Here is a 57,671-nt window from a genome sequence, read left to right as displayed (position 1 = left end):
CAAGAGGAATTTTAAAATTCAACAACGGAGAAGGACAAAAGTTATTAAAGCTTAACTACAGTGTATCAAGATCTACAGACGTTTCAGGACGTGTAGCATCAGATCCTTCCAACGCGCTTATTAAAATCACAGTAGAAGCTACAGAAAAATCAGATATTCTGGAAAGCTTATTGAACGGAAAGTACAAGCCTACAGTGGGAGAAATTACCTTCAACAAATCTCATGAGGAAGGAACATTAACAACATTAAAGTGGCAGAATGGATACGTGATCCAGCACGAAGTAGATTTCAATGCAGTGGATGAAAACAGTATGTATATCACTTTTGTTGTAAGTGCAGAACAAATTGACTTAGGGAATTCTGCTTACCATGGAGCTTGGCCTACAGCGTAAGAATCTGATCTCTTAAAAAAATCAAGTACATATAAAAACAGAATGGTACAATAGATACTGTTCTGTTTTTTTGGCTCTGATAAATACTTCAGAATTAAACAAAATACTCTCATCAATTTTCTGTAATTGTTGAAATAAATCGGGTAAAAGTGGATTTTATATTGTAAAAAATTTATAATTTTATATAAAGGATATTTTTTTTAGAATTTTTTTTCTGAAAATAAAAGTCTTTCAAACACCTTACATTAAGATATGAACAAAAATACCTCGAATTCCGAAAAGATTTCGGAGAATCATATTCCCGGAATCAACCGTGTGGTGAAGCTGGATATAGTGATTGAAGGCAAAATGATCAAACATTTCAAACACTTCCGCTTACAACAGAGTGTAAAGAAACATCATAATTTTGAACTGACATTGGCTCATGATACCTTAGATGGTGTACAGAACCATGATCTGGAAGAAGCTCAGCAGTTTTTAGGAAAACGTTTAACAATAGTCTTTAAATATAAAGATGTAGAAGGAAGTCCCGAAAGGACCTTTGTAGGAGTTATTACAAAAGTAGGATTCAGTCAGGAAAATCATAGTCTTGGAAATATCGTACTGAAAGGATACAGCCCAACTATTCTTCTGGATGCTGCACCTCATACCCAAAGTTTTGGTGGTGACCAGCCCGTTAATATGGGAATTATTGCCACCGATGTAATAAAACAGGGTATCGAAAACAGTAAATTTGATGTAAAAGTGAATGCTAAAGCGTCTGCTCAGATTCTTTACAGCTCTCAATATAATGAAACCCATTACAATTATCTTTGCAGAATGGCAGAAGCCTATGGTGAGCAATTCTTTTATGACGGTGAAATACTCCATTTCGGAAATATGCCGCCTCAGAATAAAGCTGTAGAACTGATCTATGGAAGCAATGTTTCAGATATCAATGTAGAAATGAAGGCCGTACATATCAAGCCTCGTTTTTACGGATATAACAGCAGCTCTAATGCTAAATTAACTTCCGGAGAAACCCCTATCAAACATGTGGGAAATCTTGCAAAAACATCCTACCAGAATAACGATAAGATCTTTAAAACCCCATCATTACAGGTTGCTCCTATAAAGGCAGCCACTGATATGGATGTGGTGATTTCTCAAACCAGTACAGCAGGAAGCAGAGCCGTAGACGTTTTCACAGTTTCAGGTGGTACCACTATTCCATTTCTATATCCGGGATGTGTTGCCGATATCAATATGCGTAAAACCGATAGCAATCAAACCTCTTACTTTACCAAACTGATGGTTACAGAAGTTATTCATGAGGTAGATACACTGGGACGTTATGAAGGAAGGTTTGAAGCCATAGCTGCAGATACAGGATATATTCCGACCCCTGATTTTACAGTTCCCATTGCAGAACCTCAGATCGCTACAGTGATCTCCAATACAGATCCGATGGGACAGGGAAGGGTTACTGTAAGATTCGACTGGCAACTGAATGATACCACAAATTTTATCCGAATGATGGCACCTGATGCCGGAGGTACAGATCAGATTACTCAAAACAGAGGTTATGTAGCTATACCCGAAGTAGGAGATCAGGTAATGGTAGGCTTTGTCCATAACCATCCGGACCGCCCATTTGTGATGGGAGGAATGTTCCATGGTGGAACAGCTATGGGAGGAGGTGTTGACAATCATTTAAAATCCATTCAGACCAGAAGCGGAATCAGGGTTTTAATGAATGATGCTGAAGGAAGCGTTACAATTGTCGATCCAAGCGGAAATAATTATTTTATGGATGGAAAAGGAAACATCATCGTCACAGCACCGAAAAATATGACGTTCAATGCAGGAGAAAATCTTACCATCAATGTCGGGCAGGATATGAAGACCACCGTAGGAAATGATAATGCCATTAATATTACCAATAATCATAAGTTTACTTCAAGGAACTATAAACAGACTGTTAATGAAAATAAAACCATCAATGTAACAGGTGATTTGAAAGAAACAACCTCCACGACTACCCATAAGGCAAAGAATGGAGATATCCTGTTGCAGAGTTCTGGAATTGCTAAAATGTTGGGTAAAATTGATGCTAAAGTAAATAAAGGATAAAACACATGGCAGTATGTTTCATGGAGTTTACTATTGAAGATTAGAACGTGTTCATAATGAATAGAATAATAAAATATCTGTTAAGCTTTTTATTTTTTACCCAGATTTCTTGTCAGGAAAAAAAAGACCATAAAAAAACAGTAACAATGACAAAATATGAATGGACTGAGGGAACTTCTGCTCCTTTAGGATATCCGATGGAGGTATACAAAGGAGGAATAGAATGTGAGGGCGGAGAATGGGTAGGACTAGATATCGGGTTATCACCGGGAGGAAATACCTGGGGAACCATCAATAATGGAATGGGAAATAGTTTTAAAGGTATTCCCACCCGTCTTGATTTTACATGGATGTCATACATGGAAAACCAGTTCTATATGATAGATGCTCAGGTAGACACGGGTAAAATAAAAGAATATTTCAGTAAAGGATATGATAGTAAAGCCAGCAATGGAAGTGGAAATATAAAACATTTAAACTATAACAAGATCGGTATAGGAATGGCTCCGGGAGGAGTGGTTATAGTTTGGGTAGCCGGTGTAGGTGTGCAGAAAGAAATAGGAAGGTATCTTGGAAAAAAAGTAACCATTCCGGAATCAGAAATAGCTAAACTGGACAGCCATGAGGACCGTTTTTTCAGAGATGATTACTTAAAAGAAATTCATACCAGTGAAAAAATAGTTCCATTAAAAATACAACAGGAAAACAAAGGGAAGTCTATCCCTTTTGGTTTATGGGATTCGTATAGGATTCAGTATGACTGGAAGCCTGTTTTTGAACTTCCTGAAAAAGGTAAACTCAATCCTCTGGCAGATGTAGGAATGACAATGATTAATGGTGAAATGGATCAGTTGGATTCATCCAAGAATCCTCTGGGAGGTAACGGAACTAAGGCAATACCGCAGTCTTTTTCCTTTTCAGTAGTGGATGGTGAGGATATAAGATATGGGGCTGGTTGCAAACTTAATGAAAAGTCAGCTTTTGAAGCATTTTCAAAAGTGTTTGGAAAAGATCCGAAGTCTACAAAGGCGAGCCTGGTGATTAAAATAAACGAATCATATAGCTTTTTTACAGTGCTGCTGAAAGGTGAAAATGGAAAAGAAGCTTTCATTAAAACAGAAAACCTGGAAATGTTTAAATCCAGAAAGAAATAATGCATATCGAACTATAATTAACCATTGATTATGGGAAAAACATTTGTATACAATACCGGAAACTCTTCCCCTCCAATTGATGAAATACATTTGGAAATAGGTGTTTTCTTTGACGGTACCCTTAATAGCCTTAAGAACACTGAAATGAGGCAGAAGTACAGAGATGGAAAGAATAAAATTGAAAGCAACGATACCGACGATGAAGTTCTGATCAAAGAAGCAGCTATCGATGAAACCACCAAAGCACAGGAAAAACAGTACGAAGAACTGAAAAACAAAGAAATCTCTGACAAGGATAAGGAATCTGACCGTTTTCTTAAAGCAAGCCACAGAGGATGGCTGGACAAGCAGGGAGTAGATAATAGTTACAGTAATGATTTTACCAACGTAGCAAGAATGTATAAATGCAGCCAACGGGATGAATATGGTGTATATGTAGAAGGCATAGGAACATTGGATGGACGCAGAGATGTAGATGATGGATTTCAGTATGGGTCCGGAGAGACCGGGGTAAGAGGGAAAGTGAGAAAAGGCTGTGAAATGGTTGCAGAAAGAATTGATGCCCTAAAGAAAAAACATTCTCCGGAAAAAATGCTCAGTAAAATTACCATTGATACTTTCGGATTCAGTCGTGGTGCTGCTGCAGCCAGAAATTTTTCCTATGAAATTAATGGAAACAAAAGACCCAAAGATGTTGAAATCAGGAAAAAAACGAAGTTGGCAGGGTACAGAGAAAGCCGGTCTTATGGCAATGATGGCTTGATTGCTGAATACGAGGATATTTGGATAGATAAAGATAAAACAGAGGTAAATCCGGCCTACCTTGTGGATGGTAAGCTTCCCAAATTTGGTTTTTTAGGCTACTATCTTCTAAGCAAGGAAATTCTGACCAAAGAAGAACTGGAGGAATTAGAACTGGATGTCCGGTTCATAGGAGTTTATGATACTGTTTCCTCTTATGAGGAGTTTGGAGATATGGGTGCATTGGAAAGAGTGGGATACCGAGGTCCTTTGCATGCTACATTCGGATCCAAACATAATTTTGGAGATGACGTTGAGCAGCTTCAGCTCAAAAATCCAGGACCTTACTATAAAGCCGTTCACTTTACTGCAATGGATGAGCATCGGGAAAATTTTTCACTCACCAGATTCCCAGGAAGCGTTGAGAAAGATTTTCCGGGGGTGCACTGTGATATTGGTGGAGCTTACGAAAGCGGGACAGAAACTGTAGACGAAATAGAAGTAGCAGATAAACATCCTGGTGTAGGATTTAATTCTTACAGTTCCTGGAATGCCCTGAAAAGGCTGGAGGAGAGGATGGAAGAAATTAAAGCTGGGCATTGGTATCATGATGGTCAGATCAGTATAAAAAAAGAAAGTCATTTATGGATTTTCCAATATCATAAAATAAGAGGAGTTCGTTTTCTTAGAAAAGAATACAGTTATATTCCACTTCATTTTATGGAAAAGCATGGAATAGATTACTATAATCATCAGATCATAGTGAAAACTGAAAGTACCTATTCTATTGATAAAGACGAACATCTGCCGGCAGCAAAAAGACATCTGGAAAAATATGTGTTTGGAGATGGAAAACCATGGCATTTTGTGAAGGATGAGGATCTGGGAAAAGAAGCTGCCAGATTAAATGCTGAAGCTGCTTTGGAACAGCCAACCTATGGTAAAGATAAAGACGGCAATCGGATCGTCAATATTCCGGCAGTACAGGTTACTTCGCAACGATGGCAGGATTTACTGAGAACCCTAAGAAATAAGTATCTTCATTGGTCTGCTAATAGAGACTGGATGGGAATGGATCCCAATAATGATTATCAAAGAAGGATATATTAAGTATGGCAGTAAACTTATTGCAGAATCTTCATCAGAAAACTTATCGGCTGGAGACCATCGTCATAGAACAAAAAAATCCGTTTTATTCTACCCAAAAAAGCTATGTCAGAGAAGTTGAGGTCTATTATTATGGTAAAGTAAAGGATCAACATGACTTTCAGGTTCTGGTTACTCACTTTGATTTTTCTGAAGATGAAGGGAGTATGGATAAATTTTTAAAAAAGATCAGCTATTTATTCGATGAAATAGAATGCAGGGTAGATGATGAAGGAAATATTACTGCGGTAGATAATTTATTGTTTTTAAGGGTAAGATGGGCTAAAATTCAGGCAGGTTTGTCTGAAACACATACAGGACAAGCCATAGATCGCTATTTCAGCCAAATCAGTGATCTGTTGGAAGATGAAGCAAAGCTGATTGTCTTTTTAGGAAGTTATAAAATGTTTGGATTACTTTTTAATGGCTTATTGAATTCATTTGATACTAAAATGAAAAGAGAATCTTCAGAAGGCTTTACAGAAATTGTGAATCCTGTAAAAAATGGAGATACATTGACTTTGAAAGTATCAGCAGAAAATCTGGAAGAATCAGAAATCAAACACTTCAGAGGTTTATTTGTTTGCAAAAGAGATCAATATGAAGAAGGTTTCATAGAAATCAAAAAACAAAATTATCATTTAAAACATTCATTATTATGGATAGGCTAAAGAATGAAGGCGAGGGAACTGCTCCCGAAATCCAAGCTCAAAATCCAACATAAAATAAGAAGGATGAAAAAAATATTCTTTATATTTTTATTATTAACAATAGTATCATGTAGTTCTGTAAAATATTATGAATATTATTACAACGATAATTTATCAGAAATTAATTCTAAATATGTCTATAGCACTTTAGAGGTACATAAGGATAAAGCGATTTATAGAGCTTTCGATAATGGCTATGTATATAAAGAAAAAGAACCTGTCTCTTTTCTCTATATTGAAACAGAAAAAATAAATGATTTGGACTATATTCCATTGTGGAAAGCCTCAAAATTTTATTACTATACCGATGAAAATCAAAAAAAAGTAATTGACTATACTCTCTTATCAGAGACTGATGTTAAATTATTAGGGGGATATTTTAAAGAAAACAATGTCTATAGAAAGGAAAACAAAAAACCGGAAGATTATCACTTTGATAATTCTAATTTGAACCGAATTTCTATAGAGTTTCCATCAGAATTGAAAAGAGTAAAAAAAATAGATTACTCTAAATTTCCAAAAAGCATAAAGAAAATTAATCCTGAAAATCCAGACTCCCCAAAGGATAACATAAAATAAAAGATAGGAAAAGTCTTTTAGAGAGATAAATGGACTAAGGATGTATTATTAGATAAACTTTATTCATAAGTGAAAATAAGGAACTGGTAATAATTTGTAACATTCTCATTTAAAACATTCATTAGTATGGATAGTGTAAATCAAGATGGAGAAAATATCTCCCCTGAAACTCAAACTCAAACGCAGGATAATGATCAGGTGAAAGCAGCCAATAAGCAGAAGCTGGACGATCAACGTGTAGAAAATGAAGAAAAAGATAAAACTGAAGAAGGTTTATTATTGGCTATAGATGGAGCAAAAATTAAATTCAATGCACACCTGGGAACATTTAAAGTGCTGAATAATGTACCGACCACGCAAGACAAGCTTACTGGGACTGTAGTAGAAAAACAGATTCCCAATTTTATCTTTGATGATGGTTTTCTGATGATTTCTCTTACAGAGTGGCAGGATTTTGGAACAGCAAAAGTTCAGGAAAACTTTGTGCTGTTAAAAAAATCTACTTTACCGGGAACAGGCAAAATGCCGGGCCCTGTACCTCCTGAAACAGGCAAAATAGAATTTGTAACCTCCGGACAGGTAAATGCCCCGGAAAGTATTGACGGGAAAGGAGCTCCTGTACCAGATCCGGAAGATGATAAAAAATGCTATTGCGAGAAAGAGTTTACAGAAGAAGATATTAAAGGGTTTTATAACTCCAAGAAATTATTTAAAGCCAAAAACTGTCCTTTGCCGGAAGATAAGAAAAGCTATAAAGAATTTACAAAAGCCCTGAATAAAGCAATGAAGGATAATGATATCAACAGTTGTCTTCGCAAGGCTCATTTTCTGGCACAGGTGGAAGCCGAAACAGGGCTGGATACCTCTTTAGAGTATGCTGATGGATGGGATTACGATCCTACCACGCATCTTGATAATTATAATAAATACCTCTTGTTCAAAAAAGACAAAGTAAAATATAAAGAAAACAGTACAGCCCGTATAGAGAGAGGGTATAACAGATATCTTGAATGTTTAAGCCGCGAGAACGATACAAAAGGAGATGGCCCGAAATATAAAGGAAGAGGATTAATTCAGCTTACCTGGAAAGATACTTATAAAGCATACTTTTCTAAGATTAAAAAACCTGAAACCCAGGACCCGGATATTGTTGCCAATGATCTGGAACATGTATGTAATTCGGCGGCATGGTATTGGAGAGATCGTTCAGCATGGGGTGATTTGAATAAATTTGCAGATACAGATGACTTTATCTCAGCAGCAGTTGGGGTGAATGGTGGATTAACAGGATTTACCCATAGAAAAGAAAACCTGAAAAGGATTTTGAAGAATATGAAAGTAAAAGATAACTGTAAAAATCAGAAAATAAAAAATCTGGGAGTTTATACCTACGATACAAGTGCCATAAAAGACACCAAATGGGGTAAAAAAGAAAAAAACAAAAAAGCAATACAAGGATATGATGATAAAGAAGATTAACATAATATGCATAACATTTTTCTCTGCCTTTTTGTATTCCCAAGAGGTTGTAGGAGACTTTAATAATGATAAAATTGATGATACTCTTACCTATAAGTGCTATAAAGTTGGAGAAATTAAAGAAATTAATGAGCCGACCTGTAAAGCCGTTTTAGTATTGGGACAATCAAAAAAGAGGTATGATTTTAATTTAAATTATGTCTCTTCTCCTGTCATTAGTAATTGTGGTCCTGGATGTATTTTATTGTATGATGCTTCTGCTGATACAGAATATACACAGGAATACACCTATTTTCCCAAATATAACAATTGGATATTAACCAAAGACGAGACTCTGAATAAAGATGAAGACGGGAAAATAGAAAATAATATTCCTAAAAACTACTTACTGTCTATTGATAATAAGAAGTATCCAATGAAAAAAAATACAAGGACCTTAAAAAAAAAGATATCAAAATAATAAGGGCCTGCTCAGGAAAGAATTGAATTATAGATCCTAAATGATGTTTTTCCCTGTATCCTTATGAATTTTAAAATAAGAATAATCCCACTTTTTATTCTGGGCAGCATTAGTTTCCATGCTCAGGAAATAAAGATTTGGAGTAAAATATTGAAGTCTGATATTGTCATCTGTCAGAAAGTGAATGATGACAGTATTTTTTTATCAATAGATAGAAAAGACAATAAATGGCTGGGCAAAAATGTAAGAATCAGAACAGTCAATTACTGGAGTCATGCTCCAGTAGAAGTTACTGCAGATTGTTGCCGCAAAAAAACTCTGATCATTAAACGGACTTTTTTGGGAAATAATATTGTTGGTGATAGACTGTTCTTCAGGAAAAATAACGGGAAATATTATTTTAATGTACTTAGTGAATTTGAGCAGAAAGCTGAATATTAGGGGTATACAGAAATAGGAATACATCTTGAAAAAAATTATACTGTTAATTTTATTGCAATTATTTGCTGTAGTCTTTTCTCAGTCTGGAAAGAAACGGCTACTTATTCCTATATCCAGATCTTATCAGTTGGGCTATAATACCTATGATAAAGAATTTCAAATGTATCAGAACCCTTTTATTTTGAGTGACGGAAAAAAATACAGAATAGAAGGATATGGCAGTATGAATTATTCTGAAGGAAAATTGCTCGGGATTTCTCCCAATAACAGATATATTGTGTTGGATCATATCTCAAAAGGATATGTAGAGGATGGAGAAAGTAAAAGACTCTATGAAAATTATCTTTGTGTAATTGTGTATCTTCCCGGGAAAAAAGTTGTTATGTATATGCAGAGCGATTGTGGGGGAGAATGGAACAGAAATAATCAATGGGTAAGCAGCAATGGCAGAGTAGTATTTCCGTAAAGAATATACTGCTTACTACTCACGATTCATATGGAAAGATGTTTGTTCTTTATATCTGTTTTTCCGATATAGAATCAAATAAAAACAGGATTTATTAAAGTATGGAGAATTATATTGATACTGAAACAATGCCTCATTGTAAAATTGAAGAGAAAAAATTTGAATGGGGAGAACCTTATGAAATGCAGACTCCGGTTTTTATTTTTAAAAAATTCTCAGCATCAAAATTAGAAAACTCAATCATTCTGTTTGGCGAAAATAATTTTAAACAGCAATTATTATCCCTATTCAATGTAATTATTAACCATGAAGAGTTTGAAAGGATTGAAAATTATTCAGGAGAACAATTCGATAGAAAAACAATATTAGAACTCATTAATTCTTTTATAAAAAAAACGGAGAGCTTAGTGGCCCCATGGGAAAAATACCGGCTTGGATTTACAGAATATGATTATGTAGGATATATTGAAGAACAGGGGCAGGAAAGCTTATGCTATGTTAAAATACAATAAATATCGGACATTAATGTTCTTGGCAATATCAGCTCCAAAAACAATTGCTCATCAAATGAATGAACTTGCAGATATAAGCTTCTGGAACTTTAAACCATAAGATAAAAACAAAAGTTCATTTTCTTAAATTCTTTAAAAATCAAAACCTTTGAAAATTAATTTCTGTGAAAACTGACCATTAATATTTTGCTATATTTGTGTTAGTGGAAAGACGAATTACATATAAACACATTGATGTATTGCACTCTATAAAAATAATAGGCCTGTTTTTAATGTTGTTCTATTTATTTAGTTATAAGACAGATTATAGTAGATTTTCCACAACCGTTTTAAACATTTTTCAAAGTGTTCAGGCAGATTCTAATCTGAAATGTAACAAGATTTATCTTAAAGAAAACAATAAAACTCCAATAAAATGCAATAGCAATTATTGTTCAGGTTTTTCACTCCTTTTTACAGCTTCTTTTCCTTCTTTTGGATTTGAAAAATTTCTGGGTAAAGCACTAGGTCATCGATTCGTTTTATATGATGATCCTCCCTATTGCTCATTTTTTAATTCTATCTGGATTCCCCCTAAAATTTAACCTTAATAGTACGATACAATTAAAGGTATCTTACGTTGTATAATTTTTCCAGACCATTTAACAATTATATCATTCACGATTGCATGATCCACCAAGAGTCATGGCGTGGTCGTATGCCAATGATATGAATATGTAATCAAAAAGAATTTAAAAATGAAAAAAATAATATCAAACTTCGAAAAAAACAGTCCCAATATTTATATCATATGCAGGATTTTAATCGGCCTGTTCTTTTTTATTGCAGGATTTAATAAACTGTTTCATCCTATATTTCAGGGATACATGTTAAATACCATAAGCAATATAGGATTTCCTTTCCCACAGTTTACTGCCAATTTTACAGCTTTTTGCGAATGTATATTTGGTTTATTTCTGATGCTGGGTTTTTGGACGCGAATAAGTTCTGTGTTTTTAATCATTATTATATTGGTAGCCTTATTTACACATGATCTGAATTCAATTCCTAAAGAACTGAATCCTATTAAAAAAGAGACAGGAATCTATGCAATGGATCCTTTTACCTGGCTGAGCTACTTCCTTTATCTGCCTCAGACATTATATCTGATGTTTCTGACGCTATTTCTGTTTCAGGGATGTACAGGATTTGGGATTGATACTTTGAGAAACAGAGTTATGACAGATAATAAGTAAATATTCATATAGAAAAGACTGTCCCAAAAGGACAGTCTTTATTTATATAATCGATCAGAATTTTTGAAAATCAAATTCTTAAATGATTTTCAACCAAAAATGTTCTCAAAAAACGATAGCTGTTTTTATTATATTTGCTTAATGGGAATATATTACGGACTTACAGCAAAGACGGAAGAAGAGTTTAGCACCAACCTGAAAAATCTGGTCAAGGTGATACATAAACGCAAACACGCCTTGGCTGAAATCACTGATTTTGACAGTTTTTTTAATTTCCTTCTTGTTTTTATAGCAGATGCTGATTATAGAAACCCCTTCTGGATCGACAAGGAAAGTCCCGTTAACACTGCAAAAATAGATATTCTCAAAAGGCATAATTATCCTGAGGATTACATTGAATGGTGCAAAAAATATGGGCAATACAATATAGGGTTGGGGATAACACTTTCTGATGTATCTGATGTATTGAGCAATATAGAGAATGAATACTACAGCCTACAGGTTAAAAATAATTATCTGTATTTTGCAACGGACGGATCCGGGAATGATTTTGCATTTGATGCCAATGAGCCGGGGCACCCTATACGGATTTTTGACCATGACGGATATATTACTCTGGACAGTATTTCAGATATTTATAGTGAGGTTTTTGGGTTCTACTTTGATGATGAAACGAAGGAATATGTAAATCCTGAAGGTCTTGATGTTTCCCTTATTTTTGACGAGAATGGTGAATATAAGGCTGACTCAATCTATATAAAGAACTATCTACAAATCGATGAAGTGAGCCATATAGCCGGTACAGGCAGATTCCTCCATTTTCTATTGAAACAGGCCGCTGATGGGCTTGATGAGGTTGTGGATTATTATTGTTTTGATATTGAAAGGCTGGCACTTTCCTATCAGGAGAAAGGTGAGTTAGAGGAAGCTTTCTTATTGTATGATGTTCTTTTGGAGGCCCACACACAAAAAGCATTGGCTTATAATAATAGAGCATATAAATTACGTACAGCGGGTCTTACAAATAAAGGCCTTGAATATATCAATAAAGCCTTAGCCCTGGAACCGGAAAACGGCTTGTATAATGGTACAAAGGCAGAAATCCTTTTTGATATGGGAAATGAAGAACTTTTTTTTCAAAGTCTGGAGCTAGCCCTTAGATTTGGTATGGAAGCAAACCTTATAGATAACGCCATGAAGGTAAAATACAAAAACGACAGCAGGTTTATAACGATCTTATCTCAATATGAATAGCTGATCTTATATATAAAATCAAAAACCTCTGAAAATCAAAAGATTTCAGAGGTTTTTTGTACCCGTAACCGAAGAAATATCGAAACATTTAGTGGAAGATTTAGAAAGAATTGTAGAGTTAAATAATCCTGTCAAGGGACCTTAACGAGCGTATATTCAAACACTTTTATCGATGATTTGGTTCACTTGGGCCCAATTAAATAAGAATTGCAAAACTTTTTTATTATGGCATAATAAGCTCCGAAAGATCTTTATTAATAGTTTCGTGCTCCGTAGTCAGCATCTTGTGAGGAGAAACCTGGATAAGTAATCAATTTTACATTTTTCAGCAACTTTGCAGATTTGATTGTAGAATGTTTCGAAGATCTGTCGCATTTTTCCTATACATTCAAAAAACATTTTGGTTACAGTCCTACGATTATAAATGCTTTGATATAGTTATCGGACTATTATAATTTCCGGAAAATTATAATTAAATTTGTTCTGAAACTGAAAATCAATGTTCGAAATTTTCCTAAAATACCTTACCGACAAAATAGAACTTTCTGACCAAGAAATCCAATTAATAGAATCGGTCTGCAAGCTGAAAAAACTTCGTAAAAAACAATTCCTTTCTCAGGAAGGCGAAGTTTGGCATTACAACGCTTTTATTTGCAGAGGTTTGGTGAAAACATTTTCAATTGCTGAGAATGGAACCGAACATATTATCAATTTTGCACCGGAAAATTATTGGACAGGCGACCGTGAAAGTTTAATCAATGGAACTCCGTCCCGCCTTAATATCGATGCAATCGAACCAACAGAATTGATTTTAATCGAAAAAGCAGATTTTGAAAAGCTTTGCGTTGAAATTCCTCAACTGAATCAAATGGTCAATCAGATTATTCAGAAAAGTTTTATCGTTTCGCAAGGCAGAATTTTAGCCAATATCAGTTTTACGGCGGAAGAAAAATATCAGAATTTCCTTGAAAAATACCCTCACATCGTCAATCGTATTCCTCAGCATATGATTGCATCCTACATCGGAATTACTCCTGAAACCCTCACCAGACTGCGTAGAAATATGTTCAGGAAATAAAAAATTTCATTTTCATTGACATTTGTTTGCTATTTTTTCGAGCTTTTGTCAATGGAAGAAAGCCTGCTGTTCCTGCATCTTTGTCTTATCAAAATAACAATTAAAAATAAGACAAAATGAACACAACAGTTTTTATCACAGGAACAAGCACAGGCTTTGGAAAATTAACAGCAACAACACTTGCCAATGCAGGATATACCGTAATTGCGGGAATGCGTGGCATTTCGGGGAAGAATGAAACCGTAGCCAAAGAATTGGGAGCGCTCCCGAATATTGAAGTCGTTGAAATTGATGTAACCGATGATGCTTCGGTCACCAATGCTTTCGAAAAAGTACTTCAAAAATATGGCAAAATAGACGTATTGGTAAACAATGCTGCTGTTTCAGGCTTTGGATTATTGGAAGCATACAATTTGGACAAAATCCGACAAATGTTTGAAGTGAATTTCTACGGAGTTATCAGAACTTACCAGGCGGTATTGCCTTCTATGAGAAAACATAAAAGCGGTTTGATTATCAATATTAGTTCCGGAGCAAGTGCCCATACATCTCCTTTTATGATTCCATATTTCGCATCAAAATTCGGCGTTGAAAGCATTACAGAAGGTTTACAGGACGAATTAAAACAATTCAATATCGATAACGTTTCCATCCAGCCCGGAGTTTATCCGACAGAAATGAATACAGGCGAAAAAGCCGGAGTCAATGCAGACAAACCAGAAATTGCAACTTTGTATGACCCTGTTGCAACAGAACAATTCAATGCCATTGGTACTGCGCTATTCGGTAAGATGAAAGAATTCAATATGAATCCACAAACCATCGCAGACGGAATTTTGGAATTAATTCAGATGAAAGAAGGTTCTCGTCCGTTACGTTTTCCGTTGGATGCTGTTGCGCAGGGAACCGATTTAGAATTCATCAATGCAAGAGCTGAATTAAAGGTAAAATGGCTAGCGAAATATAGCGATTAACTAACTACAAAAATTAATAGATAAAGGTTGAAGAATTTATGCTTCAACCTTTTTTTGTGCCTAAATATTAAAACCAATCCTCAAACATCTCTTAAACCAAGTTCAATTTCATTGACATTTGTTTGCTTTTTTTTCAAGCTTTTATCAATGGAAGAAGACCACTGAATGTCGGAGATTTGCTTTATAAAATAACAACAAAAAATATCACAATGAGCAATTTAAAAAAACAAATAAAAGCCAACGCAGCAGCAGTAGCAAGTGCACTTTTATTATCAGCAGCAGTTTCAAATACTTCAGCGCAGGAAAAAACAGGAATTCTAGGAATCGACCACGTGGGAATCAACGTTCCGGATATGAAACAAGCCGTGAACTTTTTCACGGATGTTTTGGGATTTTCAGCAGTAACAAGCTTAGGTCCGATTCCTTTGGATGGTGCCTGGAAAAAGAATAATCGTATGAATCCCAAAACTGGTCCAGTATCCTTCAAAATGGTAAAAGCAGGAACGGGAGCCAACATCGAATTATTCGAATATCAGGACAATAAAGGAAGTTCACAACAACCTGGAGGAGACGATATCGGAGCGAGTCACGTTGCTTTTTATACCAATGATATCAGCAAAAGTGTAGCTTATCTTAAAAGCAAAGGCGTACAATTCTTGGGAGAACCGTTTTTGATGCCATCGGGAGATACAGAAGGTGAAACTTGGGTCTATTTTGTGACACCTTGGGGTTCTAAAATGGAATTGGTTTCTTACCCGAACGGAAAAGGCTACGAGAAAAAAAATCCAGCAACGATTTTATGGTCACCTAAAGATGCTGTGAAAAACCAAACTGAAAAATCAGATTCAAAACCACTTTCTGAAAATGAAATTAAATCTTTAGTAGAAGGACATTTAGCAATATGGAATGAGAGAGACCTTAAAAAACGTGAAGCATTAATGTCAAAGATCTATGCGGACAATATTGAAATGGTAGACAGTCACTTTATCGCTGTCGGTCACAAAGAAATCAATGGTTTTGTAGATGGATTGCAACAGAAAAGTCCAAATTCTAAATTTTCTCACATCAAAGCAGTCGACGTTAATCATAACATTGCAAGACTCTACTGGCAAAACGGAACTCCCGAAAAACCGGATGCCGTAACAGGAATGGATCTTTTCGTTTTCGAAAACGGAAAAGCAGTCAAATTATATGTTTTTGTAGACAACAAAAAATAAACAGAATTCTTGTTCCCATTTTTCAAAAAATTTAATCAAACTCAATTTTTAACATTTAAAATAAAATAGTATGAAATCATCAGTAATCAATCCAAATTCAGCCAACGAAACATTAATCCGTGAATTGTACAGAATTGCAGAAGAACAGGATACGCAAGGCTTTGTAGATCTTTTTGCAGAAGACGGCTATTTCTGGGACGTATCTGCAGGAACAAAGTATTACGGCCAGGACATCGGCAAAACTGTAGATGTTTACGCAAGAGCTTTTCCGGATATGCACAGGGAATTATATGATCTCTATGTCTTGGAAAGTGAGAATACAGTAGTAGTGGAACTATCTTTAAACGGAACTCATAAAGGCCCGCTTGAGTTACCTTCCGGAACTATTCCGGCGACAAATAAAACAATGCAGACCCCTTGTTGTGATGTTTTCAAAATCGAGAACGGAAAAATAAAATCATTTCATTGTTACACTGCCGCAACGATACTTTTAGGTCAGTTAGGCATCTTCTAAATACTTTAAATTAATCAAGGTAAGTGATGACTTATCATTTGCCTTGATTTAAAACATAAAATCAAATGAAAAATATAATAGAATTATTGAACTGGAGATACGCCACAAAAAAGATGACGGGAGAGAAAATCTCTTCAGAAAAAATCAATAACATTTTGAAAGCGGCTCATCTGGCTCCTTCAGGAATTGGATTACAGCCTTACGAAATCATCGTTATCAGTGATCCAGAAATAAAAAAGAAAATATTGCCCATTGCAATGAATCAGCCTCAAGTAGTTGAATCTTCACATCTTTTGGTTTTTGCAGTCTGGGATGAATACTCTAAAGAGAGAATCGATCACGTATTCGATTATCTGACGAAAAAACGTAATGTCGATTCTGCTAAATATGATAAACAAAGAGAATTTTCAAAACAATTTTTCGGAAATATGAGCATCGAGGAAAATTTTCATCATGCTGCCAAACAGGCAAATATTGCATTGGGTTTAGCGATTGTTGAAGCCGCTTCTGAAGGAATAGATTCTACGCCGATGGAAGGTTTTGACCCGATAGCACTTGATGAATTTTTGAAACTTCCGTCAAAAGGTTTAAGAAGCTCAATGCTTTTAGTTTTGGGGTACAGAGACCAGGAAAATGACTGGAATCTAAAACTGGAAAAAGTACGCAAACCATTTGAAGAATTTGTGACTTTTCTTTAATCATTACTTTTAAATAAAATAATATGAATCATTCAGAAAAAATTGGAACATCCAATAACCACGATAAAACACAAACCACAGGAATCACGGTAAGCGCTTATTACAAAGTACATCCCGATGATAGGCAAATTTTCATTAACGCCGTTATTCCCGAAATGATTGCAGCAAACGAACTGGAAGGTTGTATTTATTATGCATTCTCGCAGGATTTGACAGATGAAAATATATTCCATCTTTTGGAAGGCTGGAAAGATGAAGAAGCTTATGAACGTCATGAAAACTCGGAAACATTTTTGAAAGCTTTGAGTACGGTTGTGAAAAACGTTAGAATTGTTGACCGAGAAGGAGTTCGTTACGACGTTGCAAAAATTCATATCGACGACCCTCGCGGAAAGGTATGATTGTAGATTATGATTAATTCTTAAATTAATAGAATGAAAAACATTAATAAACTGATTTGGTTTTTACTTGCTGGTTTTCTGCTCATTCAGTTTTTCAGACCGGAAAATATCAATGACGGAAAACCTACGCAAGACCTTGTGAATGTTCCCAAAGATGTCAATACAATTCTCAGAAATTCGTGTTTTGATTGTCATTCTTCGGAAGCCAATTTACGTTGGTATGATAAAATAACACCGGCTAATTTTTTTGTCAATTCTCACATCAAAGAAGGTCGTGAAGCGCTTGATTTTTCTAAATGGAATTCGTGGCCAAAACCACAGCAGAATTCAACGATTTATTACGCTATAAATAAAGTTTTATCTGGCGAAATGCCGATTCCGAGTTATGCCGCAGTTCATTCTTCTGCAAAATTGAATGAACATCAAATTGAAATTCTTAAAAATTATGCATTATCACTTTCTCCAAGAAAAGTTTCGGATAGTTCACAAATCAATTCGGCGGAAAAGCAATACAATTCTTGGATTAAAGGAGAACTTAAACATCCGACTGTAAAGCCTTCTCCAAACGGTTTGCAATATATTCCTGATTACCGAAACTGGAAAGCCATCAGCACAACCGACCGCTTTGACAATGGAACAATGCGTATTATTTTCGGAAATGATATTGCGGTAAAAGCGATTCAAGAGAAACATACGAATCCTTGGCCGGATGGAACTGCATTTGCAAAAACAGCTTGGAAACAGTTGGTGAAAAAAGATGGAAGCGTGGCAACCGGAGATTTTGTTCAGGTGGAATTTATGGTAAAAGATGCGAAAAAATATGAAAAAACCAAAGGTTGGGCTTGGGGAAGATGGAAAGGAAATGACCTGAAACCTTATGGAGACACGCCGGATTTTGATAAAGAATGCATCGAATGTCACAAGCCAATGGCAGATAGAGATTATGTTTTTACATCGCCTTTGTATTTAATTTCACAACTCAAAAAAATTCAGAAATAATGAAAAAATACAGATTGTTTTTGATTCTTATTTTAATCATTTCCTGCAGTGAAAAGTCTCAGGAATTACTTAACATTAATGCATCAATCCAACAGAGCAACGAATTGAAAGAAAATCCTTTGCTGATGCATCCGATAACGTTCTCGATCAAGCCAAAAGACAGCACAATGTCAACTTTGTATGGAAATGAAATTGCTTTTGATTATGCAAAACAACATTCTGATTTCAAATATCCCAAAGGTGCAATTCTTTATGAAGTGACTTGGAGGCAAAAATCTGATGAACTTTGGTTTGGTGGAAATATCCCGAAAGAAATTTATTCTGTTGAGAAAATTTCTTTTGACAATGATAATTCTGTTTACGAAAAATTTAAAGGGAAGACTCTGAAGAAAACGAAAGTTGATGACTCTGAAGAAAAATTGAGAAAATATTTTATTTCTGAACAGAAAATGACAGTGTCAAAGTAGTGTATTTTGTATTCTAATTCTGTAATCATTTAGCTATTGATATTATGTTTATAGATGATTTGAAACATTTCATAATAACATTAAATGACAACATTTTTATGTACCAAAGTTTATTTTATCTAAGTCATAGCAATTATGAAAAAGAAATTAGAAATTGAAAAAATAGATATTTATGATTCAATAAGTTTTCTTAAAGAAGAAGATGATATAGACTTATCTGTAGAAGAAGCAATTATGATTACAGACTTTTTTAAGATTATATCATATGTTGCTATTAAGCAACTTCTTAAAGAAAAATATTTTAATGTACTATAGAGAGTCGAGCTTATTTTACATTTGGTTCGATTCCTTTTATGTTGACAAGACAAAAAAGTCGAACCATTAATTAACGGTGTTTAATGTACTGATTATTAATGGTTTACGTTTTATTTCTTATTTGTAAAATAAATTATGTAAGTAGCTGAGAATGAGTGTTGAAAAATAAAAATGACACCAACTGTCTTTAGTTGGTGTCATTTGACTTCTGTACCCATAAACGAAGAGATATCGAAACATTTAGTGGAAGATTTAGAAGGAATTGTAGAATTAAATAATCCTGTCATGAGACCTTGACGGGATTATCTTCAAATACTTTTATAGATGATCTGGTACGTTTATGCCAAATTAAAAATGAATTAAAAGAATTTTTTTTCTAATGATTCTTTTTTATTAAACCAATTGTAATTTAGTTTAAATCAATAGTGAAAAATTGATATTGGTATAGTTGAACATCAATTTAACTTCTTTTGTCTTTTAAATTTTGCAAGTAAGTATTCCTGCATAAAAAAAAATTAAATCATTAGAATTAAAAAATTCAAAATTTCTTCAAAATCATTTTTAATTTTTGCAATATTAATGTGAAATTAATCTATTGAAAAATGGATTAATATTATTAATTTAAAATCATTCTAACTATAATATTTCTTAATTTTGAAATAAGTGAAAAAGCTGGTTTCCATACTGTTATTAATGTTATATTTGGTTTCTACAACCGAATTGTATCAGCTTTTAAAAATTCCGGAATTAATTGAGCATTACATCGAGCACAAAGAATTAAATCCCGAAATGACGCTTACCGCATTTCTAAAAACCCACTATGATTATCCTGTGAAAGATGGAGATTACGGAAAAGATCAACGATTACCATTTATTATTCATAGTACACCTTTAGCATTGATTTTTACAATTAATAATACTTTCAGTTTTGATGAATTTATAGAGGCCAAGTTTATTTCATTGGCATTACATAAGATTCCTTCCAAGGATGAAGACCTTTGCTATAAAGGATTTTTAAATTCTGTATGGGAACCGCCAAGGTTTTCTTATTCATAAATAGTTTCAATTTTGGTTTAATATAAACCAGACTTTCTTCTATACTTTAAATACAAACTCATTATAAATTTATAATAATGAAAACAATATCTTCAGCCATATTTATGGTTTTATTGTCTATTGGCGTTCAGGCGCAAAGCCGTTTTGAGAATGCAAAAAAAACAGCTTCAGAAAACAAAGAACTTATTTTACTTAATTTTTCCGGTTCAGACTGGTGTATTCCGTGTATCAAACTTCATAAAAATATCATCGAAACGGATGAATTTAAAAAGCTGGAAACCGAAAATGTTGTTGTTTACATCAATGCGGATTTTCCAAGAAACAAGAAGAATCAGCTCTCTGCAGAACTGAAAAAGGAAAATACCGCTCTCGCCGATCAATACAACCAAAAAGGACTGTTTCCTTATACGATTTTATTGAATTCTGACGGCAAAATCCTCAAAAGTTGGGAAGGTTTGCCATCGGAAAACGTTTTGGCTTTCAGTAAAGAAATCAGAGATATAAAAGACAATCAAAAACCTTAAAATATGTTGAGAGAATTCAAAAGACCTCAAAAATTAATGGGGAACGCTTTTGAAATTACCGTTGTAAGCGATAATGAAAATTCAGCAAATCTTCATATTGACTCAGCGATTGACGAAATCCGGAGAATCGAAAAGCTTTTGACAACGTTCAACGACGAAAGCCAGACCAATCTCATCAACCGAAATGCAGGAATAAAATCTGTGAAAGTAGACTGGGAAATCTTTGATTTGATTGAAAGAAGCCTTAGGATAAGCAAAATTACGGATGGCTATTTCGATATTTCCTATGGCGGAATTGACAAGAGTTTCTGGAATTTCGATAAGGAAATGAAAGAACTCCCAAATCCTGATTTAATTAAACAACATCTGAAACTCGTTAATTATCAGAACATTATTGTTAACCGAGAAAATCAGACAGTTTTCCTAAAAGAAAAAGGAATGCGAATCGGTTTTGGAGGAATCGGGAAAGGTTACGCAGCTGAAATGGCTAAACAAGTATTGCAGAAACGTGGCGTAAATTCGGGAATTGTGAATGCTTCCGGCGATTTGACGACTTGGGGAACTCAGGCGAACGGAAAACCGTGGACGGTAGGAATTGCCGATCCCGATAATTCCAGACAGCCGTTTTCCTATATGAACATTACGGATATGGCGGTTGCAACTTCCGGAAATTATGAAAAATTTGTCGTCATCAACGGTAAAAGATATTCTCACACCATCAATCCGAAAACCGGAATGCCTGTTTCGGGCGTGAAAAGCGTGACGGTTTTTTGTCCAAACGCCGAGATTGCAGATGCAATGGCAACTCCGTTAAGTATTATGGGAATTGATGCCGCACTGAATATGGTGAACCAAATCAACCATCTGGAATGCATCATTATCGATGACAAGGATACTATTTATTCGTCTCAAAACATTAATTTAAAATGATTTCATCGATTTCATTTTAATAGTAAAAGCAAATTCAAAACAAATGAAAAATTTAATCAAAATAACGATAATAACCCTTTCCGTAACAATAATTGCCTCGATGCAATCTTGCGTAACGGTGAAAGAATACGAAAAAAATAAACTAAACGATGCCGAAATGGCGCTTGGCAACAGAACGATTGAGAAGACCGAACTGAGCTTCCAGTCTTACAGAGAAGGTTCTTCCGGAGCCAATGCCGGAAAAGTTGGTGGCGGTTGTGGCTGTAATTAAGAATTAGTAACGGTAAAATTTAATCAAAATGAAAAAAATAATCATAAGTATCGTTGCTCTTTTCGGAATTTTCAATGTAAAAGCGCAGGAAAATACAGGCAGTGAACAACCCAAAAAGCTGACTTTTGACGAAGCCAATCTGGTTTCCAGCTATTACAAACAGGACGGAAACAATTCCGCAGTCACAGGCGGAATTGGAACTGAAAAATTATCTGATGTTTCAAATACTATTGATGTAACAATGGTAAAATATGATAAGAAAGACAGGAAAAACAAATTCGGATTCAGTGTCGGGATCGATCATTATACTTCTGCATCTTCGGATATGATTGATTTACAAGCGAATTCATCAGCTTCTCACGCCGACAACAGAATTTATCCTGCGCTCAGTTGGAGTCGTGAAAATGCAGAAAAAGGAACAACTTTGATGGCAGGAGTTTCCACTTCTTTTGAGTTCGATTATCAATCTTACAGTGCCAATATTGGGTTTTCACAAAAAACCAAAAACAGAATGGGCGAATTTACTGCAAAATTTCAGGCCTATATGGACCAAGTAAAAATGATTGCGCCGATTGAATTGAGAACTGCGGACAACGAAGGAACCAGCGGAAGAAATACTTATGCGCTTTCTTTGGCATATTCTCAAATCATCAATCAAAATTTTCAAGTAGAGTTTTTGGGCGATGCTGTTCAGCAGACCGGTTATTTGAGTTTGCCGTTTCACAGGGTTTATTTTAAGGATAATTCTGTTCATCAGGAAGCATTGCCGGATAAACGTTTTAAAATTCCATTGGGTGTGAGAGCTAATTATTTCTTTGGCGACAAAGTGATTCTGAGAGCGTATTACCGATATTACACCGATGATTGGGGCTTAAAATCAAATACTTTCAGTCTGGAAACCCCTGTGAAAATTTCGCCGTTCGTTTCGGTGAGTCCGTTTTACAGGTATTATTCTCAGACATCGGCAAAATATTTTGCGCCTTATCAGCAACACACGGCATTTGATGATTTTTACACCAGCAATTATGATTTGTCTAAATTCAGCAGCAATTTTTACGGAGCAGGAATAAGAATAAATCCTAAAAATGGATTGTTTGGAATTTCAAGACTCAATATGGTGGAAATCAGGTATGGACATTACACGAAATCTATCGGGATGAAGTCTGATATTATTTCATTAAATTTAAGATTCAAATAAAATCATTTTAATTTTGACTTGTTAAATAATTAGCAAGTCAAAGTTTTATTAAAACTAAAAGTGATGCATCATCAACTGGAAAAACATTATGTGAACAGAGTCGGCTGGCTTCGTGCCGCCGTTTTGGGAGCAAACGACGGATTATTATCTACCACAAGTATTGTGATTGGCGTTGCAGCAGCTTCACCAGACAGAAACACCATTATTCTCGCCGCATTAGCAGGAATGATTGCCGGAGCAATGTCTATGGCAGCCGGAGAATATGTTTCCGTAAGTTCGCAGGAAGATACTGAAAAAGCAGATTTGTTGAGAGAAAAACGCGAACTCGAAGAAATGCCGGAAATAGAGCTGAGAGAATTGGCAAAAATCTATGAAAGACGCGGGGTAAGTAAAGAAACAGCTTTAAAAGTCGCCACAGAATTGACGGAACACGATGCTTTAGCAGCTCACGCCCACGATGAATTGGGAATCAACGAAATTACGCAAGCAAAACCTTTACAGGCGGCGTTTGCATCATTCGGTTCGTTTGCTTTGGGAGCCATATTACCTTTTATAGTTTCTCTTTTAGCCCCGATAAAAGAAATGGTTTATTTCCAATATGGATTTTCGATTATATTTCTGATGATTTTAGGTGCAATTTCTGCAAAAACAGGAGGTTCAAAAATAGGAATTGCTGTTTTAAGAATCTGTTTCTGGGGAACGGTTGCTATGGGAGTTACCGCTTTGATTGGACATTTTTTTGGAGTGACGGTTTCTTAATTTTATTTTAAGTTAAAAATAAACATCGACTATTGTACATAGAACTTTTTCTGCATCCATAAACTTGCTTTTACCAAGAGTATCAGTACAGGAACTTCTACCAATGGTCCAATAACACCCACAAATGCTTGCTCTGAATGAATGCCAAAAATTGATATTGCTACAGCTATTGCTAATTCAAAGTTATTTCCTGTAGCTGTAAAAGCGATTGAAGCATTTTTATCGTAGGGAATTTTTAATGCTTTGTTAATGAAGAAGCTTACAAAAAACATCAATACAAAATAGATGATTAACGGAATGGCAACTTTTAACACATCCATGGGAAGTTCAATTATTTTCTCTCCTTTCAGACTGAACATTACAATTATTGTAAATAGTAGAGCATACAACGTAATTGGTGAAATTTTAGGGACAAATTTCCTGTTATACCATTCCACGCCTTTTGATTTAATAAGGAAGTAACGGCTTATAAAGCCTGCTAAAAATGGAATTCCTAAGTATAAAAATACAATTTCTGTGACATCTTTCATCGAGACAGTCACATTAAAATTAGTCAATCCTAATTTGCTCGGCAATATATTGATGAACAACCAAACTAAGAAGTTATAAGAAAGTACCTGAAAAATGCTGTTTAATGCAACTAACATAGCGGTATATTCTCTGTTTGCTTTTGCCAAATCGCTCCAAACAATGACCATTGCAATACATCTTGCCAAACCTATCAGTATTAAGCCTGTCATATAATCGGGCTCGTTCCTTAAAAACAAAACGGCTAATCCAAACATTAGCACAGTACCGATAACCCAATTCAGCAATAAGGATATGCCGATTACTTTTTTATCTTTAAAGGCTTTAGGTAATAAGGTATAATCTACTTTTGCCAGTGGCGGGTACATCATTAAGATCAATCCTATTGCTAAAGGAATATTAGTCGTTCCTACAGAAAAGGAGTTTGTAACGTTAGATATATTGGGGAAGAAATACCCTAAACCAATACCTAAAAGCATTGCTAAAAAAATCCAAAGCGTAAGGTAGCGGTCGAGAAATTTTAATTTTGGCTGCATTATACTATTTTTTAATCATAGAAAAAACGTAAAACATTTCAGAGGCAATTTGAAGACTTCTCTCTGCATAAACCTGCGCTTGTTCCGGTGTACTGTCAGAAATTTTCGGGTCATCAAAAGTGATAGGAATTCTTTTTTCTGCTCCTGCAATAAAAGGACATCCGCTGTCTGCCTGTGAACAGGTCATAATAGCTGCAAAATCTGATGAAGGATTGAACGGACTGTCGTATTTCTTTGAAAATCCAATGACAGGTAAAGTATTATCACCAATTTTTATCGTGTAAATGGGATTGCTTTCATTCGAGATTTTAAAAATATTAAAACCTTGATTCGTCAGTGTTTCAGCTACTTTCGGAAATAAAGCCGTTTCTTCAGTGCCTCCCGAATAACAATGAACGTTTGGAATATTGAAATAATTCGCTCCCGTTTGTGCCCAAATTTGCGATAAGTGGCTTCTGCGTGAATTGTGTGTACAAATGAAATTTAGGTTTATTTCCTGTCCGTTATTTACTTTATGCTGTATGAAATCTATTAATGGTTGCAATATGGCTTTGCGTTCCTCATTGATATTCTGAACAGAAACAATTTTGTTAATTGTTTCAACTAAATCTTTATACATAGCGACTGATTTTTTGATTTTAACAACAACCTGAATTTGGCGTACAGTTAGAACTGGTAAGCCCAGAAAGTTTTACCTTTCGTTTCTCTGTCGGAATTCCGCAAGCGTCCTGAGCCAAGCAAGCGGTCTCTTTATTTTTCAGAATAAAATGACTTCCGTTAAAATCCAAATCATATTTTCCGATGGTTGTGCTTTGATATTCCACTTCAATCTCAGAATCTTCGATGTGCAATTGCTCTTCAGAGAGTTGAATGATGTTTAATAATTTCGCAGGTTTTAGTCTGTGTTCAAAATCATTAGCATTCCATAACTGAAAATTGATTACTTTTTCATTTCTGATGGTTCCCCCACAATCGATAAAGTTTTTTGTAATAATTCCGATTTCCGTTACGTGGAAGTGTTCAGGTACAAATTCTCCATTTTCCAACTGAAATTCAACATTATCTAATGTTGGTAAGATTTCTTTGATTTTTGATAATTTCATAGTAAGTAGATTTAAATTAATTAATATATTGCAATATGACGATGTTAAAATAATTAAAAAAAGCTGTTAGCAACATTGCCCAACTTTTACATCCTGTTCAAAAAATTGATTCAATAGTGCTTGTACTTCTTTCCATTTTTTTTCTTCAATACAGTAACAGACAGATTTACCTTCAATCGTTCCCTGAATGATTCCTATGCTTTTCAATTCCTTCAGATGCTGCGAGATAGTTGCCTGCGCTAATCCTAATTCGTCCACTAGATCATTACAGATACAGGCTTTTTGATTGATTATATACTGAAGGATTGCAATTCTGGCAGGATGTGCCAAAACTTTAAACAGAGAAGCAAGATGATTCTGTTCGTCTGAAAATATTTCTGTTTTGGTCAGTCCCATATCTATATATATTGATATTGCAATATTACGATAATATTTGATATGAATTTTAATTTTAAATTTTTTAATAGCTTGAAGGATGTTGGAGTGATCTTCGTCAATAATCTCCAGCTTCAGTTTAAGACCGACAACAAAGAAGAAAACTGACATAATCCAATGATGAATATTATTCAAAATAGGTTTCATTTTTCCAACGAACACCAAAAGACTGTTCTAGAATTGCGTGGTAAGTGTGGGGCAGTAGAGAATTGGCTACTATTAATGCCAGTATAACACTAATCCCCAAAAGAAGAACTCCAGATTCATCCTGCTGGATAGATCTCTGCATCGGTTGAACGATCTTATTGATCGGTTTTATATTGTAGTTAAGTTAGTTATGTACCTTTATAACATTTGTTTGGATCTGATACATTCTATTTTCATATAAGGGAAACCAATAAATGTTTACCTGATTATTTTTATAGTGATCATACTGACGGATCCTTCCAGATTATTTTATAAGGATAAGAAAATAAGATATACCGTAACACGTGGTTAATTTTTTATTATCTTTATCAGAGATGCTTAAATACTAAACTTTAATTAAATTATCTCTTTGAAAATTTGTTATAACAATCTAAATTTTATGAATCCTTTAATACAGCAATTAAAAAAATATGGAACAATGTCTAGTGAGGTAGAACACGATCTATATTCAAAAATTACGAGAATCGTAAAACAGAAAAACGATTTTTTTCTCAAAAAGGGTCAAATAAATTCTAGTTTGTTTGTGATTGAAAAAGGTTTGGTGCGAGGCTTTTTTTTAAGAAATGATAAAGAAATCAATAGTTGGTTTGGTAAAGAAGATGAGCTCATAGGTTCCATTTTACCTTTCTATGCTAAAAAAACTTCGTTTGAGAATATTCAGTTTTTGGAAGATACTGTTTTGTACTCCATTACCACTGAAAATTTAGCTGAAATTTATATGCGTTATCCGGAATTCAACGCTGTAGGCAGAAAGATCGCAGAATTTCTGTGTGAATTCCTCGAAGAAAGAATTATTTCTCTTCAAACGGAAAATGCAGAAGATCGTTATAGATCTTTGATTACAAAAAATCCCGATATTTTCAGGCGGATCAATTTAGGTCATATCGCCTCCTACCTTGGAGTTACACAAGAAACATTGAGCCGCATAAGGAGCCGATTTTGACAAATGTCAAAAAAAGTATTCAATTATCGTCATACATTTGTAAACTCACAGAACAGTTATCTGTTCTAACTATAAAAATATAGGACAATTATTGTTTAGCGTTTATGATAAAAGAGATGGAAAAAAAATCGGGACTGGTGACTGGTGCGGCGTCCGGGATTGGTCGTGCAAGTGCAATTGCGCTTGCAAATGCAGGAGCCAACGTAATGGTATCGGACCTTAATGAGGTAGATGGTTGGGAAACTGTTACAATGATTAAAGATTTGGGAGGTACCGCTGATTTCTTTAAATGTAATGTTGGGATCGAATCTGATATTGAGGCGTTAGTTAAAGCAACGGTGGAAAGATTTGGAAGTCTTGATTTTGCTCATAATAACGCTGGAATTCCAGCTGTATCTGCTACATTGTTAGAAAGCAGTTCAGAAGATTGGTTACGAACCTTGAATATCAATTTGTCAGGTGTCTATTATGCTATGAAACATCAGATCAGAGAAATGATTAGGTCAGGTAATCGAGGGTCAATTGTCAACACTTCTTCGGCAACCAGTCTTGATGGCTATAAAAATATGTGTGCCTACTCCTCTGCCAAGGCGGGTTTGAACCAACTTACCAAATGTATCGCTTTGGAGTATGGAGAAAAAGGAATTCGAGTAAATGCTGTTGCGCCAGGCCCCGTAAATACTCCGTTAGCGCAAGCTTTTGTGGACAATAATCCTGAGGAGGCTCTAAAATACACGTCAATAATACCTACGGGAAAATTTAGTAACGCTGAAGACATTGCCAACACCGTAGTATGGCTTTGCTCGGATCTATCAAATCAAATAAACGGTATCATTATACCTATAGATGGCGGAATTAGCGCCGGGAAATTTTAATATTAAAAATAAGTACAATGAAACCCGAAATAATTTGTCATATGATCAGTTCACTTGACGGAAGATTACAGATAGAAAGATACAGTAAATTGTATCAAACAGAAAACCAGGATCTGGCACTGGATATATATTTAGATCTGGGAAGAAAAATTAAATCAGATGCCTGGATGATTGGAAAAGGAACAGTACAGTCAATGGGTTTAACTGAAGTTTTTGTATCTGAGACAGACAGTCCTGCAAAAGATTTTTCTTCATATGTAGATCAGAAAATCAGTGATCGATATTGTGTCATTTTCGATTCTAAAGGAATGATCAAATTTTCAAACAATACTTTTGAAGGGGATCAAATTATTGTCGTACTTGGGCAATCAGTTACTGAAGAATATCTAAATTTTCTAAAAGACTTAGGAATATCTTATCTGTTTGCCGGATCAAATGGTACTGACATTGATCTTGCAATGAAAATATTATATCGTGACTTTGCAATAAAACGTGCAAGACTTGAAGGAGGAGGGATTTTAAACGGTACTTTTCTAAATGCAGGAGCGATCGATGAATTGAGTATTGTACTTTATCCGGGATTGGATGGTCTATCTGGGATTTCCTCAATTTTTGAATATAAAGGAAAAGAAGGAGATATCCCGACAACAGGACAAACTTTGGCTCTTAAAGATGTACAAAAATTAGAGGCTGGACTGCTATGGTTAAGATACGATATCCATAAAATTTAGCAAATGTATTTTATATAATTAAAAAAATGACATCGAATCCATCAAGTTACTGATGGATTTTTTTTGAACTATAGATAGCAATTGATCTTTGAGATTGAAAAAAAATTATGACCGATAAAACCGTTTAATTAGAATTAAATTGTCCCTTTAAAAGGTTCGATTTTGACATATATCAAAATAATCGCTTCAATTTCTTATTAAATTTGTATAGCTCAGTTAAGGTCAGTCGTATTAGATAGGCTCAAAAACTACACGTTACATAAAAAATTAGAAAATGGAAAAATTAATGATAGGAAAAGCTGGTCTTGTTACAGGTGCGGCTTCAGGGATTGGTCGTGCAAGTGCAATTTTATTTGCAAAAGAAGGAGCCAGCGTTATGGTATCAGACTTAAATGAAGAAGGAGGCAAAGAAACAGTCAAAATTATTACTGATATGGGCGGAAATGCAGCTTTTTTTAAATGCGATGTTTCCAATGAATCTGATGTTCAATCCTTGATCGCTGAAACTGTATCCCGATTTGGAAAATTGGATTTTGCACATAATAATGCCGGAATTCCATCAGAATTCACACCTTTAGCAGACACAGTATCCGAAAATTGGATAAAAACTATCAACATAAATCTTAATGGTGTATATTACGCATTGAAGTATGAGATACAAGCAATGCTTAAAACAGGTGGTGGTTGCATTGTGAATACTTCATCGGTCCTCGGTGCAGTAGCTCACCAGAATAAATCTGATTACGCTTCGTCTAAGGCTGCGGTAAATCATCTTACCAAATGTGCAGCTTTAGAATATGCATCTAAAGGGATAAGAATAAATGTGGTATCGCCAGGACCTACCAAGACTCCTCTTGCCCAAGAATTTCTTGCCCGTAATCCGGAAGAGATAAATAACTTTATCGCAATGATTCCCACAGGTCAACTTTCTGAAGTTGAAGATGTCGCCAATGCAACAGTGTGGCTTTGTTCTGAAAACTCCAATCAGATCACCGGCGTCATCTTACCTGTCGATGGTGGCCAAAGTGCGGGGAAATTTTAGAGATTAATAAAATGGAGATTTCAATATTCGGATCTCTCCTTTACGGATAACCATTTCAGTTTTTGTGAGGAGCAATTTGGCCTACAATAATTTTTGTTTTCAAAAGCATCTTATAATTAGTCTTGAAAAAAATGCAATTGTTTAGTATATACAAAACTACCGCTCTAATTTGGGCGGTCGTTTTTGTTTTTAATATACTGAACTTATTTTAAGAATTTAATTCTACAATAACTTTTCCGATGAAGCCGCCATTTTCTGCATACTGATAAGCTTCTTGTGTCTGGTCGAACTGAAATATTCTATTGATTTCAATCTGCAGTCCCTGGTCCACCGCAGCAACCAATTTTTCGGTATATTTTATAGATGGGCTGGCTAAAACAATAATATGTTTTTTACCTGAAAATAGATTTTTGAAAATTGAGGTAGGAATTTCGATAGGCTTAGGTGTTGGATTTAGAAATTTTGATTTAGGTTTCATTATTTTTTTAGCCTTATTGTAGCCCATTTTACCGGATAGATCAATAACAATATCATAAAAGCGATTTTGTAGCAATACATCTTCCTTTGAGTAATCTATTACTTTTTGAGCACCCCATTTTTTTGCATATTCGATTCTGGATATACTAATTTAGCTTCCAGTTAGAGTTAAGCATAAAACCTTAATTTTACCTTATGAAACGAGAGCGAAAAATCTATGATCCAACATTTAAAACCAAAGCTGTTCAACTGAGCAATGAGCGAAGTAATATCTCAGAACTCGCAAGAGAATTGGGAATTGCAGTCACATTACTTTACAAATGGCGTAAAGAGTATGAAGAATTTGGAGAAGGTAGCTTTCCGGGGAATGGAAATTTAAAACTAACACCCGAACAGGAAAAAATCTACGAACAGGAGAAAAAGCTCAAAGATGCAGAGCTGGAACGTGATATATTAAAAAAAGCAATCGGCATCTTCTCCAAGAGCGGTCGATGAAATATAAGTTCATAAAAAATAATGAATCTATTTTCCCGATTGAAAAGATGTGCCAGGTTTTAAAACTAAGTTCAAGTGGCTATTACAAATGGAAAAGCAGACCTTGCAGTAAGAAATTGCTTTTGAAAGAAAAAACAAAAAAGCGGATTACTTCAATTTATTTTTCGTCAAAACAACATTACGGAAGTCCAAGGATTACTTTTGAATTGAATTCTTTAGGCTATAAAATCTCCAGAATAACTGTTGCAAAATATATGAAAGAGTTGGGTTTGAGAAGTAAATTAAGCAAGAAATTTAAAGTGACAACAAACTCTAAACACAATTATTTGGTGGTAGAAAATGTGTTGGACAGGAATTTTATTGCAGAGAAACCCGCGCAAGTTTGGCTTTCTGATATTACCTACATTCAAACCAGAGAAGGATTTTTGTATTTGACAACAGTTATTGATTTGTATGACCGAAAAATCATTGGATGGAGCTTGAGCAGCGGAATGAGTACCGAGGAAACAAGCCTTAAAGCATGGAAAATGGCTGTAAGAAACAGGAAAGTTGGGGAAGGACTAATTTTTCATAGTGACAGAGGGGTTCAATATGCAAGCAGAAAATTTACAAATACTTTGGAATTTTATAGAGTTACAAGAAGTATGAGTCGCAAAGGAAATTGCTGGGATAATGCGGTGGCTGAAAGTTTTTTCAAATCTTTAAAAATGGAACTTATTTATGGAAACAAACTCATCACCAAAGAAAAAATGGAACTTGAAATCTTTGAATACATCGAAATCTGGTACAACAAAAAAAGACGGCATAGTGCCCTGAGCTACCAAACAATAGAAGAATTTAATATTCAAAACAAAATTTATCAAAATGTAGCTTAACTTATACTGTACTTTTTATTTGCATATCCAAATAATGGTTTAATGCCTCTAGTAGCGCTTTTGAGTCAATTTAATCGTAATTGGCTCAAAATTCTTGTTGAAAAATCGAACTAAAAATAATCAATATTTAAATATTTGATTAATAAGTCTTTATATGCATAAAAAAAGAGACAACTACTTGATAGTTGTCTCATTAAGTACCATAACCGAAGAGATATCGAAACATTTGGTGGAAGATTTGGAAAAATTAATAGAAATAAGTAGCCCTGTTATGTGACAATGATGATCTTCCATACAAACACTTTTATCAATGATTTAATATGTTTAAATTAATTTAAATAAAATAAGAATTGGTAATTTCGATTTTAACTTTTAATCATTTATAGTTGTAAAATTTTTTCGCAATAAAATTTTTTTGTAAATATAATAATTAAATAGATATGGTTAGATCGTAGTTGGCTCCAACTGTCTTTACTTTTGAAATATATTTGATCGTAAATAATCAGATGGGCTTATTTTTCATAGATTTTCGATTTCTTTAATATTTTGTTTCCAGGTTATGAATAGATTCATTGTTTTAACGAATTTAAATATAAAAATGAAGGCAAAGAACGAGATTAACGAAGTATAGATAGAGTAATTTTCGAAAAAATAATACTGAACTACAAAAGTTAAAATATTGGTCAAAACGAAAGTCAGGGTAATTTTCTTATGCGTCAGTCCCAATTGTAAAAGGTGATGATGTATGTGGGATTTATCAGCTTTAAAAGGTGATTTTCCTCTCAGAATGCGGTCTGTGTAAACTCTCGCAGAATCTATTACGGGAACTGTAAATACAAACAGAATAAAGAAAATACCATAGGGAAAACGGGAAGAGGTGCTGTCGAACTTGGTCATGTAAATTCCAAGGCAGATCAGTAAATATCCCAAAAACAGTGAACCGGAGTTTCCCAGAAATATTTTATTTTTCTTGGCGAAGTTATATTTTAGAAAAGCGGCAATACTACCGATAAACAGCAAACCAATCTTTGCCAATCCATAATTTCCTTCGATCAGCATAATGATCAAGAACAGTCCAAATCCAATTCCGGCAACACTTCCTGCCAGACCATCGATCCCGTCAATCAGATTGAAAGCATTCACTGCTGCTGTGATCACCAAAACGGTCAGAAAATACTGGATATACAGGTTGATCTCATAAATCCCGAAAAGACCGTAAAGTGAAGTGATTCTTATACCTGATGTAGCAATAATCGTACTTACACAGAGCTGTATCGCCAGTTTATATTTGGCTTTGACATCTGTTTTATCATCTAGGGTTCCCACAAAAAGCATCACATAAGAGGCAACAATAATCGGAAGAATCTCTTTCCAGATGTTGTATCCCGATATACCCATCAATAGCAAAACGATCATTCCGATGACCGGTCCTCCTATGAGTGGAATGGCAGTTTGATGAACTTTCCTTGTGTTGGGAATATCTACCAGATGTAATTTTTGAGCAACAATTCTCATTAAAGGAATCGCACACATTGCCAAAGTGAAGGCAAGGATTCCGAATATTGATAATTCTATATAATTTTTCATAACGAGTGGTTTTAAGCAATTTTATTAGATTCGTTAAAGAGTTTTACGTTTTTTAGATGACCGACATTATATTTTTCCAAAATATCTTTGTCTAATTCTGAAATAAGCGGATAAACCTTAGTTTTCTGTTTAGAAGTAAATGTTTCTTCGATAAGGTTACTGTATTTTTTGGCGATTTTTTTCCAGGTATAACGTCGTTCTGCAATCTTTTTCATCTGACCGGCACAATTCTTAAGGTCTTGATCGGTTAATGTAGCAATGATGTTTTTCAATTCCTTTTCGTTGGAGAAATAAAAAGCCTGGTGCTCAGTTGTCGTCCGGTTGTACGAAACACCGTTACTGATAATGGGCAAGCCTAAGAACATCGCTTCAACCAGAGACGGGTTGGTGCCGCCTGCAGAATGTCCGTGGATATATAGTGAAGCATTTCCTCTGATCAGGTCGATGGTCTCCTGATTGTAAATAGGATCCAGGAGATTGATATTTTCAAATTTTGAATATTGCGCTTTCAGATCTTTTCCGTACTGACTGTTGTTCCAGTTACCCACCAGTACCAGTTTTCGGTCGGGAAGCTCAGAGAATACCTTTAAAATCGTATGAACGTGGTTTTCGGGTTCTATCCTGCAAACCTTAACGGCGTATTTCTCTGCTAAAAACGGATATGACTCAATATGCTGGAAAGAGGGAGCCAAATTCACTTTCGTATGATCGGCTCCGTATTCTATCACCCGGCTGATGGTTTTATATCTCAATGACGTATAATCCTGAATAGATTCGTTGTCAGAAATATCAATATGGGAAAATCTTACTGCCAGTTTTTCTGCCCACCACAAATATAATTTTGCAGCTAAAGGCCATTTATCCCTTTTCCATTCGATACCGTCAATAGAAATGATTATCTTTTTATTGGTCAATAATTTTACAAAGGGTAGAAGCCATGCTCCCGCCACACCCAAGACCAAAAGAACATCACTTGTAAACAGTGCGTGTAAAATAGATAAAGTGTCGTAGGGAATGCTTTGTATTCCATTGGCCTCTAAAGGTAGATACTTCAGTTTTGCTCCGTTCCATTCGTCCGATCTTTCCTCTTTGCTGTATTTTTTTGATGAACAATACACGGTGAAGTCATACTGATCGGAAAGTTCTTCTACAAGATGTGCGGCCAAGGTTTCAAAACCTCCGTATTTGGCTGGTAGACCTACTGTTCCGATGATCGCTACTTTTGTTTTCATAATTAAAGGATTTATATATCCTATTACTACTCACATTCCAAAATAAAATATTTTATTTAAAATATTGAATATCAATTATTTAATTGTTTTGTGATACTGTGCCAATTTCCAGAATATGGAAAAATAACTTATAAATTGGAAACGATCTTTACCGCTTCCTTTTCGAAATAGTCTTCAGAAAACTCAAGGCTCTTCTGATAAGACGCATTGCTGAAAGCGCTGTAAACGTTAGGATTCTCTAGAATGGAATTTAACTTTTCGGATAGCTCGTCCGTATTTTTGGAATTGATCAGAAATCCGTTCTTGCCGTTTGCTATCAATTCAGTGACACCACCAACCGGCGGAACTATTGATGGCAGGCGATAACGCATTCCTTCCAAAATCGTGAGACCGAAAGTTTCCACCCAGAGATCGGGCTGGGAAAGATTCAGTATGATGCTGGCTTCCTGATAAAAAGGATGAGTATCGGTCTGTGTAGGATAGATTTGCAAATTGTCAGATAGTTCTTCTCCCTGGCAATAATTTTTGATCTCATTTTCAGAGGCGTTTACCACCAGTTTGAAGATGTACTGCGGATTCTTTTCAGCCAGTGTAAAAAACTCGTTTACACCTTTATATATCTTGAGCGAACAGATCATCAAAACAATTTTTTCTGATTTTTCCCGATTTTGGAATCGGTCTGCTTGCTCTGTAAATTTGCTTTCCAGAACATTATATAGCAAAACCTGATTTTGGATAAGCGATTCCTGTTTCAAAAGAAATTCTGAAACAAAAACGATTTTAAAGGCCGTCATTTTTGCGACTCCAAAAAGAAAATTCTTAAAAAATCTTGGCTTTACGGACGTTTCGTGAATGTGGTAAATAATTTTGCATCCTTTTAGCTTTCCGGCAATGGCTGCACCAAAGGGTAAAACAGTATTAATATAAACAATATCGCTTTTTTTCAGAAAAAAGAAAAGCTTTATCATCAGCAAAAACTGGCTCAGGAAAAAATTGAAGATCCTGACTAATGAGTTGGGCGAAAAAATATACCAAAAAAAATGATTTTTAACCCCATTAATACCAGATAAGAAGCCTTCTCTTCCACCGGAAGTAAAAAGGTGGGTTTCAAAACCGTTTTTTGTCCACGCCTTCAAGAGCTGCATCAGAACTTTCGGGCTTCCGCTGTAGTCGTTTAAAAGATGTACTGCAACTATTCTTTTCATCTTAGAGTTTGTTATAGATTTGATTAAGATGTTCACCTCTTTTTTCCCAGGAAAATCTTTCCATATAGAGATTTCGAGCTCCGATGCTCATTTCTTTAAACAGATTTTTTTCTGAAAATAATCTGAACAGGGCAGTACTCAGCCCGTTCACGGTTTCGCTATATTCCTGCTGAGGTACCGTGAAGCCACATTTGTGATTGATAAATTCTCCAGGTCCTTCATTTTTCAGGCAAACAACGGGAAGTCCGAATGAAAGTGCTTCCGGAACGACCATTCCTGCACCTTCGTGAGACGGAAAAAGAAAAACCGAAGACCTGTCGTACAATTTCATCAGTTCGCGGCGGTCTATCCATTCGATGATTTCGATGTAGTTCTGCATATTATTTTGTTTGATCAAATCTTCGTAAAAATTTTTCTGTTCACCTGTTCCGACAAGAACCAATTTACAAATTGATTTGTCTTTTTCGGAGAGCTGGTTGAAAAAGGTTGTAAACGATCGTATAGTAAGATCAAAGCCTTTAAGCGGAACAAATCTTCCGACACTGATGGCTGTAAAATCCGACTTGGGAAGAATTTCATTTTTAACGTAGAAATCTTCGGAAGCTACCGACGGATAAATTGAATATTGATTTTCGTTGATCTTCAGTTTTTCAGGGACTCCGCTGTTCATACACCAGATGTGATTGGAATATTTAGCTGTTTTCTTTAATGAAGGCGAAAATTTCCAAAAGAAGTTTTTCACTATCCAGGTTAAACGGTCCTTGATCAAATATTTTTTAGAATAGTCTTTCAAATATTGTTCTGGGATCAATGGATGATGCCCAACCGGGCCCCAAACCATCGGTTTTTTAAGCTCCCACAAGAAACTCGGTGTCCAATCGTTATGGAAATTCACATTGTGAACGATGTCAAAATTGAGGTTTTGTTTTTTAATGAAAGAAATAATTCCTTTTTGCCAAAGATAGTAGTAGAGCATTGCACCACGGCTTCCTTTTTTCCAGAAGCGCATCCAGTATGGAAGATCGAAATAAAGAAACTGGATGTTTTTATAAACAGAATCAGGGTTTTCCGACATAAATTTTTCAATATGAGGTCTGTTGTTTTCCCTGGTAATGGCTATCACGTTCCGGAATCTTGCAATCTGATAGACAAAATTCCATCCCATTGCGTCTTCTGAGCCTTTATACGGATTTACGGCGTAGCAGGTTGCTAAAATCGTCTGTTTGGTAATCATTGGTTCTTGTTTTTAGAAGTTTTGCGGGAACACCTCCGATAATGCTGTTGTCAGGAAAAGATTTGGTAATAACGCTTCCGGCGGCCAAAATACATCCGTCACCAATTTCTACGCCATCAAGAATGGTCACCTTTGATCCGATCCAGCAGTTTTTTCCTATTCTGATTCCTTTTCGGTTAACGCCCTGATGTCTGATAGAAATGTCGAGATCTTCATAATTGTGATTTTCCGGATGGCAGCTAAGGTATTGGCCAACGATGCATTCGTCACCGATCTCCAGTCCGCCGGATCCTCCGAGATAAGCAAATTCTCCGATCCCGACATTATTTCCTATTTTAATTTTCTCTCCGATATTGTTAAAAGAAGTAGAAACGATTATTCTGCTGAAGGCGCCGATCGAAACGTTATTTCCGAACTCAATTCCGTGTTTTGCCAGTGCAGAAACATACACGTCATTTCCCAATCTCAGAAATTTTCCCCATTTCATTTTTGAAGTATTAAAGAAGCTTACGCGTTTTCCCAAGAGCATTCCTTTTGGGTTTCTGAAGTAAAAGATCAATTGTAATCCTCTGAAAAAACTCCAGAACTGAACCCAGACCAGTTGAAAAAGTGCTCCCGAGTTCAAAGCTTCATCCAAGGAGAAATCAGGATTTCTGAGTTTTATTATTTTTTCAACGATTGTTTTCATTTTTCTGTAATTATGGTGTTCATTATTGTTCCCAAAGTCCTGTCTAGATCATTGTTTTCTATGGCAAGATATTTTTCATTGTTATTTTGCTTTTGCAGCTTAGAAAACAATTGATTGTATTCTGCGGTCAGTTCGCAGATTGACTGATAGGAGAGTTCCTTTTTCCTGCTGAGAATTTTCTCAGGAGCAGCGTATAAGAAGAAATTAAACTTCGGCTTCATCAAAAGATGGTATCCCGATTCGGTCACTGCTTTGGGCAGCTGAATATTGCTTCGCTTTGCATCGGCGATGAAATCGAAATAGTATCTGTCGTACAAAACTATTTTCCCTCTCAATACATATTTCAGATAGATAATGAACTGACCGAAAATATAATCAGTATAATAATAGGCGAATCTTAAAAGGGAAGAGAATGAATTTTTATTATTACCCTGTCTCGGCATGGAATTGATGCTATCCAGATGCGCCTTTTCCTTACCTTTCGTCCATACACTTAAAATGGGAAGCAGGGAAGGTCTGTGTCTCAACACCTTTACAGGTCTGCGGTAACGTTTTTCAATCAATTCGGAGATCTCAGAGATAACAGTGGATTTTCCGGCACCGTCCACACCACTGAACGTAATGATAAAGCCTTTTGCTGAAAAAGAATCTTTCACATAAGAGACCAGATTTATCATCCTGTTAAAACCTTTGTTGTACGCTTTCATTTTTAGAGCCTTTATTTCTGTTGTTCTGTTTGTTATTTTTTCACCTTTCAACAGGTCTGAAACCATTGACTGGTATTTTTCCGGAATTTCGGCACCGTTAAGATTGTAGAACAGATCAATAAAACGAGCAGTATCTCCCTCCGAAGCGTGGAATACCCCAAAACTGTCCTGACGTCTGTTTTTCAGTATTTTGCAGGTATTCATCATCTGGAGATATTTCCATTTAAGCTTTGAGATCAGGTCAAGATTCAGGATTTCATCTTGAAGTGTGAGAATCCTTACCGATCTCATAAATGATCTTTTTACGACAGAAACCTTCTTCACTAGATTATGCTTCAGTACAAAATCGATCAATGTTGCAGATTCCTTTGAACGTAGGACCATATCAATATCTGAATTGGGTTCCAGTTCTTCGGGAGCTTCATTGTGAAATTTCAGCGTGGCATATTCAGTTTGTGACAGATGGTCAAAAATATCCATGATAAGCAATTGTCTTTCTGTTTTAACGTCCGTTACGAAAAGATTGAAGGCCTGAGACCAGGTTTGCAGAAGCCAGTGGATCTGAAGGTGCCACTCTTTCTGCTCAGCATAGACCTTAAGGTAGGATAATGTGTTGGTAAGAAGGTAAAACTGAAGATATTTTTTAAGTTCCCTATCCTCCAGCCGGAATGCCATTTTGTTTTTTTCTTCGATCTCCTCTTCAATTTCTTTCCATGATTTTTTCTGAATAAGAATGCCGTTTTGAATGATAAAGTGGAAAAAGTCAAATGCTTTCGGCCTTTTTGCTGAAGACAATTCCCAGTCATAGACAGCCAGTTTTTCATTGGTCACATAGCAATTCCAGGAAGTGAAATCACCGTGAGAAAAAGTTAGTTCTACGGTCTGGTTTTCATCATTATGTATTAGAACCTCCTTGATTTTTCTGATCAGATTGTTTGGTATTCTATCATCATTGATCTCAAGAAAGTCTCGTTTCAGTGTCTGAAAATAGTCCCAATCCGATACTTTGACGCTTTGTTGTGTTTTTTGAGAAAATGTTTTTAAAGCTCTAATATGAAATTCTGTAAACTCGTTCGTTCTGATCCCGTTCATGGAGATATCAGATAGTTTCAGGACATTTTCATTAACGAGAGAAGTAGCTGGAACAATGATGTCGTCATTAGTCTTCATCATTTCTATACTTTTAAATTCATTCTCAATCAATCGTTTTGCCGTTTCGGTCTCTGTGATTTTATAGAAGAAACCGTCAGCAAAAAGAAGAGCCTTGTTGTTGGGACCTACGGTTCCGGTGAATATCGCCCAATCACCTGCGATATCAAAGATAGGTTTTCCGTATTCTGTATAGTACACGGTTTCGTTTTTAAAAACCAATCTTTGAAGACGGAGTGCAAAAACGATTTGTACAACGTAAGAAAAAATTTTAGCTTTCGGAGTTGCCGCATTATAGAATTTCAAAAACAGCGGCTTTCCCGACTTAGAATTCCAGAACCACCTTACGCTTCCGTCGGGATTAAGGATGTAAGAGAACGTCGTTTTTTTTCTGTCGTCATGTTGTTGGGTAAACAATCTGTAGCCTGTATTTTTAAATAATGTTTTCATACCGAAGATTTTATACCAACAACAGTATAAAATATTTGCCATAAATTTAATAAACTGATTTATAGTATTTTAACATATCGATTGATCTAAATTAATTCCAAAATATGGAAAAAAGATTGTCATTTGGAAAGATGTCAGATTAAAAGCTCCGGTCTTTTCTTTCGCAGGACTATTTTCTGAAGCCTTGTAAGATGATGGTTATTTCTGAATGCCACCGAAAATATAATGATCTGATAAAACATAATTCCGTAATTGCTTTCCCCGAATATCCCGAATTCTGTAAAAGAATTGATGACGATAGGGATCAGAATTCCGATAAGCATCAGCTTGAGCTCTTTCTGTTCAGATAATATTGATTTGACGGTGAAAAATACCTGAAACAGAACGATCGTAAAACCAATAAATCCAAGATTCATCAGAACCTGCATAAAGGTGTTGTGCGTCATCTTTCCGGGATACGTATGCGCACTCTGGAAAAATTCCTTGTAATCGATCCTCATAAAACCGAAGCCTAAAAGCGGTTCCCGGGGCAGTCCTTCTGTGATGAGAGCCTGCCAGAAAGGAAGCCTTCCGGTGAGGCTCATTACTTCTTCCAGTCTTTCCTGATCGCCTCCTTTCAGAATTACAGAATACACCGCGAAAGGTGCTACAGCACAAACCACTCCAATGATGGCAAATTTCAATGTCTTTTGCTTGGTCTGATTGATATGGAAAAAGATGATCAGTAAAACGCCAATGAGAGATGATCTTGACCCCGTCATATAGAGAGCATACATAATGACCAGAATTTTTACAATGGTCCAGACCTTGTTTTTGAAACGGTACAGATCGAAAATAAGGCACGCACACCCCACGCCCGCTAACATTCCGAGTTCATTGGGATTCATCATTGTTCCGCCTAACCGGGCTTCCTCACCGCCGTCTGTAAGCCGGAAAAAAACATCGGGGTTCACCCACATCCCGATCACAAAAACAAGCTGAAGCACGAAGACCGTATTTCCTAGAAGATGATACAGCCGGATGTTGTGTCCTTCAAAGTAAATGTCCAGTACCTTTAAACTCTTAACAAAAAAATAAGCAAAAACAAAGCTCTGAAAGGTCATAAACCACTGCAATGCACTAAAACCGGGATTGGTACTCCAAGAAAAAGATAGAAAGCCTAATACGAGATATCCAATGTATAAAAGTGGTGAAAAGATGTTTTTGTAAACCAAAGAGTTCACAGTTCCGTAATTGATGATCTTGCGGTAAATCATGATAGAGGAAATCATCACGCCCATTCTTCCTACGATTTTAATTCCTCTTGTAATCGCCACATTTTCGCTCCAGGTAAAGAAGCACGCCACCATCAGCAACAGGATGATGAACATCTGGTTATTCAGATTTTTGAGAAATTTTTGATGTTGAAGTGATAATGTTTCCATTGTGTCAGGTATAAAGTTGGGTATTCATTTGCTGAAGAATTGTATTCCAGTCAAAGGCTTCTTTCACCATTTTCACTGCATTGTCACAGATTTTTTTATACTGCTCCTGATCTTTCCAGATGTCATAGATCTCATCAAAAGCCCTTTCTAAAAGCTTCGCATCGGGAAACGGAATATTGATGCCTGCATTGTACTTCTCAATGAGATAACCGATGTTTGTATTTTTTGTGACGATTGAGGGTTTACCAAAATTGGAAGCTTCTATCACAGAAACGGGCAAACCTTCGTTTCTTGAAGGGTGGACAAAAACATCCATTTTTTTGATCAGATTATTTTTTTCTTCTCCGAACTTGCTTCCTAAAAGCTCGATTTTATCTGAGACCTTGTGGGCATTGATCAATCGTTGAAGTTCGCTTTTCTGCTCACTGTCACCAATGATCCAAAATTTGGAATCGGGATGCCTTGTACTGAATCCAGAGAAGCTTTCCACTAAAAGATCAAGACCTTTTGTATGAATATCGAGCCTGCCGACAAAGCCAAAAATGATTTCTTTTTTTTCTGCATTAACTTGATGATCTTCGTTAAGCGTTTCAAATCCGTAAGGGATCAAAACGCTTTTATTATTCGGAAAAAGGGTCTGTAATCCGTCAACTTCACTTTCTCCGATACAGTGGATCTTTGATGCAGCGTCGATGAATCCTTTTTCAAAAAGATGGAAATAGATCTTCTTTCTCAGTCTGCTCTTGGCCATTGCTATCGTATTGTACGCACCATGCGGTGTCACAACATAGGCCCTTTTATTTTTGCGAAGAAACCTTCCCAAAGAAGAAAAAACCGGGATCCAGCCACCGTGAAGATGAAAAATACTTGACATATCACTTTTCAAAATCTCTTTTTTTAAATCTTCCGGAATAGAAAAAGGATTTCTTTTACGTTTAAAGATTTTAGTGGTGAATGATCTTTCGGGATAATTGACCTCTGTATTTTCAGAAATTCCCCAAACTTCCACATCAAGGTTGTTTTCTGCCTGTTTGCTTGCCATATTATAAACGACCTTGTTGACGCCGTTCATTTTTTCCGGGTTGGCTTTGCCTAAGACCACATGAATTACGCCCATACCGAAATCTGTTTTTTGTTAAGAAGAATCTTCCAGTACACAATCATAAGGATCTGATTGATCATCAGACCGCCAACGGCACCGTAAAGTTCGCCGTACTTCAGCAGGAAATGAAAACTTAACAGCGAGAAGACAAATGAAATGCAGTAGCCGGTAAAGAATGCTTTGTTCTGTTCCAGAACCCTGATGGAAATCCGTGTGGGGTAGCTGTACAGGATCACAAAGTACAGCACGGCAACCAGTTTGATCACAAATCCGTAATCCTGATATTTAGAGCCGCCCAGCAACATGATCAAAGGTTCGGAAAAAATGAAAAAAAATGTGATAAGAATGCCTACAACCATCATTCCCTTAGATAATTGAAAGAGCAGGGTTTTCTTTTCCTCTTTTTTATTTTGATAGTAGAGTTGTGCGGTTTTAGGAAGATAATAATTTTCTACCGTCTGTAAAATCACATTGATGACACCAAAGAACGATTGTACCAAACGCAACGCTCCCAAGGCATTGATTCCCAAATAAATTCCAGCTACAAGTGTAAAGAAATTACTTGAAGACCACTGTACGATCGAGGCACTGAGCAGCCATTTTCCCTCTTTAAAATGATACTGCAAAAGATCTTTGTTTCTTAAACTGAATTCTGCTTTTCTAAGACAAAAGAAAATTCCGGGAATGGAGGAGATGATGTTGATAATTCCCACAATTAATAAGCTTTTTCCTAAAGTGAAGTTGGTCTGAAATATAATCAGCGGAAAAACCAGAAGGAATAAACTGTCGATAAGCACCACAAGTTTTACCATATCAGTGGCAAGCAATATTTTTCTAAGGAAATCCTGAAATAAATACGCAGAAACAAAGATGATAATGGCCGGTAAATTAGCTTTAAAAAAATCGATTGAAAAAATCGGAAGAAATTTTGCAGCACACATCAATAAAGCGAAAATAAAAATCAAAGCTAACGAGGTCTGAAAAACGAATCCTAAAGACCTTTTGCTAAATCCTTTCGCCGCAGAGATCTGAAAAGGCTGAACGATTAGGGCATTGAAAATCCCCACCAAAAGATAGGTGACCAAAAGAAGGGTAGAGAATAACCCGAAATCCGGGATACTCAGTTTTCTTGCCAGCAGAAAAGTGAGCAGAAAATTGCTCCCGCTGAAGATCAGCTGGTCTGTAAAAACCAGAGAAGACGGTGTATGCAATATTTCTTTCAGTTTTTTCACGATCTGAATTTGTTTATGAGACTTTTGACTGTGGTTATCAAACTTGGGTTATAATTTTCTTTATTTAAGACGAACCAAAGATTCGTCAATTGATATTCGTCTTTAAGAAGTTCTACGTTCATAATGCTTTTGGCAGGGGTTTCTCTGCTGTCGAGCAGAAAAAGATTCTGATCAGCCAGCTTCAGGAAAAGCAAAGGGAGTTTTCCCTGTCTTATTGCTTGGTTATTGATGATGCAGATGTCATTTTCTGCCATTTTTCCCTTGATCAGGGACTGTACTTCCCGGGTGGTAAGTTTTAGGTTTTCTTCCGCTGACAGGTTGATGTATTGGTTGGCAACCGACTTTTCCAAATTTCCTGCAATATCTACCAATAGGACTTTTCTGGATTGTGCCTGTAATGCATCAATCATATTTTTTGAATGAAAGCGGTGTTCTTTTGCCCGGTCATTAGACGTAATGCAAATGATGTTTTTATCTTTGATGATACCTTTGAGCTCCATTTCCAGGATATTTTCAAGGAAATGATGCATTATTTTTTCTTTCTTTTTGATAAAGGGCGTGGTAAAGGCCACCGGAATCGCACTGTTCTTTTCAATGGTATAGACATCATTGACTTTGGCTTTTGCAAAATGCACGGCGTAGATCAAAACGATGGAAGCGATCATACTCATAATTGCGGCGACGATAATGATGATGGAACGCATTGGTGACACAGGTTTGCTAGGAAGCTCGCCTCTTGTAATGATTTTATGGAAAGAAATTTTTGCCGACTTTGCGATCTCTGCATCAATCCTTTTCTCATTCAGGAAGTTGTAGTTTTTTTCGTAGAGATTAAACTCGCGATTCATGATATTGAGGAGTTTCTCTTTTTCGGGAAGCCCGATGAAGGCTTGTTCCGCCACTTGAATATCGCGGTCGATATCATTGTATTTTATCTGTAGGTTCCTTTGCGTGTTCCTTATACTTTCGGTTTGGTAATCGGTAAGATCTTTTAATTTGGCGTCGATGATCTTTACCTTTTCGTGTTCAGGGGTATAGGTCAGCAGAAGTTCTTTCTTTTCTGCCTGCAGCTGCTTCATATTTTTCACCATCTCTGTGGACAGGAGATCGTTGAACGCTTCGAAATTGGTTGCCAGATCGAGGTAATTGTCTTTTCCTTCGGCAATATAGCTGTTGAGGTTTTTGATCGCATCAAGATTCATCTTGAGATTGCTTTTCTGGATCTTCAGCTGTGAAATTTTTCTGAGATCAGTTTCGGTTTCCTGGGGAATGTTAATGATGTTTTCCTTGTTCCGGTAATTTTCGATTTGGTTTTCTGCGTTTGAAAGCTTGCTATTGGCCTGTCCTATCTCATCTTTCAGGAAATCGACCGTTGTGTTGGCAGCCCGGTATTTATTTTCAATATAATCCTGGATATAGGTTTCTGCGAGGGTGTTTACCAAAAGGCTTGCTTTTTCCGGCACATTGCTTTTATAATTGATCCTGATGACGGGAACGTCCTTATCCACTGAAACGATATCAAGGTTTTTGTTTATTTTATCCAGCAGTTGTTCCCTGCTCAGGAATTCCACTTCATACTGATCGATAATTTTGGCAGCAGGTCTTGATTTGAGATAGTCTTCGTTTTTGGAGATCAGTATTTTTCCGCCATGGATGTCTACCGGTGTTCCTAGAGTCCCTTTTATTTCTTTTGCTGAGCCGGAAGCAGTGATCGTAAAGGAGTGATCTGAGTAGATGTTAACCCCAAATTTTCTATCGTCTATTTTATCATCTGTAAATGTTCCTTCCACCTTTATAGGGGAGTTCTCAAACAATTCTACAGAGCGGACTTTTCCTTTTCGGTAAATCTCTGTTGAAAAAGGCAGCTTCTGCAAGGTTTTTTCGATGAGCGAAGTGGATTTCAACACTTCGATCTCCGTACTGATCTTGTTGGCAGAGGCAAACACGTCAAAATCCTTAAAAAGATTGGCGCTGGGAACCCCTTCCTGTGTATCTGCAAGTTTCAGTTTGGCTGTGCTTTCATACATTGGCGTTACGTAGTTCAGGTATTTCCTGGCTGCCAATACAGCGAGTACCATTGTTATTATAACGATGGGAAAACCTCTAAGAAGTGGTTTCAGGAACCTTACATTTTCACTGTTCATTTTACTGTTTTTTTTATAATAATCCTATTACAATCGCAGCGGCAGATACCACTGTGGTAAAAGGAATAATGGTAGAGATCCTCTTATCAAAATCTTTACTTTTCTTAGAGGGTACAATGACATAATCTCCAGGGTGAAGAACAATATTCTGGTTGGGAACATCTTTCATTTTGGTAAGATCAATATTGGTAACTCTTACATTTTCACCTTCCTGCCTCAGGATTTTAACCGATTTCAGATTGGCATACATCTCAAATCCCCCTGCTTTCGAAACCAGCTCTAGAAGAGTATTCTGATCTTTGTCGACCTGGATCACGGCAGGATTTCTTACTTCGCCCATCACAGCGATTTCTTTATTGAGGACCTTTACATCCACAATCGGGTTGACAAGCCATTTTTTCAGTTTTGTCTTGATCTCATCCTTTAATTCCGGAACCGATTTTCCGATGACAGGTGTTGTTCCCAATCGTGGAATTTCTATATTGCCGGACTTGTCTACCAAAAGCCATTTTCCATAGACTTCGTTGGAGTTATAGATCCCATACACCGAGCCTACACTCAGATCATCCTGCCCCCACACGGAAAGTGTGATCTTATCATCTTTCCTGATTCTGTATTCATAATGGGGATCGTAGCTGAAATCCTGCATATTACGGGAAACCTGCTCTTCTTCCAAGATATTATACGTCTTACAGGAAACCAGAAGAAGCAGAAAAAAGGATGATAGGATGAGTTTTTTTAACATAACATTTAAAATAAAATTGAAAAGAATTTTCGGAAGTTTTTCAGCTTATTCTGTGACATTTCTTCCTTGATCTTCAGTATTTTCTCTATAGTCTTCGTCATTTTCTCGCAGACATCAGCATCTTTTACAAGATAGTCGAAGGCACCGTACTTGAGTGCATTCACTGCGGTATCTATATTTTCCTGCGCAGAAACCATAATTACATAGATATTGGGATCATATCGCTTTATTTTTTTCAACACTTCAAAGCCGTTCAGTTCTTCCATATTGTGATCCAGAAAAATAATGTCAGGTTTTTGATGAAGTGCATCGAGGCAGTCTTCCCCATTGGCGAACGTTGTGATATCTTCGTAATGTTGATTTCTCAGATATTGCTCATATACCGTTGCACAAAATCGATCGTCGTCTACAATAAAGAATTTTAAATTTTGAGTATTTGTTTCCATTTTATTTATTTGGAAACAATATCTCTATTAGTATGCCTTTAATTAAATAATTGATTTTCAATATTTTAAATTGAGCCAATTTTCCAAATTATAGACTAATTCCGTATTTTGGAAATTCTTCAGTACAATTCCCGTTTCATTTGCTCAATAGCCGTTTCCAAAGTTTTCCTTATATCTATAAAACTATGGTAAAGGACGGGAAGCTCTTCTGTCATTTCCTTCGCATCGATCTCAAGTCTTTTCACGCTTTCGTCTAAAGAATGAATTCCGACACCTTGTATGCCCGGCTTAATTTTGTGGACGAGCCTTGCGATCTCCGCATAGTCTTTATGATTAAACGCCTGGTCGATCAAGGCAATCGTTTCTTCGGTTTGGACGATGAAAATGGAGATCATTTTTTTGACGAAATCATCGTCTCCCCGGCTTAGAGCCTGAATATTTTTAAGATCATATACTATTTCGCTCATTTCGGATAGATGGGTGTTGGTTGTTTTTTCGCTTCTGGTGTATTTGTAGATGATCTGGCGAAGATCTTCTTCATTGAATGGTTTGGTGACATAAGCGTTCATTCCTGCCGAGATGCAGTTGTCGATTTCAGTTTTAAAAGCATTTGCGGTGAGGGCAATGATAGGAGTTGTACTTCCCAGTTCATTCCTCAGGATCTTAGTGGTCTCTATTCCATCCAGCTCCGGCATCTGAATATCCATCAGAATAATGTCAAATTCCTGCTTCGAGAGGATTTCCAATGCCATCCTTCCGTTGTCAGCTTTGGAAACCTGGCATCCGAAGTAGTTCAGCGATCGCTCCGCAACCAGCTGGTTAAGCTCATTGTCTTCTACCAATAGAACGTTGATTCCTTTTATGGAGATATTTTCTGGCTGCTGGATACTTTTTGACTGATTGCTTTCTTTACCTTTATCCAGATTTAAGAAAATGGTAATTTCTGTTCCTACATTTTTTTCGCTTCTGATCTGTATTTCTCCTTTCATGAGGCCGATCAGCTGTTTGGTAATTGCCATACCAAGACCGGTACCTCCATATTTTCTTGAGACCGAGCTGTCTTCCTGGTTGAATTTTTTAAAAATATCTTTTATATAATCTTCAGTCATTCCGATCCCTGTGTCCTTAATACAGATAGAGATATGCTGGTAATTTTTAAAATCCTTGAGCACTTTGCACGTTATGCTTATTTGTCCTTTATCCGTAAACTTCAGTGAATTACCAACAATATTGAATAGGATCTGCTCGATCTTCAAAGAGTCTCCCTTCAGTTCAGGACAAAGGTCTTCAGGGAATTGCGCCTCTAGTTTGAGCTTTTTCTGCTTAGCTTTAGGATCTAAGATCGTGATCACTTTCTGAACACTCTCTGATAGAGAGAAGCTGTGGTTGTCCAGGGTCATTTCACCGGATTCTATTTTGGAGATATCCAAAATGTTATTGATGATCGAAAGTAGATGCTCCGAGGCATTGAAGCTGTTTTCGACAAACTGTTTCTGAGTGTCGGTAAGCTCAAGTCTTTTCAGCTCCCGTAAAAAACCTAGAATTGCATTCAGCGGTGTTCTGATCTCGTGGCTCATATTGGCCAGGAAAACCTCTTTTGCCTTGGAAGCTTCCAGTGCATTGGCCTTTTCCAGCATCAGGTCCTCCTCCAGCTTTTTCTGGTCTGTGATATCGAGATGGATCCCTATGGAACCGAGCTGATTGCCGTTGTCATCATAATTTGGTGCACCGCTGATCGCCCACCATCTTATTTCGCCTCTCTTGTTTTTTACAGGCATCTGGTATACACTTGAAACGCCTTTTTTGCGCAATTGGATTTGCTCCTTCACAAATGCAATATTGTGGTCACCCTGTAAAAATAGAAGCGTAGGATTCTTACCGATCAACTCATCTGCATCGTAGCCGGATACATTACAAAAGCTCTGATTGGCATAGCGGATGGTCTCGTTATTGTCTACTTCCAGCAGTCCCAGATTCATATTGGCAATAATATTCCTGTACTTTTCCTCTTGTCTTTTGATGTGGTCCTCTATTTTTTTTCTGTCTTTCAAAAGTTCGGAAAGGTATAGGGACAGTTCCTTAAGATCGTCTGATTTTTTTGCTTCAATCGTAGTATCCAGAATTTTCAGTGATTTATAGAGGTTAGAGATCGATTCCTGCTTCAGCTCGTTCTCATTTTTAAGATCCTGATAGAGTTCCTGGTATTCCACTTCGCTTTGTTTGAAGGCATGATCCATCAGTTCTTTATCCCTTTCAAAAGATTTATAAGACTGATTGACCGCACGAATGAAATTTTTGAATTGCGGATGGGACTTACACTCTTCTGTAAGATGTTTGTTGATCTGTCTGTTGAGCAGATTGTGAAACTCGGGCTCCATAATTATTCTGTTTCATTTAATGTAGTAATGGTAATGGTCTGGTTGTGAAGCGCACAGTCATCAAACGGTTTCAACGGAGAGATTTCTCCATAGGAATAGAAACCGGAGATCACGGTCTGCGGACCAAATATGTCCCTAACCATCTCCACCTCCTCGCTGATACGTTCGCCCAAAACCAGTTTTCTTCCCACACAACTGATGATAACAGCCATTTTTGGGCTGTAATTTGGGCTCATTTTAAGACATTGTTTGGCGGCAGCACTGGCAGCATCGGTCAATCGATCCATATTGGCCTTCATAAATCTTACTTTGGCCCCTTCAGGAAGATCACCGGCGAAGATCATCATATTGTTTTTCTCATTGATGGACAGGATCGTTCTCACCACATGAGTTTCATCTTCGGAAGACCTCATTGACAAAGGGAAGAGCAGGGCAGAGCCAGGCAATTCTTCGGCATATTTTCCAAGGTATTTTTTGTAGAGGTCCAATGCATTTTTATGGTCTATCTCATAAAGGATATTATTGGACGATTTGGTAACGGTTCTTTCCAATCCAAAACTTTCCCATCCTCCGCAGGAAGAGTGAGACAGTTCCAGATGGTCACCGTAAAAGCCAATGGCCACTATTTTATTGGGCTCCGGCGTCTGGTTGAGGCCTACGGATGTTTTCTCAAACCGGTCTCCGTCTCCTGCCAATCCACCTGAAACCAGTACATGGGGTGGACGCATCTTGTTGATTCCTTCTACGAGCTGACTTCCATTGACCTTGCTTCCGTCAGAGAGGACAAAGACCCATTTCAGGTTTTCTTTGTCCAGGGTTTGCATTAGTGCGCTTCCTGCCTCAAAACTGTTTTGGAAATCTTCAATATCGATCTGTGTACTTTTGATGTGTGATCTTGAAAATTCAATGACCGTCAATGCGACCGTGTTGTCATGTACTTCATCCGAAAATATCTCTCCGGAAGAAGAGGACAGCGCAATATCGGCATTGGGGAATTTCTTCTTTAAAAGCAAAAAGAAGTCACTCTTCTCAATAATGGCCCTGACACCATATCCAAGGATCAACTGAGCCTTATGATAGTCCAGGTTTTCATCATTTCTTTCAGAGATCCACGCTCCGTCCGAAAAAAGTAATTTGGCGACCTTCATAGTTATTATTTGTTTTTAGTTTTTTATTTTTTTGCTTTCAGCATTGTTCATCAGGTTATAGATCGTTGATTTGCCTATATCGAGAATCTTTGCGGTTTTAATGACATCATTGTTATTTTTCTTAAGAAAATGAAGAATAATTTCTGTCGTGTATTCCTTAAGTGTTTTCTGCTGATCAAGAAAGACCTCGGATTCCTTCTCGAGGCTGTAAAAACTGATATCTTCTGCGGTGATCTCATTTTCTTCTGCCAGTACACAGGCTAGATCAATAACGGACTTAAGCTCTCTCACATTACCGGGAAAGCTGTATTTGAGAAGTTTTTTTTTGGCATCAGAAGATATAGTAAGAGGTTTTATCCTGTTTTCTTTTGCGAACAGGTCTATAAAATGTTTGGCAAGGATCAAAGTATCCTGATCCCTTTCCCGTAGTGCAGGCAACTCTATAGGAAGACCGACCACCCGATAATAGAGATCTTCCCGGAAATGTCCTTTTTTAACCTCATTGGCCAGATTTTTATGGGTGGCGATGATGAGCCTTACATCCAGTTTTATCTTCTGACTTCCGCCCACACGCGTAATTTCTCTCTCCTGCAAAGCGCGGAGCAGTTTACTTTGAAGATTGAGGTCCAGTTCTGCGATTTCATCCAGGAAGAGGGTTCCGCCGTTCGCCTGTTCGAATTTCCCTACGGACTTTTCTGCAGCTCCTGTAAATGCTCCTTTTTCGTGACCGAAAAATTCGCTTTCCACCAGTTCTTTTGGAATCGCTGCCATATTCACCGCTACAAAAGGTTTATTCTTTCTGGGAGAATTATAATGAATGGCTTTTGCAACGACCTCTTTTCCCGTACCGGTCTCTCCTGTAATGGAGACATTGATATTGGATCTCAGGGCTTTATTGATCTTAGAGAAAATAGTCTTAATAGATTCGCTCTGCCCGATGATGGTTTTCTCAAAGCTGTATTTTTTTTCAAGCTCACCTTTCAGCTCTTCCACTTCCTGTTTCAGTGTGATATTTTCATTGAGCCTGACGATAGCGTTCCATAGTAATTCTTTGGTATGCTCATTCTTTACGATATAGTCCTTTGCGCCCTGCTTAAGAAAATCGATGGCAACAGAGATATTCTCCTGGCCGCTGATCACAATGATCGGCAACTCCGGGTATGCGCTTTTGATCTGCCTGAACAGTTCATCGCCCTGAATATCCGGCAACCCAAAATCGATGCAGATAATATCCGGATTTTTGTAGAGCTGTGCCAGAGATTCTTTGGCGGTAGAAAATAACAATACTTCATAATCAGGGTTGAGCTGAAGATGGTATTTTAACATTTCCCCGAAAAAGACATCATCATCTACTAAGAATATTTTGGTCATTGTGGTGTGTTAAAAATATATTCTTAAAAATAGTGGTTTTTCTTCATATAATGATATATTTTATTTGATTAAGTATCAATAATGTTTTATTTTAGAATGTTTTTAAATTTAATAGGCTTTTGGTGCATAATTCATTAAATCAACATACTACCGTATCTTTGGTCATTAAGTGCCCTTTCCAGGAAAGAAATAGAATTTTTACGTACAGGACACCTTGTCTGTCAAAAATGCAAATGATTAAAAAATGGAAGATTATCTTTGCACTAAAGAACCTGGTTACTGCAATATTGTTATTGTCACTGTACATCCATTTGGGATATTGCTCCCCGGACAAATTCGGTCATCCTACCCGTGGTGATCTAAAAAACCATCCGAAATTTCGAATGGTTTGATCATATTTATTGAAGGGTTATAATTGATCTGGCCTTACTTTTTTAAAGGTATGAATTTTCAGTACCTGACCCTTTCTCGTCCGATCGGTGTGTCAAAAAAAACCGAATTATCTTTTAAGTTTGACGAGCATTTTTTTTGTGTAGGCCTTATTTTCCGAGTCGGTAACCCTTAGCAGGTAATAGCCTTTGATTTCCAACGGCAAATCAATTCTCACTTCTTCGGACGGGCTGAAATTCTTCTCTAGAACACGGATACCATTAAGATCGAAAACATCAGCCTTTACGATCTGCTTTCTTGTATACTCCGATCCTTTTCGGTGTTCCAGTCTTATGAAGGCAACATCATTTACCGGGTTCGGATACAGCTGGACAATTGTAAGCTCTTCTTCTATTGCCTTGGACTGGATCGTATTGGTTACGGTGTTGGTTCTCATGGTCCTTTCATCATCAAAGGCGATCAAGGCACTGTTCATAATTTTTGTTTCTTCGGCCAGGCCTTTTTTAGGAAGGACAGAGAACGTCACATATCCTTGCGAAGCTTTTGAATCTGTTTCAGTAGGGGGCAGGAAAACGTTTTCCAATTTGAAAGTGACCTTATTATCAACAATTTCGGTCGATATATTATCGTGGCTTGTAGAGACTACCTTGAAGGTATTCATATCGACTTCCTGCGGCATTGTATCAACAATCGATACATTTTGGGTTGCAAAATTCCCTACATTTTCAAATCTTATCGTATAGGTAAGCATTTGATCAGGTAGGATATAACCTTCGTCTCCATATCCTTTAGGATAGACCAAGATATCGTTCGGGTCTATTGCGCCATACACATTGTATTTTTGGATCAATAGGTTGTCTTCCAAATTGCAGTCTGTGGAAGCATTTACAATTTCACCTTTGAATTCCAGTTCATCATTGATCAGAACCGACGCGTCGGTACCCGTCATAAAGCTTATCACCTTGTTGTTGAAAGGATTCAGCGCTCCCAGACTCCATGAATATCTTGTATAATTTTTAGCATTCACTACGAATGTTCCCTGTTGCGTAATTGGAGAGGAGGGACTCGAGATGCTTACCGTTGAGGGAACTACAAAATTCAGCACACTGGAAGCAGACATATTGCGGGACTGGTTGCTCACCACTATTCTAAACTGGTTATTGGTATATCCTTTTCGGATGGCAGTTCCTCCCATATTGATTTTCAAATCTGTATCATTGCAGGCAGAGGTTGCAGGAATGTATATTTGCTGGGATGCCTGATAGTTGGTCAGGTCAAATAGTTTAGACCCTGAATTCAGCCCGTTTTCAGCTAGGACCTGTAACTCAACATTATTTTGAGTGGCATAAAAGCTGAATGTTCCTGTATCATTTGAATATACTTTGGCGTTTGTAGGCACTACTTTTATGGCAGCTCTTGAAACAGTTGGTTCAGTGTCTTGTTTCACGCCGTCATTGTTGCTGTCAAAATATACGATCCCTTTTACCTTCATCTGTTGAGGTTCAACGATTTCAAGGATCTGATCGATCGAAACATTATTTATCTTCTGGATAATTCCGCTTGCCCATTTCACGGTGATGCTGTTAATGGTTGTGGCATTTCCCAGACCAAAATGCTGCGTATAGCTGCTTTGTCCACCAAAACCACTTTGGCTGTTCACCTCTCTCATCTGCGTTCTGCTGCCTGTTTCAACAAATATTTTTGATCCTATGGCAGAACCGTTGCTTTCTGTGGCCTTCAGGTTGATTTCTATCCATTTATTGGTATTTCCGTTGTTGACGAAAATATGATTTTTCTGATTGGAATGTGTCGCCACGGCCAAGTCCAGGTCTCCGTCGTGATCATAATCGCTCCAGGCGTGACCAAAAGAAAGCCCGAAGTTGTAGGTAATGGCCTCATCCCTGTTTTCCGTAAAATTTCCGTTTCCATCGTTAAAATATAGAAACTTTCTGATCTTGTCATTGGTGACAAATAGATCCAGGTCGCCGTCATTATCGATATCTGCAAAGCTGCATCCGTGAGAGCTGCCTCCCTGATTGACAATAGAATTGGTTACTTTCTGAAAATTTCCGTTCCCTAAATTTTTATAGAGAAAATTGGTCGTTGTATTGGAATTGGTGACAAACAGATCCAAATCACCATCATTATCAATATCTCCCCAGCAACTTCCCACGGATTTTCCTCCTTCCTGGTTGATAATGTTATTTTTCTTGGAAAAAGTACCGTTCCCATCATTATGGAATAAAGAATTTTTGTTACCAATACCGTTAGGTACAAACAGGTCCATCAATCCGTCCTGATCGTAATCTGCCCACGTTGGTCCAAGAGAAGAGTTAGCTTCCAGTGGAATAGCATCTGTAGATTCTTTTACAAAACTTCCCGTGCTGTTATTTCGGTGCAGTTCATTGTATTTTGTAGGAAAATAATTGCACATAAATACATCTGCTTTATTATCATTATCATAATCCGCAAAGGCACCACCGTGATAATAAGAAACATCCTGGGTGAAAGATTTGGTATTGTCTGCCACCAAAGTTCCGTTATCATTTCTGTAGAATTTATTCGGGTTTCTGGTATTATTGAGAACCAGAAGATCTTCATCCCCATCATTGTCCACATCTGCCCAGGTGCTGCTCATCGATACGCCATCTTCAGGTAAAGCCTGTCCGGCGGTAAAGCCTCCCGTTTTATTGTTCATAAAGATCAGATTAGGCGCTGTGAGTCCCATGTCCGTCACATAAAGATCATCGTATCCATCATTATTGATGTCTATCCAGCTGATCGTCCAGGAGTTGGTGGTAAAAGAATCAAATAGCGGATTATCCAAGCGGGAAAATATCAGCTTTGAGGTATTGGAGGTCTGTACGGATACTGAATTGGCCATGGTAGATTGCTGCGTCTCTCCATTCACCTTTCCTGTAATAACGGTTTCTACGGTCGCATTAAGCGTGGTCCCTACCAATTCCCCGTTATTGGCTCCCACGGTGGCCACTACTTTTGTTTCAACCTGATATGTGGAATTGGGCTGGAGGGTCGGCAAATTATTGTATGTTACCGATGTTTTGTCATTGAGTTCTGTAACAGTCCCCTGTGTCTGGGATTGGTTGGGATTGAGCAGTTTGGATTCTACCACTTTCAGCCCTTCCTGTACGATAACCTCAACTGAGGGGGTGGTCACTTCTCCACTCGTTTTGATCTGCGAGATCACGGTCGCCTGTTCGGTAGGGATCAGCGTGTCATCACTTACAGTGCTTGTCTGGGTGAAAGAATGTCCCAGGGAGCTTCCCGTATAACACATCCAGTTATCATTGAAATTGCTGTTCATCACGGCAATATCATTATTGCTTTCAACGATCAAATATGGTCTTTCCGATCCGGAAGGTGTTCCTGTCCCGTTATAAAATGCCTTCCATTCAGTTAGACTTACAGAGCAGTCGGCATATTTTTCAGGTGCAATGGTAAATGTTTTGCTGAATTTTGTTCCATTTGTCAAAGCATCTTTGACAGTAACGGTAGCGCCTGTCTTTGAAAACAGATACAGATGAGAAAAGGAGCCATTGTACTTTGAACCGGTCAACGGGTTGGTGACATTGATCTCATTTCCAGGAGGCGCAATATAGATTAGGAAGTTTTTCCCTGCTGTCGTCCCGCTTTCGGAAGAGACCATCGTTGCCATATCGGAGGTACCGGGTGAACCGGTCTCGAACCAGTTCCCTTCAAAAACGGACACCTTTTTCCCTGCTGAGCAGGTAATTCTGAATACGGTGGGGTAGGAAACGTTCCCATTGGATCTTCCCACCCAGTCTCCGGCGGCCAATCGGTTAAGGGAGAACGTTTTTACGGAGACCCAATTCCCGTTCACATAACGATCCAGGTTTACCGCATTGGCGTTGTCCCAACTGACGATCCTGATCTCCTGCTCACCTGCAGCCTGGTAGGGAACGGTGAAATACATCAGCTCTCCGGAAGAACTTCCATTTGAGGTAGGCACATAGCCGCCTCCGTCCCTTTCATTTCCGAATAAGGCACCATATTGCATGGTTACGGGCTTGTTGGCGATCAGCATATAGGTTTCCCCGGATACCATGACATCCCTTCCTTCCGCAGAGCCATAGATCAGGTCCTGACCGGCATTTAACGTTTTGGAAAAGACCTTCACCGCATTTTCCGCATTGACATCGGTAAATCCCGTATTGGTTTTAGGCTGTGTACTAATTTTATAGAAGTCGATGACCGTATTATTCTGATACGCAAATACATTGATATCTCTGTTAGAGGATGATATCATCGGAGCGTAAACAATAAATTTCTGCCCTATGGAACTTTTATCCACACTTGGGATCCAGTCATGCTGCCAGTCGCTGTTGGTGCTCTGGGAGGCATACACCAGCTTGTTGGATTTTACGATGAAATAATCTCCATCCCATTTTAAAACACCACCGGACGCATAGCGGGCATCATCATTGATCCCGTTGTCCTTGATGTAGAGGACATAACTCTGTCCCGCTTTTAAGATCCCTGTCTTGGAGTCATCCGTGTCTCCGTCCGCACCATCATCAATAATATTAAATTCGGTATCATCGTAGATGGCGGTCACGATCAGGCAGACATTTCTTTGCACTGCGTCATTATTAGGAGGAACGTAGATCTGAAAATACGTGGAAGGTTCCCCAGTTGCGTAAAGATCATTTACCCCTAAAAAAAGAATAA

The 57,671-nt window shown here is 36.9% G+C and carries 55 protein-coding genes (2 of these 55 running past the window's edge); 33 read left to right on the top strand and 22 right to left on the bottom strand.

The annotated features are described in order from the left end of the window. From tssD to M2372_RS09295, 28 genes are all read left to right on the top strand, one after another. Positions 1-392, top strand: partial view of a type VI secretion system tube protein TssD gene (gene tssD, locus M2372_RS09430; RefSeq protein WP_115973057.1) — the 3' portion only. The gene continues 16 nt to the left of window position 1, outside the view; the window shows 392 of its 408 coding nt (coding positions 17-408); the start codon falls outside the window, past its left edge; the stop codon is at positions 390-392. A gap of 252 nt (positions 393-644) precedes the next feature. Next, positions 645-2,504 (top strand): type VI secretion system Vgr family protein, encoded by a 1,860-nt coding sequence (locus tag M2372_RS09425; protein WP_123320051.1) that lies wholly within the window; start codon positions 645-647, stop codon positions 2,502-2,504. 56 nt (positions 2,505-2,560) lie between these two features. Next, positions 2,561-3,658 carry a DUF2931 family protein gene (locus M2372_RS09420; protein WP_123320050.1) on the top strand — a complete coding sequence of 366 codons (1,098 nt, stop codon included), beginning with the start codon at positions 2,561-2,563 and terminating at the stop codon, positions 3,656-3,658. A 30-nt stretch (positions 3,659-3,688) separates the two neighbouring features. Continuing rightward, positions 3,689-5,509 carry a phospholipase effector Tle1 domain-containing protein gene (locus M2372_RS09415; RefSeq protein WP_123320049.1) on the top strand — a complete coding sequence of 607 codons (1,821 nt, stop codon included), beginning with the start codon at positions 3,689-3,691 and terminating at the stop codon, positions 5,507-5,509. 2 nt (positions 5,510-5,511) lie between these two features. Further along, positions 5,512-6,216, top strand: a complete 705-nt coding sequence (locus tag M2372_RS09410) for a hypothetical protein (RefSeq protein ID WP_115973061.1) — start codon at positions 5,512-5,514, stop codon at positions 6,214-6,216. Between the two features lie 63 nt (positions 6,217-6,279). Then, complete coding sequence (locus M2372_RS09405) at positions 6,280-6,834, top strand: hypothetical protein (RefSeq protein WP_148060783.1); 555 nt, start codon at positions 6,280-6,282, stop codon at positions 6,832-6,834. A 126-nt stretch (positions 6,835-6,960) separates the two neighbouring features. Then, complete coding sequence (locus tag M2372_RS09400; protein WP_123320047.1) at positions 6,961-8,313, top strand: hypothetical protein; 1,353 nt, start codon at positions 6,961-6,963, stop codon at positions 8,311-8,313. Beyond that, a complete protein-coding gene (locus M2372_RS09395) occupies positions 8,294-8,773 on the top strand; it encodes a hypothetical protein (protein WP_148060782.1) in 480 nt (159 codons plus the stop codon). The genes M2372_RS09400 and M2372_RS09395 overlap by 20 nt, the downstream gene beginning before the upstream one ends. Positions 8,774-8,836: 63 nt before the next feature. Next, positions 8,837-9,214, top strand: coding sequence for a hypothetical protein (locus M2372_RS09390; protein WP_123320045.1), 378 nt, complete (start codon positions 8,837-8,839; stop codon positions 9,212-9,214). 25 nt (positions 9,215-9,239) lie between these two features. Continuing rightward, the gene (locus tag M2372_RS09385; protein WP_148060781.1) at positions 9,240-9,680 is read left to right on the top strand and encodes a hypothetical protein; all 441 of its coding nucleotides are present in this window, start codon (positions 9,240-9,242) and stop codon (positions 9,678-9,680) included. 101 nt (positions 9,681-9,781) lie between these two features. After that, entirely contained in the window at positions 9,782-10,192 is a 411-nt protein-coding gene (locus M2372_RS09380) for a hypothetical protein (RefSeq protein ID WP_123320043.1), read from the top strand. A gap of 737 nt (positions 10,193-10,929) precedes the next feature. Further along, positions 10,930-11,427: a DoxX family protein gene (locus M2372_RS09375; protein WP_123320041.1), complete on the top strand. Its 498-nt coding sequence runs from the start codon at positions 10,930-10,932 to the stop codon at positions 11,425-11,427. Positions 11,428-11,568: 141 nt separating this feature from the next. Further along, positions 11,569-12,681, top strand: a complete 1,113-nt coding sequence (locus M2372_RS09370; RefSeq protein WP_123320040.1) for an SMI1/KNR4 family protein — start codon at positions 11,569-11,571, stop codon at positions 12,679-12,681. Positions 12,682-13,180: 499 nt separating this feature from the next. Next, positions 13,181-13,759, top strand: a complete 579-nt coding sequence (locus M2372_RS09365; RefSeq protein WP_123320039.1) for a Crp/Fnr family transcriptional regulator — start codon at positions 13,181-13,183, stop codon at positions 13,757-13,759. Between the two features lie 116 nt (positions 13,760-13,875). Further along, positions 13,876-14,733, top strand: coding sequence for an SDR family oxidoreductase (locus M2372_RS09360; protein ID WP_123320038.1), 858 nt, complete (start codon positions 13,876-13,878; stop codon positions 14,731-14,733). Positions 14,734-14,942: 209 nt separating this feature from the next. Continuing rightward, positions 14,943-15,950: a VOC family protein gene (locus tag M2372_RS09355; protein WP_123320131.1), complete on the top strand. Its 1,008-nt coding sequence runs from the start codon at positions 14,943-14,945 to the stop codon at positions 15,948-15,950. Positions 15,951-16,020: 70 nt separating this feature from the next. Continuing rightward, positions 16,021-16,464, top strand: coding sequence for a nuclear transport factor 2 family protein (locus M2372_RS09350; RefSeq protein ID WP_123320037.1), 444 nt, complete (start codon positions 16,021-16,023; stop codon positions 16,462-16,464). 65 nt (positions 16,465-16,529) lie between these two features. Continuing rightward, positions 16,530-17,162, top strand: coding sequence for an NAD(P)H-dependent oxidoreductase (locus M2372_RS09345; RefSeq protein ID WP_123320036.1), 633 nt, complete (start codon positions 16,530-16,532; stop codon positions 17,160-17,162). Positions 17,163-17,185: 23 nt separating this feature from the next. Beyond that, positions 17,186-17,563 (top strand): putative quinol monooxygenase, encoded by a 378-nt coding sequence (locus M2372_RS09340; protein WP_123320035.1) that lies wholly within the window; start codon positions 17,186-17,188, stop codon positions 17,561-17,563. A gap of 33 nt (positions 17,564-17,596) precedes the next feature. Continuing rightward, entirely contained in the window at positions 17,597-18,562 is a 966-nt protein-coding gene (locus M2372_RS09335; RefSeq protein ID WP_123320034.1) for a heme-binding domain-containing protein, read from the top strand. Next, a complete protein-coding gene (locus M2372_RS09330) occupies positions 18,562-19,029 on the top strand; it encodes a hypothetical protein (RefSeq protein ID WP_123320033.1) in 468 nt (155 codons plus the stop codon). Before M2372_RS09335 ends, M2372_RS09330 begins: the two co-directional genes overlap by 1 nt. A 135-nt stretch (positions 19,030-19,164) precedes the next feature. Next, positions 19,165-19,344, top strand: coding sequence for a hypothetical protein (locus M2372_RS09325; protein WP_123320032.1), 180 nt, complete (start codon positions 19,165-19,167; stop codon positions 19,342-19,344). A gap of 693 nt (positions 19,345-20,037) precedes the next feature. Beyond that, positions 20,038-20,400 (top strand): hypothetical protein, encoded by a 363-nt coding sequence (locus M2372_RS09320; RefSeq protein WP_228455738.1) that lies wholly within the window; start codon positions 20,038-20,040, stop codon positions 20,398-20,400. 77 nt (positions 20,401-20,477) lie between these two features. After that, on the top strand, positions 20,478-20,924 hold the full coding sequence (locus M2372_RS09315) for a thioredoxin family protein (RefSeq protein WP_123320030.1): 447 nt from the start codon (positions 20,478-20,480) through the stop codon (positions 20,922-20,924). A 3-nt stretch (positions 20,925-20,927) separates the two neighbouring features. Then, positions 20,928-21,854 carry an FAD:protein FMN transferase gene (locus M2372_RS09310; protein WP_123320029.1) on the top strand — a complete coding sequence of 309 codons (927 nt, stop codon included), beginning with the start codon at positions 20,928-20,930 and terminating at the stop codon, positions 21,852-21,854. Between the two features lie 43 nt (positions 21,855-21,897). Further along, entirely contained in the window at positions 21,898-22,125 is a 228-nt protein-coding gene (locus M2372_RS09305; RefSeq protein WP_123320028.1) for a DUF4266 domain-containing protein, read from the top strand. Between the two features lie 28 nt (positions 22,126-22,153). Next, positions 22,154-23,323 carry a DUF3570 domain-containing protein gene (locus M2372_RS09300; protein ID WP_123320027.1) on the top strand — a complete coding sequence of 390 codons (1,170 nt, stop codon included), beginning with the start codon at positions 22,154-22,156 and terminating at the stop codon, positions 23,321-23,323. A 63-nt stretch (positions 23,324-23,386) separates the two neighbouring features. Next, positions 23,387-24,082, top strand: a complete 696-nt coding sequence (locus tag M2372_RS09295) for a VIT family protein (RefSeq protein WP_123320026.1) — start codon at positions 23,387-23,389, stop codon at positions 24,080-24,082. Between the two features lie 29 nt (positions 24,083-24,111). Here M2372_RS09295 and arsB read toward each other — a convergent pair whose 3' ends face one another. The 5 genes from arsB to M2372_RS09270 all read right to left on the bottom strand — a co-directional run bounded on the left by arsB (position 24,112) and on the right by M2372_RS09270 (position 26,973). Further along, positions 24,112-25,146 carry an ACR3 family arsenite efflux transporter gene (gene arsB / locus M2372_RS09290; protein WP_123320025.1) on the bottom strand — a complete coding sequence of 345 codons (1,035 nt, stop codon included), beginning with the start codon at positions 25,144-25,146 and terminating at the stop codon, positions 24,112-24,114. Between the two features lie 4 nt (positions 25,147-25,150). Then, entirely contained in the window at positions 25,151-25,765 is a 615-nt protein-coding gene (locus M2372_RS09285) for a low molecular weight phosphatase family protein (protein ID WP_123320024.1), read from the bottom strand. A 19-nt stretch (positions 25,766-25,784) separates the two neighbouring features. Next, positions 25,785-26,249 (bottom strand): DUF6428 family protein, encoded by a 465-nt coding sequence (locus tag M2372_RS09280; RefSeq protein ID WP_123320023.1) that lies wholly within the window; start codon positions 26,247-26,249, stop codon positions 25,785-25,787. A gap of 66 nt (positions 26,250-26,315) precedes the next feature. Next, a complete protein-coding gene (locus M2372_RS09275) occupies positions 26,316-26,645 on the bottom strand; it encodes a helix-turn-helix transcriptional regulator (protein ID WP_123320130.1) in 330 nt (109 codons plus the stop codon). Positions 26,646-26,811: 166 nt separating this feature from the next. After that, positions 26,812-26,973, bottom strand: a complete 162-nt coding sequence (locus M2372_RS09270) for a Na+/H+ antiporter NhaA (protein WP_123320022.1) — start codon at positions 26,971-26,973, stop codon at positions 26,812-26,814. A 297-nt stretch (positions 26,974-27,270) separates the two neighbouring features. On the opposite strand from M2372_RS09270, the gene M2372_RS09265 reads away from it, so the two are divergent. The 4 genes from M2372_RS09265 to M2372_RS09250 all read left to right on the top strand — a co-directional run bounded on the left by M2372_RS09265 (position 27,271) and on the right by M2372_RS09250 (position 30,482). After that, positions 27,271-27,834, top strand: coding sequence for a Crp/Fnr family transcriptional regulator (locus M2372_RS09265; RefSeq protein WP_123320021.1), 564 nt, complete (start codon positions 27,271-27,273; stop codon positions 27,832-27,834). 116 nt (positions 27,835-27,950) lie between these two features. After that, complete coding sequence (locus M2372_RS09260; protein ID WP_228455737.1) at positions 27,951-28,709, top strand: SDR family NAD(P)-dependent oxidoreductase; 759 nt, start codon at positions 27,951-27,953, stop codon at positions 28,707-28,709. A 17-nt stretch (positions 28,710-28,726) separates the two neighbouring features. Then, positions 28,727-29,440 (top strand): dihydrofolate reductase family protein, encoded by a 714-nt coding sequence (locus M2372_RS09255; protein WP_123320019.1) that lies wholly within the window; start codon positions 28,727-28,729, stop codon positions 29,438-29,440. 274 nt (positions 29,441-29,714) lie between these two features. Further along, positions 29,715-30,482, top strand: a complete 768-nt coding sequence (locus M2372_RS09250; protein ID WP_123320018.1) for a glucose 1-dehydrogenase — start codon at positions 29,715-29,717, stop codon at positions 30,480-30,482. A 208-nt stretch (positions 30,483-30,690) separates the two neighbouring features. Here the strand turns inward: M2372_RS09250 and M2372_RS09245 are convergent, their stop codons facing one another. After that, entirely contained in the window at positions 30,691-31,095 is a 405-nt protein-coding gene (locus tag M2372_RS09245) for a zinc-binding dehydrogenase (RefSeq protein ID WP_259080739.1), read from the bottom strand. Positions 31,096-31,154: 59 nt separating this feature from the next. On the opposite strand from M2372_RS09245, the gene M2372_RS09240 reads away from it, so the two are divergent. Further along, positions 31,155-32,329, top strand: a protein-coding gene (locus tag M2372_RS09240) for an IS3 family transposase (protein ID WP_228455736.1) whose coding sequence is annotated in 2 segments (ribosomal slippage) — positions 31,155-31,422 and positions 31,422-32,329 — 1,176 coding nt in all. Because the reading frame shifts where the segments join, the coding sequence is not laid out codon by codon here. 519 nt (positions 32,330-32,848) lie between these two features. Here the strand turns inward: M2372_RS09240 and M2372_RS09235 are convergent. From M2372_RS09235 to M2372_RS09160, 16 genes are all read right to left on the bottom strand, one after another. Beyond that, positions 32,849-33,916 carry a glycosyltransferase family 4 protein gene (locus M2372_RS09235; protein ID WP_123320016.1) on the bottom strand — a complete coding sequence of 356 codons (1,068 nt, stop codon included), beginning with the start codon at positions 33,914-33,916 and terminating at the stop codon, positions 32,849-32,851. Positions 33,917-33,927: 11 nt separating this feature from the next. After that, a complete protein-coding gene (locus M2372_RS09230; RefSeq protein ID WP_228455735.1) occupies positions 33,928-35,148 on the bottom strand; it encodes a DUF1972 domain-containing protein in 1,221 nt (406 codons plus the stop codon). A gap of 128 nt (positions 35,149-35,276) precedes the next feature. Next, entirely contained in the window at positions 35,277-36,353 is a 1,077-nt protein-coding gene (locus M2372_RS09225; protein WP_123320014.1) for a glycosyltransferase family 4 protein, read from the bottom strand. 1 nt (position 36,354) lies between these two features. After that, positions 36,355-37,587 carry a glycosyltransferase family 4 protein gene (locus M2372_RS09220; protein WP_123320013.1) on the bottom strand — a complete coding sequence of 411 codons (1,233 nt, stop codon included), beginning with the start codon at positions 37,585-37,587 and terminating at the stop codon, positions 36,355-36,357. Beyond that, positions 37,535-38,275, bottom strand: coding sequence for a DapH/DapD/GlmU-related protein (locus M2372_RS09215; RefSeq protein WP_123320012.1), 741 nt, complete (start codon positions 38,273-38,275; stop codon positions 37,535-37,537). Before M2372_RS09215 ends, M2372_RS09220 begins: the two co-directional genes overlap by 53 nt. Next, entirely contained in the window at positions 38,272-40,581 is a 2,310-nt protein-coding gene (locus tag M2372_RS09210; RefSeq protein WP_123320011.1) for a hypothetical protein, read from the bottom strand. The genes M2372_RS09215 and M2372_RS09210 overlap by 4 nt, the downstream gene beginning before the upstream one ends. A 134-nt stretch (positions 40,582-40,715) precedes the next feature. Next, positions 40,716-42,005 (bottom strand): O-antigen ligase, encoded by a 1,290-nt coding sequence (locus M2372_RS09205; protein WP_123320010.1) that lies wholly within the window; start codon positions 42,003-42,005, stop codon positions 40,716-40,718. A 4-nt stretch (positions 42,006-42,009) separates the two neighbouring features. Further along, positions 42,010-43,122: a glycosyltransferase family 4 protein gene (locus M2372_RS09200; RefSeq protein ID WP_123320009.1), complete on the bottom strand. Its 1,113-nt coding sequence runs from the start codon at positions 43,120-43,122 to the stop codon at positions 42,010-42,012. After that, the gene (locus tag M2372_RS09195) at positions 43,113-44,339 is read right to left on the bottom strand and encodes a lipopolysaccharide biosynthesis protein (RefSeq protein ID WP_123320008.1); all 1,227 of its coding nucleotides are present in this window, start codon (positions 44,337-44,339) and stop codon (positions 43,113-43,115) included. The genes M2372_RS09200 and M2372_RS09195 overlap by 10 nt, the downstream gene beginning before the upstream one ends. Then, on the bottom strand, positions 44,336-46,483 hold the full coding sequence (locus M2372_RS09190) for a Wzz/FepE/Etk N-terminal domain-containing protein (RefSeq protein WP_123320007.1): 2,148 nt from the start codon (positions 46,481-46,483) through the stop codon (positions 44,336-44,338). Before M2372_RS09190 ends, M2372_RS09195 begins: the two co-directional genes overlap by 4 nt. 13 nt (positions 46,484-46,496) lie before the next feature. Further along, on the bottom strand, positions 46,497-47,228 hold the full coding sequence (locus M2372_RS09185) for a polysaccharide biosynthesis/export family protein (RefSeq protein ID WP_123320006.1): 732 nt from the start codon (positions 47,226-47,228) through the stop codon (positions 46,497-46,499). A 5-nt stretch (positions 47,229-47,233) separates the two neighbouring features. Next, complete coding sequence (locus M2372_RS09180) at positions 47,234-47,674, bottom strand: response regulator (RefSeq protein WP_123320005.1); 441 nt, start codon at positions 47,672-47,674, stop codon at positions 47,234-47,236. A gap of 119 nt (positions 47,675-47,793) precedes the next feature. Beyond that, on the bottom strand, positions 47,794-50,052 hold the full coding sequence (locus M2372_RS09175) for a PAS domain-containing hybrid sensor histidine kinase/response regulator (RefSeq protein ID WP_123320004.1): 2,259 nt from the start codon (positions 50,050-50,052) through the stop codon (positions 47,794-47,796). A gap of 2 nt (positions 50,053-50,054) precedes the next feature. Continuing rightward, positions 50,055-51,200 (bottom strand): FIST signal transduction protein, encoded by a 1,146-nt coding sequence (locus M2372_RS09170; protein ID WP_123320003.1) that lies wholly within the window; start codon positions 51,198-51,200, stop codon positions 50,055-50,057. A 15-nt stretch (positions 51,201-51,215) separates the two neighbouring features. Continuing rightward, complete coding sequence (locus M2372_RS09165; protein ID WP_123320002.1) at positions 51,216-52,571, bottom strand: sigma-54 dependent transcriptional regulator; 1,356 nt, start codon at positions 52,569-52,571, stop codon at positions 51,216-51,218. 499 nt (positions 52,572-53,070) lie between these two features. After that, positions 53,071-57,671, bottom strand: the 3' portion of a protein-coding gene (locus tag M2372_RS09160) for an FG-GAP-like repeat-containing protein (protein ID WP_123320001.1). It continues 22 nt past the right edge of the window; only the last 4,601 of its 4,623 coding nucleotides appear in the window; its start codon lies off the right edge, out of view; its stop codon occupies positions 53,071-53,073.

Source organism: Chryseobacterium sp. BIGb0232 (assembly GCF_024810195.1).
GTDB lineage: Bacteria > Bacteroidota > Bacteroidia > Flavobacteriales > Weeksellaceae > Chryseobacterium > Chryseobacterium pennae.
Note: the sequence above shows the minus strand (reverse complement) of the source record. Positions and strands in the feature narration are given on the sequence as shown.

Coding starts and splice junctions, on each gene's coding strand:
- M2372_RS09165 (WP_123320002.1), bottom strand. CDS start 52,571: ATGACCAAAATATTCTTAGTAGATGATGATGTCTTTTTCGGGGAAATG.
- M2372_RS09390 (WP_123320045.1), top strand. CDS start 8,837: ATGAATTTTAAAATAAGAATAATCCCACTTTTTATTCTGGGCAGCATT.
- M2372_RS09315 (WP_123320030.1), top strand. CDS start 20,478: ATGAAAACAATATCTTCAGCCATATTTATGGTTTTATTGTCTATTGGC.
- M2372_RS09225 (WP_123320014.1), bottom strand. CDS start 36,353: ATGAAAAGAATAGTTGCAGTACATCTTTTAAACGACTACAGCGGAAGC.
- M2372_RS09350 (WP_123320037.1), top strand. CDS start 16,021: ATGAAATCATCAGTAATCAATCCAAATTCAGCCAACGAAACATTAATC.
- M2372_RS09320 (WP_228455738.1), top strand. CDS start 20,038: ATGTTATATTTGGTTTCTACAACCGAATTGTATCAGCTTTTAAAAATT.
- M2372_RS09345 (WP_123320036.1), top strand. CDS start 16,530: ATGAAAAATATAATAGAATTATTGAACTGGAGATACGCCACAAAAAAG.
- M2372_RS09405 (WP_148060783.1), top strand. CDS start 6,280: ATGAAAAAAATATTCTTTATATTTTTATTATTAACAATAGTATCATGT.
- M2372_RS09230 (WP_228455735.1), bottom strand. CDS start 35,148: ATGAAAACAAAAGTAGCGATCATCGGAACAGTAGGTCTACCAGCCAAA.
- M2372_RS09300 (WP_123320027.1), top strand. CDS start 22,154: ATGAAAAAAATAATCATAAGTATCGTTGCTCTTTTCGGAATTTTCAAT.
- M2372_RS09415 (WP_123320049.1), top strand. CDS start 3,689: ATGGGAAAAACATTTGTATACAATACCGGAAACTCTTCCCCTCCAATT.
- M2372_RS09360 (WP_123320038.1), top strand. CDS start 13,876: ATGAACACAACAGTTTTTATCACAGGAACAAGCACAGGCTTTGGAAAA.
- M2372_RS09275 (WP_123320130.1), bottom strand. CDS start 26,645: ATGGGACTGACCAAAACAGAAATATTTTCAGACGAACAGAATCATCTT.
- M2372_RS09205 (WP_123320010.1), bottom strand. CDS start 42,005: ATGGAAACATTATCACTTCAACATCAAAAATTTCTCAAAAATCTGAAT.
- M2372_RS09215 (WP_123320012.1), bottom strand. CDS start 38,275: ATGAAAACAATCGTTGAAAAAATAATAAAACTCAGAAATCCTGATTTC.
- M2372_RS09255 (WP_123320019.1), top strand. CDS start 28,727: ATGAAACCCGAAATAATTTGTCATATGATCAGTTCACTTGACGGAAGA.
- M2372_RS09365 (WP_123320039.1), top strand. CDS start 13,181: ATGTTCGAAATTTTCCTAAAATACCTTACCGACAAAATAGAACTTTCT.
- M2372_RS09375 (WP_123320041.1), top strand. CDS start 10,930: ATGAAAAAAATAATATCAAACTTCGAAAAAAACAGTCCCAATATTTAT.
- M2372_RS09355 (WP_123320131.1), top strand. CDS start 14,943: ATGAGCAATTTAAAAAAACAAATAAAAGCCAACGCAGCAGCAGTAGCA.
- M2372_RS09400 (WP_123320047.1), top strand. CDS start 6,961: ATGGATAGTGTAAATCAAGATGGAGAAAATATCTCCCCTGAAACTCAA.
- M2372_RS09260 (WP_228455737.1), top strand. CDS start 27,951: ATGGAAAAAAAATCGGGACTGGTGACTGGTGCGGCGTCCGGGATTGGT.
- M2372_RS09280 (WP_123320023.1), bottom strand. CDS start 26,249: ATGAAATTATCAAAAATCAAAGAAATCTTACCAACATTAGATAATGTT.
- M2372_RS09410 (WP_115973061.1), top strand. CDS start 5,512: ATGGCAGTAAACTTATTGCAGAATCTTCATCAGAAAACTTATCGGCTG.
- M2372_RS09185 (WP_123320006.1), bottom strand. CDS start 47,228: ATGTTAAAAAAACTCATCCTATCATCCTTTTTTCTGCTTCTTCTGGTT.
- M2372_RS09295 (WP_123320026.1), top strand. CDS start 23,387: ATGCATCATCAACTGGAAAAACATTATGTGAACAGAGTCGGCTGGCTT.
- M2372_RS09270 (WP_123320022.1), bottom strand. CDS start 26,973: ATGCAGAGATCTATCCAGCAGGATGAATCTGGAGTTCTTCTTTTGGGG.
- M2372_RS09220 (WP_123320013.1), bottom strand. CDS start 37,587: ATGATTACCAAACAGACGATTTTAGCAACCTGCTACGCCGTAAATCCG.
- M2372_RS09335 (WP_123320034.1), top strand. CDS start 17,597: ATGAAAAACATTAATAAACTGATTTGGTTTTTACTTGCTGGTTTTCTG.
- M2372_RS09305 (WP_123320028.1), top strand. CDS start 21,898: ATGAAAAATTTAATCAAAATAACGATAATAACCCTTTCCGTAACAATA.
- M2372_RS09310 (WP_123320029.1), top strand. CDS start 20,928: ATGTTGAGAGAATTCAAAAGACCTCAAAAATTAATGGGGAACGCTTTT.
- M2372_RS09190 (WP_123320007.1), bottom strand. CDS start 46,483: ATGAACAGTGAAAATGTAAGGTTCCTGAAACCACTTCTTAGAGGTTTT.
- M2372_RS09420 (WP_123320050.1), top strand. CDS start 2,561: ATGAATAGAATAATAAAATATCTGTTAAGCTTTTTATTTTTTACCCAG.
- M2372_RS09200 (WP_123320009.1), bottom strand. CDS start 43,122: ATGGGCGTAATTCATGTGGTCTTAGGCAAAGCCAACCCGGAAAAAATG.
- M2372_RS09370 (WP_123320040.1), top strand. CDS start 11,569: ATGGGAATATATTACGGACTTACAGCAAAGACGGAAGAAGAGTTTAGC.
- M2372_RS09425 (WP_123320051.1), top strand. CDS start 645: ATGAACAAAAATACCTCGAATTCCGAAAAGATTTCGGAGAATCATATT.
- M2372_RS09285 (WP_123320024.1), bottom strand. CDS start 25,765: ATGTATAAAGATTTAGTTGAAACAATTAACAAAATTGTTTCTGTTCAG.
- arsB (WP_123320025.1), bottom strand. CDS start 25,146: ATGCAGCCAAAATTAAAATTTCTCGACCGCTACCTTACGCTTTGGATT.
- M2372_RS09175 (WP_123320004.1), bottom strand. CDS start 50,052: ATGGAGCCCGAGTTTCACAATCTGCTCAACAGACAGATCAACAAACAT.
- M2372_RS09325 (WP_123320032.1), top strand. CDS start 19,165: ATGAAAAAGAAATTAGAAATTGAAAAAATAGATATTTATGATTCAATA.
- M2372_RS09380 (WP_123320043.1), top strand. CDS start 9,782: ATGGAGAATTATATTGATACTGAAACAATGCCTCATTGTAAAATTGAA.
- M2372_RS09235 (WP_123320016.1), bottom strand. CDS start 33,916: ATGAAAAATTATATAGAATTATCAATATTCGGAATCCTTGCCTTCACT.
- M2372_RS09330 (WP_123320033.1), top strand. CDS start 18,562: ATGAAAAAATACAGATTGTTTTTGATTCTTATTTTAATCATTTCCTGC.
- M2372_RS09395 (WP_148060782.1), top strand. CDS start 8,294: ATGATGATAAAGAAGATTAACATAATATGCATAACATTTTTCTCTGCC.
- M2372_RS09250 (WP_123320018.1), top strand. CDS start 29,715: ATGGAAAAATTAATGATAGGAAAAGCTGGTCTTGTTACAGGTGCGGCT.
- M2372_RS09265 (WP_123320021.1), top strand. CDS start 27,271: ATGAATCCTTTAATACAGCAATTAAAAAAATATGGAACAATGTCTAGT.
- M2372_RS09170 (WP_123320003.1), bottom strand. CDS start 51,200: ATGAAGGTCGCCAAATTACTTTTTTCGGACGGAGCGTGGATCTCTGAA.
- M2372_RS09210 (WP_123320011.1), bottom strand. CDS start 40,581: ATGAAAACATTATTTAAAAATACAGGCTACAGATTGTTTACCCAACAA.
- M2372_RS09180 (WP_123320005.1), bottom strand. CDS start 47,674: ATGGAAACAAATACTCAAAATTTAAAATTCTTTATTGTAGACGACGAT.
- M2372_RS09340 (WP_123320035.1), top strand. CDS start 17,186: ATGAATCATTCAGAAAAAATTGGAACATCCAATAACCACGATAAAACA.